Here is a 55,131-nt window from a genome sequence, read left to right on the forward strand (position 1 = left end):
CTGACCGAGCACGCCGATGCCGCCAGCTTGCAATGGGTCGATCTGAGCGGTCCGGAAGCGCCCGCACGCCTCGTGCGGCGGCCCGCTACGCTTGGTCTGGCGCGCTTTTTCAGCGGCACGGTGGCCTCCGGTCCGCTGCAGGACATGCTGGAGCAAGTGGCCAGCGGCAAGATTCCGGCTCCCCTGATCAGTGCCGGTCAGGTCGATGCATCGGGTGGCAAGGTTGCCAGCGCGCTTTCGCACATGATCCGCTGCTGGTCGAGCGAGCCGCCGGTGCGTCGCCATCGCCGCCACCCCTTGCCCGGCACCATGCTGGTGGTGCCCGGCTTGCAGCAGTTTGCGTTGCGCCTCGCTGGCGATCCGCGCGCCCGCGCGCCGCATGCCTGGCAGCTGCAGGACGCCAGCTTGCAAGGCATTGGCGCTGATGCGCGGCTCGACGAGGCCAGCGATCTGGCCGTTGGCACCTTGCTCGGCATGCACATGCCCGACAGCGCCACCTGGCGCGTCGGTGCAGTGCGCCGCGTCTGGCGCAGTACACCGGGCATGGGGCGTGTCGGGGTTGAGCTGCTCGGCGGCACGCCTGTTGCCGCCATGGCGGACGATGGCGCCGGAGAGCTCAGCGTGGTGGTGCTCGATGCGCCGCGGCGTGGCCAGCCGACCCGTGTGCTGGTGCCGGGTGCCGGCTTGCGCGCCAATACACCGATCTACCTGCTCGGCGCGGCGCCGCTCAAGCTCAGCCCGCTGAGCACCCTGGAGTACGGCACCGATCACGAGATCCGCATGTACCTGTGCGCTGGCTGATCTGCTGACAAGGGCCGTGAACGGCTCTGAACGACCTTTATCATGCGTGGTTGGGGTCTGTTTCATCAATCGGTTACAATCGCGCCTTTGATTCGCGCCGAAAAGGCTTCCCCTTGTCTGTGAAAACTACTTTCCTCGATTTTGAGCAGCCGATTGCCGATCTTGAAAGCAAGATCGAAGAACTGCGTTTCGTGCAGGACGAGTCTGCTGTCGACATCTCCGAAGAGATCTCGCGTCTGGAGGTCAAACGTCAGGCGCTGACCAAGGATATCTACGCCAAGCTCACGCCCTGGCAGATTGCCCAGGTGGCGCGCCATCCGCAGCGTCCCTACACATTTGATTATGTGCAGCACATGTTCACGGACTTCCAGGAGCTGCATGGCGACCGCTCCTTTGCCGATGACAAAGCCATTGTCGGCGGCCTGGCCCGATTCAATGGCCAGAGCTGCATGGTGATCGGCCACCAGAAGGGGCGCGACACCAAGGAAAAGATCCTGCGCAACTTCGGCATGCCGCGTCCCGAGGGCTACCGCAAGGCACTGCGCCTGATGAAGCTGGCTGAGAAGTTCGCCATTCCGGTGTTCACCTTTGTCGACACGCCGGGCGCCTATCCCGGCATCGATGCCGAAGAGCGCGGCCAGTCCGAGGCCATCGGCCACAATCTCTATGTCATGGCCGAGCTGCGCGTGCCGATCATCTCCACCATCATCGGTGAAGGCGGCTCCGGCGGCGCACTGGCGATTGCCGTCGCCGACCAGCAGTTCATGCTGCAATTCTCGACCTACTCGGTGATCTCACCCGAAGGTTGCGCCTCCATCCTCTGGAAGAGCGCCGACAAGGCCAATGAAGCGGCCGAAACCATGGGCATCACTGCTGCACGCCTGAAGTCCCTGGGTCTTATCGACAAGATCATCAACGAGCCCGTCGGCGGCGCCCACCGCGACCCGCGCGCCGTCGCCCAGACCCTCAAGCGCGCCCTGCAAGACACCCTCAAGCAGCTCAGCGAGCACTCGGTGGATGTGCTGCTGGAGAAGCGCTTTGAGCGTCTCATGGCCTATGGCAAGTACAAGGAAGTGAATACGGCATAAAGCTACTGCGCGGGCCGATCTTGCGCTTCCGGTGCTCAACGTACTGAAGTACGTATCCGCTCCTCAGCGCAACCTCGACCCGCTCGCTACGCTTTCTGCCGCATTCATGCGCGGCCGCTTGTTTGAGTGGGTAGGGTGCAATAAGCGAAGCGCATTGCACCGGCTGCCGCTGCATGCGCGTGATGACTCTTGTGGCGCCAAGGCGCGTGCTCTGCGGGAGGGCTTGTTTCGGTCTGTTGCCATGCACATCTCACCACTTCCCGACCAACTCAGCCAAACCCTGCAGCCCTATGCAGGCCAGCGTTTGTGCGTGGGTTTCAGCGGCGGGCTGGATTCTTCGGTTCTCTTGCATTTGCTGGCCCAGCTGGCGCCGGTCGTGGGTTTTCAGCTGTCTGCGTTGCATGTGCATCATGGTTTAAGTGCGCAGGCGGATGACTGGGCGGCGCATTGCGAGCGCGTTGCGGCGTCCTTGGGCGTGCCGCTTGTCGTGCGTCGCGTGAGCGTGGCGCGTGCGGGCAAGGGGCTGGAGGCGGCGGCGCGGGCGGCGCGGCATGCTGCGCTGGCGGAGCAGGACTGCGACTGGATCGTGCTCGCCCACCATCGCGGCGATCAGGCCGAAACACTGTTGCATCGATTGATGCGCGGCACGGGTGTGCAGGGTGCGGCGGGCATGCGGGCGGTGGACGTGGCGCGGCGCTTGTTGCGACCCTTGCTTGATGTGCCGCGCGCGGAGCTCCTGGCCTGGGCGCAGCAGGCGGGCATCGTCTGGATCGAGGACGACAGCAATACCGATCAGCGCTTCACGCGCAATTTCCTGCGGCACGACATCCTGCCGCGTCTCGATCAGCGTCAGCACGGCGTCGAAGCCAATCTGGCGCGCGCGGCCGGCTTGTTTGCCGAGTCAGCCGACTTGCTCGATGCGCTGGCGGCGGAAGATCTGCAGCGTTTGCAGTTCGGCCAGCCAGGTTCGCGCAGCGCTTTGCGCGCCTTGGGGGCGCCGCGCGCGCGCAATCTGCTGCGTCACCTGCTCGCCCAGGCGGGCGAGGGGGCGCCGACGGCCGAGCGTCTGGGTGAAACGCTGGAGCAGTTGTCGTCTGCCGCTGCGGTGCGCCTGCCTTTTGCGCGGATTGCGCTGTGCGCCTGGCGGGATGCGCTCTGGCAGGAGCCGGTCGCCTTGCCTTCGCCGCCACACAGCCTGCTCTGGTGCGGTGAAGCGGTTTTGCCCTGGGCCGGCGGCGAGCTGCGCTTTGTGCCGGCCAGCGGACCCGAGGCTCTGCGCATCGTGCCGAACGGCGCTTGCCGCATCCAGCCGCGCCAAGGCGGCGAGCAGCTGCGTGTGGAGCCGGCTGCGCCGCAGCGTGACTTCAAAACCCTGGCACAAGCGGCCGGCCTTGCGCCCTGGCAGCGCGATGTCCTGCCGTGTTTGTGGCAGGGCGAGCACTTGCTGTGGATTGGCGCGCTCGGTGCGGATGCGGCAGCCCGCTGCGCGCCTGGCGAAGCGGGCTGGCAGCTGAGCTGGCAGCCCGCTGTCTGCTCTACATCGGCCACACGGCCAGCAGCAGCGGCAGGCACAGCGAAGTGAAAATGCCGTTGAGGCTCATGCCCAGGCTGGCGAAGGCGCCCGCTTTGTGCGAGATGTGGAAAGCGCGCGAAGTGCCGATGCCGTGGGCGGCAAGGCCCATCGAAAAGCCCTGTACCGCTTCATCCCGCACGCGCAGCGCGCGCAACAGGTATTCCGCAGTCATGGCGCCGAGGATGCCGGTGATCACCACCGCTGCCGCCGCAATGGAGGCATCGCCGCCGAGTTTCTCGGCCAGTGCCATGGCGATCGGGGTCGTCACGGACTTGGGCGAGAAACTCACCAGAACATGGGTCGGCAGACCAAACAGCTTGCCCAACAGCAGGGCCGAGATGATGCCGGTGAGACCGCCAATCACCAGGGCGATGAGCAGCGGCCGCAGCATGCTGCGCACATGTGCCAGATTGGTATAGAGCGGCACCGCCAGCGCCACGGTGGCTGGCGCCAACAACAAGTGGATGCCACGCACACTGTTCATATAGTCGGCGTAGGGTGTGTGCGTCAGCAGCAGCAGCGGGATCAGCAAGGCCATGCAGACCAGCAAGGGGTGCGACAAGGCGTTGTGCTGGCAAAAGGCATGAAAACGCGTGGCCAGCATGTAAGCCAGCAAGGTCATGGTCAGCCAGAACGCAGGGTGGACGAGGAGCGCTTTCATGCCTTGTTCTCCCGGCGTTTGAGCAGGTAGTGCAGGCTCAGCGCGGTCACTGCCAGGGTGATGGCCATGGAGAGCACCAGGGTGATGAGCATGGGGATGCCCAGACTGCCCAGTAGCTGGGCGTGTTCCATGATGCCCACCCCGGCCGGCACGAAGAGCAGGGAGAGGTGGGAGAGCAGGCCGTGGCTGGCGGTCGATACCGTCGGCGGCAGGTGTTTGCGCAGCAGGCTGAAGCCCAGCAGCAGGAGCATGCCGGCGACCGGGCCGGGCAGGCTGAGATTTAGCAGGTGGACCAGTGCTTCACCGGCCAGCCACCAGGCCATCAGCATGATGAAGCCGGGCAGGAAGGCTGGGGCCGCAGGCGCTGCGGGAGGTGTGGCGGGCGCGGTGGCGGAGGACTTGGCCGCGGTGCGGCTCGGCTTGCGTGGCGATGAGTTCGAGGCGGGCACGATGGGAAGTGTTGCGTGTGGGGAGATCAGTTTAGCGCGCTCATCCCGGCAGCTTCGCTGCGCCGGCTCAAAAGCCGCTTGGCAGCGCGACCAAAATTTGGTTCGGAATGAGACAAAGTCCTGATAAAATTAAAAGTTACCCGATTTCCGGGGGTGCTGGCTTGCTGCGCGCTTCTTCACGCTGTGCGCAGGGCTCTAAAAATTGTTGTGGGTGGAGTTGGATGTGCGGTGTGCGATGGCGATCTTCTGGATGGCGATCAGGCTTACAACGCACAGGCTCTTGAACGCGACGACCCGGAATTCATAAATTCTTTCAACCCCTGCATTAATTGGAGTTTTACATGGCTATTGAACGTACCCTGTCCATCATCAAGCCCGACGCCGTCGCCAAGAACGTGATCGGCAAGATCTATGACCGCTTCGAGAGCGCGGGCCTGAAGGTCATCGCTGCGAAGATGGTGCATCTGTCGGAGCAGGAAGCAGGTCAGTTCTACGCTGTGCACAAGGAGCGTCCCTTCTTCAAGGATCTGGTCTCCTTCATGACCTCGGGTCCGGTGATGATCCAGGCTCTCGAAGGCGAAGGCGCGATCCTCAAGAACCGCGACCTGATGGGCGCGACCGATCCGAAGAAGGCTGCTCCGGGCACCATCCGCGCAGACTTCGCGGAGTCCATCGATGCCAATGCGGTGCATGGTTCGGACGCTGCTGAAACGGCTGCCGTGGAAATTGCTTTCTTCTTCCCGGGTCTGAACATTTACTCGCGCTGATACGGCGGGGCGAGGAATTAGGGGCGAGGGTGAGATTTCCGGTCAGCACAGCTGGCCGCATAAGCTTCCCTCGATCCTCGATCCACGTTCCTCAGAAAACATGCAAAACCTTCTCGATCTGGATGTCCAAGCGCTGACCGACTGGTTCGCCGAACGCGGCGAAAAGCCTTTCCGCGCTCGTCAGGTGCTGCGCTGGATGCACCGTTTCGGGGAGGCCGATTTTGATGCCATGACCGATGTGGCCAAAACCTTGCGCGCCAAGCTCAAGGCCGAGGCCTGCGTGTTGCCGCCCGCCGTGGTGCGCGATTCGCTGTCGGTCGATGGCACGCGCAAGTGGCTGTTCGATGTCGGCAATGCCAATGCCGTCGAAACGGTGTTCATTCCCGAAACCAGTCGTGGCACCTTGTGCATCTCCTCGCAAGCGGGCTGCGCCCTCGACTGCGCCTTCTGCTCGACCGGCAAGCAAGGCTTCAACCGCAATCTTAGCGCGGCCGAAATCATCGGTCAGCTGTGGATGGCGAACCGTTTGCTGGGTGCCGATCAGAGCGGGGAACGGGTCATCAGCAATGTGGTGATGATGGGCATGGGCGAACCGCTGGCCAATTTCGACAATGTCGTAGCCGCGCTGAACCTGATGCTCGACGACAACGCCTATGGTTTGTCACGCCGCCGCGTGACGGTGTCCACCTCGGGCATCGTGCCGGCCATGGATCGTCTGCGTGAAGCCTGCCCGGTGGCGCTGGCGGTGTCCCTGCATGCGCCCAACGATGCGCTGCGCGACAAGCTGGTGCCGATCAACCAGAAATACCCGCTCAAGGAATTGCTTGCCGCGTGCGAGCGTTACCTTGAAAAAGCACCGCGTGATTTCATCACCTTCGAGTACGTGATGCTCGAAGGCGTCAACGACAGCGACGAGCATGCCCGCCAGCTGGTGGACATTGCCGCGCAGGTGTCGTGCAAGTACAACCTGATTCCGTTCAATCCTTTCCCGAACTCCGGCTTCCAGCGCTCCAGTGCGCCGCGCATCAAGCGCTTCTCGCAGATCCTGCTCGATGCCGGCATCGTCACCACCACGCGCAAGACGCGCGGCGACGATGTCGATGCCGCCTGCGGTCAGCTGGCCGGCCAGGTGCAGGATAGGACGCGCCGTACGCAACAACGAATTATTCCGATCAACGAGGTAGGTCATGAATGATGTCGTGAAAAGTCTGCTCGGCCTGGCCCTGCTGGGCTTGGCGGCCTGCGCAACGGTGCCCGATGGCATGCCGGGTTCGACCGAGAAATTCCCGGTCGAGCGTCCGTCCTCGGAGAAGCCCTCGCTGACCAAGGAACGCACGACCGCCAAGATCCACGTCGATCTGGGCACCAGCTATCTGGAAGCCAATAATCTGGGTACCGCACTCGACGAGGCGCGCGTGGCCATCGCTTGGGACCGCAACTACGCGCCGGGCCATGCCTTGCTGGGCAAGGTCTTCGCTTCGCTGGAGCAGTATCCGCAAGCGCAGGCCGCGTTTGCCGACGCCATTTCGCTGGCCCCTGGCGATCCGGAGGTGAATCAGGATTACGGCTGGTTCCTCTGCAATCAGGGGCGCAACAAGGAAGGCGTGGTGCGCCTGGAGCAGGCGGCGCGTAATCCGTACAACACCTCGCCGGCGCGTGCCTGGACGACGCTGGGGCTGTGCAATGTGCAGATGAAGAATGACGCCGCGGCCGAGACCGCATTCATGCGTGCCTACCAGATCAATTCTGACAATCTGCGTGTCATTTATCATCTGGCCGAGATTTCGCTGCGCAAGGGCAACCTGGTGCGTGCGCGTGAATTCTCGAGCGAACTCGGGCTCAAGCTGGGCGGTAGCAATACCTCCGCCAGTCTGTGGCTGAGCCTGCGCATCGAGCGCAAGCTCGGCAATCGTGCGCAAGAGCAGAAGCTGGCCACGCAACTGGCGCGGGAATTCCCGGCTTCTGACGAATATCAGGCCTATCTGCAAGGAAGATTCGAGTGAGTCAAGAGCCAGAGCTGGAAGCAGTCGCCGCCACGCCCGCCGTGGAGCAAAACCCGTGGCATCTGCTGGCTGAAGCGCGTACCGCACTGGGCATGTCGATTGCCGATGTGGCCCTGCATTTGAAACTGACGCCGCGCCAGGTTGAAGCCATGGAAGCCGGCGAGTTGCAGCATCTGCCGGGGCCGGCCTTTGCGCGCGGCTTTGTGCGTAATTACGCGCGTTTCCTCAATCTCGATCCGGCGCTGTTCAGTGTTCTGCTTGACGCACCGCGCGAGAGCGCTGCGCCGATTGGCGTCATGTCGTTGGGGCAGATGCCCGGGCCGCGTGGCTGGAAGTTCTCGGCCCTGCCTGCACTCGGTCTCGCCGTGGTCTTGCTGGCGCTGGCGGTGGCGGGCTGGCATTTTGGCTGGTTCGAGCCGCGGGACGAACAATACCTTGCCGATGTGATGGCACAGTCGATCGCGCTGGCCGATGATCAGGCTTCGCTGCCGCTACAGTCGGCGAGCGCATCCAGTGCGAGTGTGCCGCCCGCTGTCGGGAGCGCGCCGGTACTGGAGATCCAGGCGCCTTCTGCCGTGGTAGTGGCGGCTGCCGGTGCGCTGGCTTCGGCGCCTGTTGCGCCGCCGGTCGCTGCGCCTGTCGTGTTGCCCTCGGCGCCTGTTGCCGCGGCAGCCAGTGTGGCAGCCGCCTCACACAGCGCCGCACGCAGCAGTAGCAGCGCCAGCAGCAGCGCACCCAAGGGCGCGCGTCGCCTGCGCATGAACTTCGAGGCCGATGCCTGGGTCGAAGTGCGCGATGCGACCGGCAATGTGCTGCATTCGCGCCTGAACAGCGCGGGTACCGTACTGGAAATTGCCGGTTTGCCTCCTTTCGAACTGGTGGTCGGCAATGCGGCCCATGTCAAGCTGGCGCTCGATGGCAAAGCGATTGATCTGACGCCGAGCATCCGCAACACCGTGGCACGCCTGAGCCTGCCCTGAGAGACGTCTTGATGAGCAATTCCCCTGCCTCTGCTGCTTCACGTCACGCCACGCGCCTGGTGCGCATCGGCAAGATTGCGGTCGGCTCGGCCGCCCCCATCGTCGTGCAGTCGATGACCAATACGGACACCGCTGACCACATCGCAACGGCCTTGCAGATTGCCCAGCTGGCGCGTGCCGGTTCGGAACTGGTGCGCATCACGGTCAATAACGACGAGTCGGCCAAGGCCGTACCGAAGATCCGTGAGCAGCTGTTGAAGATGAATGTGGATGTGCCGATCATCGGCGACTTCCACTACAACGGTCACACCTTGTTGAAGGACAACCCGGCCTGCGCCGAGGTGCTCGACAAGTACCGCATCAACCCCGGCAATGTCGGCAAGGGCGCCAAGCGCGATACGCAGTTTGCGGCGATCGTCGAAATGGCCTGCAAGTACGACAAGCCGGTGCGCATCGGCGTCAACTGGGGCAGTCTCGACCAGTCGGTGCTGGCGCGCATGATGGACGACAACGCCGCGCGCAGCGAACCCTGGGACGCTGGCCGCGTGATGCGCGAAGCGCTGGTGGTATCGGCGCTGGAATCGGCGCAGGCGGCCGAGGCGGTGGGGCTGGGTGCGGATCGCATCATTCTGTCGTGCAAGGTGTCCAGCGTGCAGGACCTGATCGCCACCTATCGCGAGCTGGCGCGCCGCTGCGACTATCCGCTGCACCTCGGGCTGACCGAAGCGGGCATGGGCAGCAAGGGCATCGTAGCCTCGACGGCGGCCTTGTCGGTGCTGCTGCAGGAAGGCATTGGCGACACCATCCGCATCTCGCTGACGCCTGAGCCCAATGGCAAGCGCACCGAAGAAGTCATCGTCGCGCAGGAGATCCTGCAGACCATGGGCTTGCGCGCCTTCACGCCGATGGTCACGGCCTGTCCGGGCTGCGGACGTACCACCAGCGTGTTCTTCCAGGAACTCGCGCAGTCGGTGCAGGAATACGTGCGCGAGCAGATGCCGGTGTGGCGCGAGCACTATGACGGCGTCGAAAACCTCACGCTGGCCGTGATGGGCTGTGTCGTCAATGGTCCGGGTGAGAGCAAGCACGCCAATATCGGCATCTCCCTGCCGGGCACCGGCGAAACGCCGGCCGCACCGGTGTACATCGACGGCGAGAAGGCCATGACCTTGCGCGGTGACAACATCGCCAACGAGTTCCGCAGCATTCTCGACAACTACGTCGCCACCAAATACACGAAGAAGGGCGTCGCTGCCTGAGCGGCCCGCAGACATCACATATGGCAAGCAACAAGATTCAAGGCGTTCGCGGTATGAACGATCTGCTCCCCGATGAGGCGGAGCGCTGGGAGGCGTTTGAGGAAATCGTTCGCGACTGGCTCAAGAGCTACGGCTACCGGCCGATCCGCACGCCGGTGCTGGAACCGACCGCGCTGTTCGTGCGCGGCGTCGGCGAGCATACCGACATCGTCGAGAAGGAGATGTACTCCTTCGAAGATCGCCTCAATGGCGAAAAGCTGACCCTGCGCCCCGAGGGCACGGCCTCCTGCGTGCGTGCCGTGACCGAGCACAACATGCTGTTTTCGCAGCCGCAGCGTCTCTACTACACCGGGCCGATGTTCCGCCACGAGCGTCCGCAGAAAGGGCGCTACCGTCAGTTCCACCAGGTGGGTGTCGAGGCGCTGGGCTTTGCCGGGCCGGATGTCGATGCCGAGCACATTGTCATGTGCGCGCGCCTGTGGGACGACCTCGGTCTCGACGACGTAAGCCTGGAAATCAATTCCCTGGGCGATGCCGAGGAACGGGCGCGCCACCGCGCCGAGCTGATCGCCTATCTGCAACGCCACGAGGCTGCGCTGGACGAAGACGGCAAGCGTCGCCTGCACACCAACCCGCTGCGCGTGCTCGACACCAAGAACCCGGCGCTGCAAGAGATCGTCGAAGCCGCTCCCAAGCTGTTCGACTTCCTCGGCGAAGCCTCGCTCAAGCATTTTGAAGGCGTCACCGCCCTGCTACGCGAAGCGGTGGTGCCCTACACGCTCAACACGCGCCTGGTGCGCGGCCTCGATTACTACAACCGCACGGTGTTCGAATGGACCACCACGCGGCTCGGTGCGCAAGCCACCATCTGCGCGGGCGGTCGTTACGATTCGCTGGTCGAAAGCCTGGGCGGCAAGAGCGCGCCGGCATGCGGCTTTGGAATGGGCATCGAACGTGTCATGCTGTTGTGGTCCGAAGGCATGGAAGAGGGGCCCTTGTCGCGCCCCGATGTGTATCTGGTGCACCAGGGCGAGGCTGCCGAGCGGCAAGCTTTCCGTGTGGCCGAGATGCTGCGTTCGGCCGGCATGTCGGCGATCTTCCATTGCGGCGGCGGCAGCTTCAAGTCGCAGATGAAGAAGGCTGACGGCAGCGGCGCCAGCTATGCGCTGATCATCGGTGAAGACGAAGTGGCAGCGCAGTCGGTCACGCTCAAGGCGCTGCGTGAAGAGCTGCCGCAGCGCCAGATTGCCGTCGATGAAATTGCGCCGGTGCTGGCCAGTCAGCTGTACGGCTCCGGGCAGGATTCGGACGACACACAAGACCAACAATCAAACTGAAAGACACACACTCAATGCCCGCATACGATCTGGAAGAACAGGAACAGCTCTCTGCCATCAAGGCCTGGTGGGAGCGCTATGGCAAATTCATCAGCAATGTCGCGCTGGTACTGGCGATTGCTGCGCTGGCCTGGTTTGGCTGGCAGCGTTATCAGCGTTCGCAGGCCGAGGCCGCGACCGGTCTGTACACCGAAGCGTTCCGCGCCGCACAAGCGGGTGACGCAGCCAAGCTGCAGCAAACCGCCAGCCAGCTCACCAAGGATTACCCGAAGACGCTGCAGGCTTCGCTGGCAACGTTGCTGGCCGCCAAGTCGGATATCGACAAGAACGATGCCAAGAACGCCCGCATCAAGCTGGAATGGGTTACCGAGCACAGCACGGACGCCCTGGTGAAGGATATGGCGCGCCTGCGTCTGGCTTCCCTCATGCTCGATGGCAAGGAATACGATGCTGCACTCAAGCAGGTCGACAGCGCCGCAAGCCCTGAATTCGCTGCCCGCTTTGCCGAATTGCGCGGCGATGTGCTGCTCGAACAAGGTAAGCCCGAGGACGCACGCAGCGCGTACAAACAAGCTGCCGAGAAGTACGGCGTGAGCTCGGAAGGAGCAACATTGAAGAACATCGTGGAGACCAAGCTGGAAGCCTTGGGAGGTAACTGACATGCAGCGCGGACGTTTTACATACTTGAAACCGATTCTGCCCTGCGCCCTAGCTGTGCTGCTGAGCGGCTGTTTTCTGTGGTCGAGCAGTGATACCGGCCCCAAGCCTTCGCCGTTGCCGGTGCTGAGCGGCGGCAATAAAGTGATTGTTGATAGCTGGCGTCAGCGGACGGGCGCGTTGTCGCCTGCCGTGCTGCGTCCGGCTGCGGTGGCCAGTTCCGTCTTCGCGGCGGCTGCCGATGGCACGCTGGCACGCTATGAGGCTGGTCGCGAGCTGTGGAAGGTGCGCGCTGCGCAGTCCTTGTCCAGCGGCGTGGCGGCGGATGGCAAGTTGGTCGTGGTGGCCAGTACGGCTGGTGAGCTGCTGGCTTTCGACAGCAATACCGGCAAGTCGCTGTGGCGCGTGCAGCTCGGTGGCGAGGTCTCGGGCCTGCCCCTGATCGCCGATGATGTGGTGGTCGTGCGTGTCGGTGATAACCAGGTGCTCGCCTACAACACGGCGGATGGCAAACGGCGTTGGGTCTACCAACGTGCGCAGTCCTCGCTGACCTTGCGTGCGCAATCGGGTTTCACGCAGGTGGGTGACACGGTGCTGGCCGGCTTCTCGGGCGGCAAATTGGTGTCCCTGTCGCTGGCGGGGGGCTTCCCGCGCTGGGAGGCAACCGTGGCCTTGCCGCGTGGCACCAGCGAGCTGGAACGCCTGACCGATCTGGTTGGCGAACCGGTGGTGCGGGGTGACAGCGTGTGCGTCGTGGCTTACCAGTCACGCGTGGCCTGCCTCGACGCCGTGCGCGGCACGGTGCGCTGGACCCGCGATGTGGCCTCGACGGTTGGCGGCGATGCCGATGCCACCCAGCTCTACGTGACCGACAACACCGGCGCTGTGCAAGCGCTGGACATCGCGACCGGCGCAACCACCTGGAAGCAGGACAAGCTGCTGTGGCGCGGTGTGGGACGTCCGCTGGTGCTGGCCAATGGCGATCTGGCCGTGAGTGACCAGCAAGGCTGGGTGCACCTGCTCAGTGCCAAGGAAGGCCGCTTTGTGGGGCGTCTGGAGGTCGATAGCAGCGGCATCAACGCGCCCTTGGTGCGTGCCGCAGGCAGCAGCTTTGTGGCACAGGCGCGCGATGGCACCGTGCACGCCTTGAATATTCCGGAAGTGGCCGCCAAGTGAAACCGACCCTGGTCCTCGTCGGACGCCCGAATGTGGGCAAGTCCACCCTGTTCAACCGCCTGACGCGCACGCGTGACGCCCTGGTGGCCGATATGCCCGGCCTGACGCGTGACCGTCACTACGGTATCGGGCGAGGCGGCAGCAAGGCCTATCTGGTCGTCGATACCGGCGGTTTCGAGCCGCTGGCCAAGGAAGGCATCGTTGCCGAGATGGCACGCCAGGCCGAATCGGCGATTGCCGAAGCCGATGCCCTGCTGTTCATCGTCGATGGCCGTGTCGGCCTCACGCCGCATGACAAGCAGATCGCCGAGCGGCTGCGTCGTTCTGGTCGTCCGGTGTTCCTTGCTGTCAATAAAGGCGAGGGCATGAATCGTGCGCTGATCAGCGCCGAGTTCCATGAACTCGCCTGCGGCGAACCGTATGTCATCTCGGCCGCTCACGGCGAAGGGGTGAAGAACCTGCTGGAGCTGGTGCTCGACAGCTTCCCCGATGCCGTTGAAGAGGACGACGATGCGCACGGCCCCAAGGTCGCCATCGTCGGTCGTCCCAATGTCGGCAAGTCCACGCTGATCAACGCCCTGCTGGGTGAAGACCGCGTCATCGCCTTCGACATGCCGGGCACTACGCGTGATGCGATTGCCGTGCCTTTCGAACGCAACGGCCGGCAATACACGCTGATCGATACCGCCGGCCTGCGCCGTCGCGGCAAGGTCTTTGAAGCGATCGAGAAATTCTCGGTGATCAAGACCTTGCAAGCTGTCGAGCAGGCCAATGTGGTGGTGCTGGTGCTCGACGCCAGCCAGGACATCTCCGATCAGGATGCCCACATCGGCGGTTTCGCGCTGGAAGCCGGGCGCGCGCTGGTCATTGCGGTCAACAAGTGGGATGACGTTGACGAATACCGCCGCGAGCGCGTCAAGGTCGATATCGCACGCAAGCTGCAGTTCCTCAGCTTTGCGCGCTTCCACTACATCTCCGCCTTGCAGGGTGCGGGCATTGGCAGTCTGCTCAAGTCGGTTGATGCGGCTTATGCTGCTGCCATGGTCAAGCTGCCCACGCCCAAGCTCACGCGGGTGCTGGAGTCGGCGCTGGCACGCCAGCAGCCGCCACGCCATGGCGTGTTCCGCCCCAAGCTGCGCTACGCCCACCAGGGCGGTCAGAACCCCCCGATTGTCGTCATCCACGGCAATGCCCTCGATCACGTGCCGGATGCGTATAAACGCTATCTTGAACACTCCTTCATGGAAGCGTTCAAATTGCAAGGCACGCCGATGCGCATCGAGTTCCGCTCGACGAGCAACCCCTTTGCCAAAGATGATTGATCTGTGTGTAAGGCAGTTGAAGGCAAACTGCAGTATGCTGGCGTAGGTTGTTGCACTGCGATAACATACTTCCTCAAAAAACAAGACGAGGCTCAACCATGAGCAACAAAGGCCAACTGCTTCAGGATCCGTTCCTGAATATTTTGCGCAAAGAACACGTGCCGGTTTCCATCTACCTGGTCAACGGCATCAAGCTGCAAGGACACATCGAATCCTTCGATCAATACGTCGTCCTGCTCAAGAACACTGTCACCCAGATGGTTTACAAGCACGCCATTTCCACGGTCGTACCGGCACGTCCGGTGTCGATCCCGCACGAAGCGCCCGAGACCAAGGAATAGTGCGTAGCGCACGGGACGGACGCGATGCTTGAGCGTCCGGCCAGCGGCAATCGCGCCGTTCTGGTTCAACTTGATTTTGGCGACACCCTCATCGCTGACCGCCTCGCCGAGCTCGAACTGCTTGCCAGTTCGGCTGGTGCGCAGGCGGTCGCGCTGGTTCAGGGCAGGCGTCAGGCGCCCGATGCAGCATTGTTTGTCGGCAAGGGCAAGGCGGAGGAAATCGCCGCTGCAGCCCGCGCCAATGCGGCCGACATTGTCATCTTCAATCATGAGCTAGCACCGGGCCAGCAGCGCAATCTGGAGCGCCTGCTGGAGCGTCGTGTCGTCGATCGCAATGCGCTGATCCTCGATATCTTCGCGCTGCGCGCCAAGAGTCACGAGGGCAAGCTGCAGGTCGAACTGGCTCAGCTGGAGCATCTGGCGACACGCCTGGTGCGCGGCTGGACTCACCTGGAGCGGCAGAAGGGCGGTATCGGCCTGCGCGGTCCCGGCGAGAAACAGCTGGAAACCGACCGGCGCTTGCTCGGCAATCGCGTCAAGATGCTCAAGGAACGCCTGCGCCAGCTTGAAAAGCAGCGCAAGGTGCGGCGCCGCGCGCGCGAACGGCAGGAAATTCCGGTGGTATCGCTGGTGGGCTACACCAATGCCGGCAAGTCCACGCTGTTCAATGCGCTGACCAAGGCCGGCGCCTATGCGGCAGACCAGCTCTTTGCCACGCTGGATACGACTTCGCGCCGTGTCTATCTGCGTGAGGCTGAGCGCAGCCTGATCCTCTCGGATACCGTGGGATTCATTCGCGATTTGCCGCATGCGGTGGTCGCGGCTTTCCACGCCACGCTGGAGGAGACGGCCAATGCCGATCTGCTGTTGCATGTCGTTGATGCATCGTCGCCGGAACGCGAAGCGCAAATTGCTGTCGTAGACCGCGTACTCGATGAAATCGGCGCCGGTCAGGTGCCGCGCATCGTGGTATGGAACAAGATCGATGCCACGGCGGGTGAGCCGGCAGTCGAACGGGATGCCTGTGGTAATATCCACCGCGTACTGTTGAGTGCCCGCACTGGTGCCGGTCTGGATGCCCTGCGGGACGCGCTTGCCGGGCAGATGTTTCCGGTACTTTCCGCTAATCCAGTCACTCCACCACAATCTGATTCGAGCGAATCCACGTGATCACCGCAATCCTTATGTCCCTGAAAGACCCTCGCTGGGGTAACGACAAGCAGGGCGACGACAAGCGTGGCGGCGAGCAAGGGCCGCCCGACCTTGAAGAAATCTGGCTTGATCTCAATCGCAAGATCGCCGCAGCCTTTGGCCGTAAATCCGGCTCCGGCGGCAGTGGCGGTGACGGCGGTGGCGGACCAAGCGCGCGCGCCATTGGTGGCGGCGTGTCGCTGATCCTCGGCATCATCTTCGTGCTGTGGGCGGCAAGCGGGGCCTATGTCGTCGACGCCTCGCAAAAAGGCGTGGTGCTGCGCTTCGGCAAATTCAAGGAAGTGACCACCGAAGGCCTGCAATGGCATTTGCCCTTCCCCTTCGAATCGCACGAGATCGTCAACGTCACCCAGGTGCGCACGGTTGAGGTGGGTTACCGTGGCAACGAACGCAGCAAAGATCTGCGTGAGGCGCTGATGCTTACCCGTGACGAGAACATCGTCAATATCCAGTTTGCCGTGCAGTACACGCTCAATGACGCGGCGGCATATGTATTCAATAACCGCGATCCTGAAGATTCGGTCAAGCAGGCGGCCGAGACCGCGATGCGCGAGATCGTTGGCAAGAACGAGATGGACGTGGTGCTCTACCAGGGTCGCGAAGCGATCATGCAAGAAGCGCAGCGCCTGATCCAGCTGATTCTCGACCGTTACAAAACGGGTATCCAGATCACCCAGGTGACGCTGCAGAATGCGCAGCCGCCCGAACAGGTGCAGGACGCCTTCAATGACGCGGTCAAGGCCGGTCAGAATCGCGAACAGCTCAAGAACGAAGGCCAGGCCTATGCCAACGACGTGATTCCCAAGGCGCGCGGTGCCGCTTCCCGCTTGCTTGAGGAAGCCAGCGGTTATGCCGGCCGTGTGGTCGCGCAGGCCGAGGGTGATGCCAGCCGCTTCAAGCAGGTCTATGCCGAATATGCCAAGGCGCCGGAAGTGACGCGCAACCGTATGTATCTGGAAACCATGCAACAGGTCTTCTCGAACACCTCCAAGGTCCTGGTTGACTCCAAGGGCAATGGCAACATGCTCTATCTGCCGCTCGACAAGCTGATGCAGCAGGGCGGTGCAGCGGCTGCGCCGGCTGCGGCCGGCGACGCGGGCAAGGCTGCCGCGCCCGTCATCGAGTCGCAACAGCGCCCCCTGGAGCCGGCCGATGCCCGGCGTGGTCGTGAACGTGGAGCGGAGCGATGAACATGCGTGAGCGTTTGCCACTGGCCGCCGGCCTGATCCTGTTTGTATTTGTCGTTTTGTCGATGTCCATCTTCACGGTGGACCAGCGTCAGTACGCGCTGATCTTCCAGTTTGGTGAGATCAAGCGCGTCATCGACGAGCCGGGCATCAAGTTCAAATGGCCGATGATCCAGCGTGTGCAGTACTTCGACCGCCGCATCCTGACCATGGATACGCCGGAGCCGGAGCTGTTCCAGACGTCGGAAAAGAAGAATGTGCTGGTCGATCTGTTCGTCAAATGGCAGATTGCCGATCCGCGCCTCTACTACAAGTCCTTCAATGCCGAAGAAGCCAAGGCCATCAATCGCCTGGACCAGACCGTCAATTCCGGTCTGCGCGAGGAGTTTGGTCGTCGCACGGTGAAGGACGTTGTCTCCGGCGAACGCACCCAGATCATGGAAGACGTGCGTCGCAAGTCGGATGAAGATGCGCAGAAATACGGCATGCGCATCATCGACGTGCGCCTCAAGCGCGTTGATCTGCCGACCGAGGTGAGCGAATCGGTGTATCGCCGCATGGAGGCCGAGCGCAAGCGCGTGGCCAACGAGCTGCGTTCGACCGGCGGCGCCGAGGCGGAAAAGATCAAGGCTGATGCGGACCGCCAGGCCGAAGTGATCAAGGCCGAAGCTTTCCGCGACGCACAGAAGATCAAGGGTGAAGCCGACGCCAAGGCATCCTCGATCTATGCCGAAGCCTTTGGCAAGAATCCCGAGTTCTACCGCTTCTACCGCAGTCTTGAAGCGTACCGCCAGAGCTTCCGCAACAAGAACGATGTGCTGGTGGTCGATCCCAGCTCGGAATTCTTCAAGTACCTCAAGGGCAGCGGGCGCGAAGCCAAGTAATCATGCTGCGTACCGTCTTGACTGCCCTGGCCTTGATGCTGGTGCTCGAAGGTCTGCTGCCGCTTGCCTTGCCGCAAGTCTGGCGTGAGGCCTTCCTGCGCCTGACCCGTCTGGCCGACGGACAGCTGCGCTTCATGGGGCTGGCCTCCATGTTGCTGGGGCTCGTCCTGCTGCTCATTGCCTACTGAAATCACGAGTCATCATGGCGCTGCCACCTTGGGCCCTGCCCGAATACTTTGAAGATGTCCTGCCCGCTGCTGCGCAACGCCTGGAGGCTTTGCGCCGGCAGCTGCTCGACCAGTTCCGCAGTTACGGCTACCAGCTGGTGATCCCGCCCAGCGTCGAATACCTCGATGCGCTGGTGTCTGGCGCCGGCCAGGACATGGACGAGAGCACCTGGAAGCTGGTTGATCGCATCTCCGGCCGCACCCTGGGTCTGCGCGCCGACATGACGCCTCAGGTCACGCGCATCGATGCGCACGTACTCAATCGCCAGGGCGTGACGCGTCTGTGCTACTGCGGCGCCGTGGCGCATGCGATGCCGCGCAGCACGACGGCCAGCCGCGAGCCGATCCAGATCGGCGCCGAGCTGTATGGTCACCAGGGCATCGAGGCGGATGTCGAAATCCTGCGCCTGCTGGCAGACAGCCTGAAGCTTGCTGGCGCGACGACAACGCGTATCGACATCGGCCACATGGGCCTGTTCCGTGCGCTGGCGCGCCATGCCGAGCTGAGCGAGGCTGACGAACAGCTGCTCTACGCCATCCTGCAGACCAAGGATGTGCCGGCGCTGCGTGAGTTCGTCGCGACGCGTCCGGCTGCTGCCGTGCTGCTGCCGCTGCCGGGCCTCTATGGCGGCCCCGAAGTGCTGGTGCGCGCGATGAGCGAATTGCCGGATCTGCCTGCGGTGCACGAAGCCATCGGCGAACTGCTGCATCTGGCCAAGCATCTGGCCGATCTGCCCTTGTCATTCGATCTGGCCGATCTGCGTGGTTATCACTACCACACCGGCCTGGTGTTCGCCGCCTATTGCGGGCATTCCCCTGCAGCGGTGGCGCTCGGCGGCCGCTATAACGAAGTGGGCAAGGCCTTCGGCCGTGCACGTCCGGCGACCGGTTTCAGCATGGATCTGCGCGATCTGCTGGCGCTGGGCGAAGTCGCTGCGCCGGCCGGTGCGGTGCTCGCCCCGCAGCGCGAGGATGCCGAACTGGCCGCCCTGATCGCCCAGCTGCGTGCCCAGGGCGAAATCGTGATGTATGAGTTGCCGGGCCACACAGGCGCCTGGCGTGAGGCTGGCTGTGACCGGCGACTGGAATTGAAGGACGGCGCGTGGCGCGTCGTGACGCTTGGAGAGTGAGAGCAATGGTGGCTAAGTCAAAGAATGTCGTCGTCGTCGGGACGCAATGGGGCGATGAGGGCAAGGGCAAGATCGTCGACTGGCTGACGGATCACGCTCAGGGCGTGGTGCGTTTCCAGGGCGGCCACAATGCCGGCCACACCCTGGTCATCGGTGACAAGGAATACAAGCTCAATCTGGTGCCCTCGGGCATCGTGCGTGAGGGTGTGCAGTGCTACATCGGCAATGGTGTGGTGCTCGACATCCATCACCTGCTCTCCGAGATCGCCGTGCTGGAGAAAGACGGCATCGATGTGCGCTCGCGCCTCAAGGTGAGTCCGGGCTGTCCGCTGATCCTGCCGTATCACTCGGCGCTGGATCGCGCCCGTGAAGCCAAGAAGAGCGCGGGTGACAAGATCGGCACCACCGGCAAGGGCATCGGCCCGGCGTACGCCGACAAGGTGGCGCGTCGTGCGCTGCGCGTCTATGACCTGTTCCATCCCGAGCGTTTCGCCGACAAACTGCGTGAAGTGCTCGACTACCACAACTTCGTGCTGACCCAGTATTTGGGCGCCGAGGCGGTGGATTTCGACAGCGTGTATCGTCAGGCGATGGCGGATGCTGAAGCGATCCGCCCGCTGGTGGCCGATATTTCCGCGCAGATCTATGAAGATCACAAGGCCGGCAAGAACCTCTTGTTCGAAGGCGCGCAAGGTACCTTGCTCGACATCGACCACGGCACCTATCCCTTCGTGACCTCGTCCAACTGCGTGTCGGGCCAGGCTGCGGCCGGTTCGGGCGTGGGGCCGGGCATGCTGCATTACGTGCTGGGCATCACCAAGGCCTACTGCACCCGTGTCGGTGGCGGTCCGTTCCCGAGCGAGCTGGATATCGAAACGCCGGCTTGTCCGGGTTATCAGATGTCCACTGTCGGTCGTGAATTCGGCACGGTGACCGGGCGCAAGCGCCGCTGTGGCTGGTTCGATGCCGCTGCGCTGCGCCGTTCGGCACGTATCAACGGGCTTACCGGCCTGTGCATCACCAAGCTCGATGTGCTCGACGGGCTCGAAGAGCTAAAGATCTGCACCGGCTACAAGCTCGACGGCAAGGTGCTCGATCTGCTGCCGATCGGTGCCGATGAAGTTGCCGCCTGCGAGCCGATCTATGAGAGCATGCCGGGCTGGAGCGAGACGACCTTTGGCGTCAAGCGCTGGGAAGATCTGCCCGCTAATGCGCGCGCGTATCTGGATCGTCTGGAAGTGCTGTGCGAAGTGCCGATCGCGATCATCTCGACCGGTCCTGAGCGGGATGAAACCATCCTCAAGCAGCACCCGTTTGCGGGTTGATCAAGCGGGCCGGCACAGCAGCCGGCCTTTTTGTTTGGCCGCCCGCATTGGGGGCGGCTGCCGCGAAGCCCGCTGCACGGACGGACGGGCAGGGTGGCAAAGCGGTGGCCAGAAAAACAAAAGGCCGGTTCCTGAGAACCGGCCAATGTATGAAACGCATGACTTGCAACAAAGAATTTGGTGCCCAGAAGAGGACTCGAACCTCCACACCTTGCGGCACTAGTACCTGAAACTAGCGCGTCTACCAATTTCGCCATCTGGGCAGAGGCGCGCATTATAGATGGATTGAAGGAAGCTGTGTTCTATTTGGTGTCTTCAATCAACAAAAATACAATCCGGACCGCCGCTTTCGGCAATCTGGATGCCGGAAAAACAAAAGGCCGGTTCGCGAGAACCGGCCTATGTCTGAAACTATCGAAATCTGGTGCCCAGGAGAGGACTCGAACCTCCACACCTTGCGGCACTAGTACCTGAAACTAGCGCGTCTACCAATTTCGCCACCTGGGCAAGAGGCGCGGATTATAAAGCATTAATTGAATGAGTCAACAAGAAAAGAAAACAGAGAACAAAAAATCGCCCCGCAAGCCGCGTGTGTCACGCATCCGTCGGGCCGACCCCTTCTATGAACGCGAAGCGGAAAAGTACGAATCTCCGCTGCCGTCACGTGAATACATCCTGCAGATCCTCACCGAGGCCGCGCGGCCGATGTCGGGCGAGGATCTGATCGCAGCGCTGGACATCCTGGAGCAGGAAGTCGATTCCTTTGCCCGCCGCATCCATGCGATGGAGCGCGAGGGCCAGCTGATGCGCAACCGCGCTGGCGATTACATCGTGCCGGACAAGGCCGATCTGATCCGCGGCAAGGTCGAAGGGCATCCGGATGGCTTCGGCTTCCTGATCCCCGACGATGGCTCGGATGACATGTTCCTCGGCCCGCGTGCGATGCGCGAGGTGATGCATGGCGACAAGGTGCTGGTGCGCGCGATGGGCCTCGATCAGCGTGGCCGGCGTGAGGCGAAGATCGTCGAAGTGCTCGAACGCGCCAATGCCCGCATCGTCGGCCGTGTCGTGGTCGAGCAGGGGGTGGCCTTTGTGCAGCCGGAGAACCGGCGCATCGCGCAGCAGATCCTGCTCTCGCCGGATGCATCCACCAAGCCGCGTGACGGTCAGGTGGTGACGGTCGAGATCACCCAGCCGCCGGGCGCGCATACCCAGGCCATCGGCCGCATCGTCGAGACCCTCGGCAACTACGCCGATTCGGGCATGGAGATCGAGATTGCGCTGCGCAAGCACGATCTGCCCTTCGAGTTTTCCGAAGCCACGCAGGCCGAAGCCAAAAAGCTGCCCGACACCGTGCGCAAGAAGGACTGGACCTGGAATGAGGCCAAGGCGCAGCGTGAGGACATCCGCCATCTGCCCCTGGTCACCATTGACGGCGAGACCGCGCGCGACTTTGACGATGCCGTCTATTGCGAGAAGCAGGGCAAGGGCTATCGCCTGATCGTCGCCATCGCTGACGTGAGCCACTACGTCACGCCGGGTTCGGCGCTGGACGCTGACGCGCTGGCGCGTGGCACCTCGGTGTATTTTCCGCGCCGGGTGATCCCGATGCTGCCGGAGAAAATCTCCAACGGTCTCTGCTCGCTCAATCCGCAGGTCGAACGCCTGTGCATGGTCTGCGACATGTCGATCAATGCGCAGGGCGTCATCAAGCAATATCGCTTCTACCCGGCCGTCATGTTTTCGCATGCGCGCCTGACCTATAACATGGTCGCCGCCGCGCTCTACGAGAAGCAGCCGGCGCTGCGCCGCGAGTTGGCCGCCCTGCTGCCGCAGCTGGAGGATCTGGACGAGCTGTTCCGCGTTATGCTCAAGGCGCGCGGCAAGCGCGGCGCCATCGACTTCGAGACGGTCGAGACGAAGATGGTCTTCGATGACAACGGCAAGATCGAGCGCATCGTGCCGGAGGCGCGCAACGATGCGCACCGCCTGATCGAGGAATGCATGCTGGCGGCCAATGTCTGCGCCTCGGAATTCCTGCTGGCCAGCCAGCAGAAAGCGCTGTACCGCATCCACGAAGGGCCGACCTCTGAAAAGCTGACACGCCTGCGCGAGTTCCTCGCCGAGTTCGGCTTCTCGCTGGGCGGTGGCGAAAAGCCGCGTGCAGCAGACTTCGCCAGCGTGGTCGACAAGATCCGCGAGCGCCCCGATTTCCAGCTGATCCAGACGGTGATGCTGCGCTCGCTGCAGCAAGCGGTGTACAGCCCCGACAATGTCGGCCACTTCGGCCTGGCTTACGAGGCCTACACGCACTTCACCTCGCCGATCCGTCGCTATCCCGATCTGCTGGTGCATCGCGCGATCAAGGCGGTGCTGTCGAAGAAGCAGTACGAGCCTTCCAAGGGCCCGGTCGAATTGCTGATGGATACGCGGCGCAAACGCAGCAAGCCGAATGATCGCAACAAGCGCGGCGCCAAGGCTGCCGAGCCGGTCGCCAAGGCGCCCGAAAAGGCCAAGAGCGCCGGCATCTGGGAAGACATCGGCGTGCATTGCTCGGCCACCGAGCGGCGTGCCGACGAAGCCAGCCGCGATGTGGAAACTTGGCTGAAGTGTTTCTACATGCAGGATCGCGTCGGCGAGATCTACAGCGGCAATATCACTGCGGTGACCTCGTTCGGCATCTTCGTCACGCTTGATGATCTGTTCGTCGAAGGCCTGGTGCACATCTCCGATCTGGGCAAGGATTACTTCCACCACGACGAGGCGCGCCACGAACTGCTGGGCGAGCGCACCGGCGAGCGCTATCGCTTGTCCGATCGCGTCACCGTGCAACTGATGCGCGTCGATCTGGAATCCCGCAAGATCGACTTCAAGCTGGTCGAAGGCGTTGAGCGCGCCACCACGCGCACGGGCAAGACCGCCAAGGATGCCGCCCGCAAGCAGGCCGTCGAGATTCCAGCGCCCGTCGTCCCGGCGCCGCTGCCAGAACCGGTGATCGCCACGCCGGCGAGCAGCGCGCGCCGTGCGCGCAAGCCGGTGCCGACGCCGCAAGTCGAGCTCGCCCCCGCTGCGCCGGCCAAGGCCGACAAGCCGAAGAGCGAGAAACAGAAGGACGCCAAGCAAAAAGAAGCCAAGCAGAAGGTCGACAAACAGCCCGCCGACGTGGCCAGCGAGCGTCGCAAGGACAAGGCGCCCAGCCTCGCTGCCGCAGCGCAGCCCAAGGCCGCCCAGGGGCAGCGCGATTCGCGCCCGGTGGCCAAGCGCACGGCCAGCCTGCAAGAAGCGCCCAAGCCGGCCGCCAAGGCTGAGCGCAAGTCCGCCAGCAAGGTGCCGACCGTGGTTGCCGCCGCGCCGCGCGTCAAGAAGGTCGCGGCCCTGCTCAAGCCCAAGGTGGTCGCGCCGCCGGTGGCGGAAGTCTTGCCGCCGCAGGACAGCCAGTCCTCGGCCGAGGCGCCGCGTCGTCGCAAGCCGGTGCCGATTCCGATTGCGCTCGACGATGAAGTCGTCAGCTGGCGCGAGCTGGCCGGCTTGCCGGACCGCAAGGGACCGCCGACACTGGACGAACTGCCCGGTCGTGGCCGCGCCACCGCCGCTGGCACGCTGAAATCACATGCAGCCAAGCCTGCAAGCAAACAAACAAGTCGTAAGGGAGGGGCCCGCCGTGGCTGAGCAGGACAAATCTACGCGTTATCTACACGGTTTTCATGCCATTGCGGCCAAGCTGCGCCACGATCCGGAAGGCGTGCTCGAAGTCTTCATCGCCGCCGGTCGTCAGGATCAGCGCATGCGCGATCTTGTCGAGCGTGCCGAAGCCGCCGGCGTGCGCCTGATTCCCACCGATGCAACGCGTCTTGAAGGCATGGCCGGCACCCATCGCCATCAAGGTGTGGTGGCGCGGGTCGATGGCAAGCGACGCGAAATCAAGCTTGAAGACGTGCTCGACACGCTGACCGAAAACGCGCTGCTGCTGGTGCTCGACGGCGTGCAGGACCCGCACAATCTGGGCGCCTGTCTGCGCGTGGCCGATGCCGTCGGCGCGCATGCGGTGATTGCGCCGAAAGACCGCGCCGTGGGGCTCAATGCCACGGCGGTGAAGGTTGCCAGCGGCGCGGCTGACACCGTGCCCTACGTCACCGTGACCAATCTGGCGCGTGCGCTGCGCGAGATGCAGGAAGTCGGCATCTGGTGCGTCGGCGCGGCGGGTGAAGCGACGAAGTCGCTTTACGAGATCGACCAGACCGGCCCCATCGCCTGGGTGCTCGGTGCCGAGGGTGACGGCTTGCGCCGCCTGACCCGCGAGACTTGCGACGAGCTGGCGCAGATTCCGATGCTCGGCTCGGTTGAGAGCCTGAATGTGTCGGTCGCCTCCGGCGTGTGTCTGTTCGAGGCGCGGCGTCAGCGCGGCGCGCTGAGCAAGTCCTGAGGGTCTTGTCTTTGACACGAAGGACGCAAAGAAAAACGAAGGTTCGCAAAGCTTCAAATCGCAGGATTTCTTTGCGAGCTTTTCGTTGCAGCGCTTGATCGCATCCACGCACAACACAAGGATCATGGACCGCCGCTGAAGCATTGCGGCAAAGTCTGCGCTACAATGCCGCGTGGCGGGTCTCCCCGCATTGCAGCGTGGGAACCTGGTCAGGTCCGGAAGGAAGCAGCCATAACCGCTCCCTGCAAGTGCCGGGGGTCGGGCTCGCCACCCCGAATACGCCAACGGCGCACAGTCTTGTGGACTGTGCGCCGTTTTCTTTTGGCCGGGCGGCAGCCGGGTAGGCTGCCGCTGGCGCGCGTACCTGCTGAATTACTGCAGGTCGAAGCGATCGAGGTTCATCACCTTGGTCCAGGCCGCGACGAAGTCCTGCACGAAGCGCGACTGCATGTCAGCTTGTGCATAGACCTCGGTCAGGGCGCGCAGCTGCGAGTTCGAGCCGAACACCAGATCGACGCGTGTCGCCGTCCATTTCACGGCGCCCGTCGTGCGGTCGCGGCCTTCGAACAGTTGTGCCTCAGGTGAGACAGGCGCCCACACCGTAGCGATATCCAGCACATTGCTGAAGAAGTCGGTGTTGAGCGTACCGGGGCGGTGGGTGAATACGCCGTGCTGGCCATCGACCGTGGCGCCGATGCTGCGCAGGCCACCGACCAGAACCGTCAGTTCCGGCGCGCTGAGGCTGAGCAGCTGGGCCTTGTCGATCAGCAGCTTCTCGGCCGGCACGCGGTACTGCGCCTTCTGGTAGTTGCGGAAGCCGTCGGCCAGCGGTTCGAGCACCTTGAAGGACTCGACATCGGTCTGTTCGGCCGTGGCATCGCTGCGGCCCGGCGTGAAAGGCACCTCGACACTCTGGCCGGCAGCCTTGGCCGCGTGTTCGATGGCGGCACTGCCGGCGAGCACGATCAGGTCGGCGAGCGACACTTGCTTGCCGCCGCTGGCGGTGGCGTTGAAGGCTTGCTGGATGCCTTCGAGCACGCCCAGCACCTTGGCGAGCTGGGCCGGCTGATTGGCTTCCCAGTCCTTCTGCGGTGCCAGGCGGATGCGTGCGCCATTGGCGCCGCCGCGCTTGTCCGAAGCACGGAAGGTCGAGGCCGAAGCCCAGGCCGTCGACACCAGTTCGGCGACCGACAGGCCCGAGGCCAGCACCTTGACCTTGAGCGCGGCGATGTCGGCCGCGTCGATCAGGGCGTGCTCGACCGGCGGAATGACGTCTTGCCAGATCAGGTCTTCAGCCGGCACTTCGGGGCCGAGGTAGCGCGATTTCGGGCCCAGATCGCGGTGCGTGAGCTTGAACCAGGCACGCGCAAAGGCATCGGCGAAGGCCGCCGGATCCTGATGGAAGCGGCGCGAGATTTTCTCGTAGGCCGGGTCGAAGCGTAGCGACAGGTCGGCCGTGGTCATCATCGGCGCATGTTTCTTCGACGGATCGTGTGCGTCCGGGATCAGGTGTTCCGGCTTGACGTCCTTGGCGCGCCACTGATGTGCGCCAGCCGGGCTCTTGACCAGCTCCCATTCGTAGCCGAAGAGCGTGTCGAAGTAGCCGTTGTCCCATTGCGTGGGATTGGGTTTCCAGGCGCCCTCGATGCCGCTGGTGGTCGTATCGACCCCCTTGCCCGAGCCGAGCTTGTTGATCCAGCCCAGGCCCATTTCTTCAAGCGGCGCGGCTTCCGGTTCGGGGCCGACCAGCTTGGGATCGCCCGCGCCGTGCGCCTTGCCGAAGGTGTGACCGCCAGCGACCAGCGCCACCGTCTCTTCGTCGTTCATTGCCATGCGGGCGAAGGTTTCGCGCACGTCACGGCCCGAAGCGAGCGGGTCGGGATTGCCGTCCGGGCCTTCCGGATTGACGTAGATGAGGCCCATCTGCACGGCGGCGAGCGGGTTTTCCAGCTCGCGATCACCGCTGTAACGGCTGTTCGGCTTGTCCGAGGTGGCCAGCCATTCTTGTTCGGCACCCCAGTAGATGTCTTCCTCCGGCGCCCAGATGTCTTCGCGGCCGCCAGCGAAGCCGAAGGTCTTGAAGCCCATCGATTCGAGCGCGACATTGCCGGCGAGGATCATCAGATCGGCCCAGGAGAGCGCATTGCCGTACTTCTGCTTGATCGGCCAGAGCAGGCGACGCGCCTTGTCGAGGTTGCCATTGTCGGGCCAGCTGTTGAGCGGCGCGAAGCGCTGGTTGCCGGTGCTGGCGCCGCCGCGGCCGTCGGCCGTGCGATAGGTGCCGGCGCTGTGCCAGGCCATGCGGATCATCAGGCCGCCGTAGTGGCCCCAGTCAGCCGGCCACCAGTCCTGCGAGGTGGTCAGCAGGGCTGCAAGGTCTTGCTTCACGGCGGCGAGGTCGAGCTTCTTGAAGGCTTCGGCGTAGTTGAAATCTGCCGGCAGCGGGCTCGATGCCGGGCTGTGCTGGTGCAGGATCTTCAGGTTCAGCTGGTTGGGCCACCAGTCACGGTTGGATTGGGCGCTGGCGACTGCGTTGGCGCCGTGAGGGAAGGGGCATTTGCCGGTGCTGCTCATGATGTGGCTCCTTGTGTGATCAGTGTCTGAATGTGAGGGTGTGGCTTTGCAGGGTGATGACCATGCCGGCGGGTCGTCAGTAGCGACCGGCCTGGCAGGCCAGCAGATCGATCCAGAAATCGAGCCGGGTCAGTGCGTTGAGTCGAGATTTCATATACGCCTCCTTTCGATGTGGTAAATCTATCGATCAGATGGCGATCAATCTAATTGTTTAATCAAATACTCAAGATAGTCTGCGTTTTGCAGCACGGGTGGAGCAGTATGCGCGGCGCGGGCGCTGCACTGGACAGATTGTCACGGAGCGCCCCGCTGCCGGCCATCCGGGGACACGCCTATGCGCGCCCAGCGTGCCTGTCCGCGCAGCGTCCGGCTGCTGGGGAGTCTTCCGGGCTACAATCTCGCCCATGAGCTACCAGGTCCTGGCCCGCAAGTGGCGCCCCAAGAGTTTTGACACGTTAGTCGGACAAGAGCACGTCGTCCGCGCGCTCAGCCACGCCCTGGGCACCGGGCGTCTGCACCATGCTTATCTGTTCACCGGGACGCGTGGTGTCGGCAAGACCACCATCTCGCGCATCCTCGCCAAGAGCCTCAATTGCGAGACCGGCATCACGGCCACGCCTTGCGGTGTCTGCACCGCCTGTACCGAGATCGATGCCGGGCGCTTCGTCGATTACGTCGAGATGGACGCCGCGTCCAATCGCGGTGTCGACGACATGGCGGCGCTGCTCGAAAAAGCCGCCTACGCGCCAGCGCGTGGCCGCTACAAGGTGTACATGATCGACGAAGTGCACATGCTCACCGGGCACGCCTTCAACGCCATGCTCAAAACGCTCGAAGAGCCGCCCGAGCACATGAAATTCATCCTCGCGACGACCGACCCGCAGAAGATTCCGGTCACCGTCTTGTCGCGCTGCCTGCAGTTCAACCTCAAGCAGATGCCGCAGACGCACATCATCGAGCATCTGACGCGCATCCTCGGCGAGGAGGGCGTGAGCTTCGAGCCCGGCGCGCTGCGTCACCTGGCCAAGGGCGCCAATGGTTCGATGCGCGATGCGCTGTCCCTGCTCGACCAGGCGATTGCCCACGGCGCCGGCAAGGTCGAGGAAGAACAGGTCATCGACATGCTCGGCACGGTCGGCGACGACCATCTCTATGCCTTGCTCGACGCGCTGGCGGCGCAGGACATCGATGCCATGCTGGCGGCGGCCGAGACCATGGAGGCGCGCGCGTTGTCCTTTGACGACGCGCTGCAGACCCTGGCCAGCCTGCTGCACCGTATCGCCCTGGTGCAGTTTGCGCCGAATGCGGTCAGCGACAGCTTCGAGCGCGAGCGCCTGCAGGTCTACGCGGGCCAGTTCCATGCCGAATTCCTCCAGCTGGCGTACCAGATCGTCGTCCATGGTCGTGAAGAGCTGGCCCTGGCGCCGGACGAGCTGACCGGCTTTTCGATGTGCCTGCTGCGCCTGCATGCTTTCCGCCCCGATAGCGGTGGTGCTGCGCCCAGCGCAACGCCACCTGCAGCGCCTGGCGCCGGCGGCGGGCAGGCGCGCAAGCTGCCGGATTTCGCGGCCTTGAAACCGGCCGCAGCGCCGGCGCCCGCCCCAGCACCTGCGGCGCCACCGCCCGCCCGTGCTGCGGCACCTGCACCGGCTCCGGCGCCTGCCGCCGCAGCGCCGGTCGCCAGCGCAGCGTCAGCGGGCGCAGAAGCCGCGCCAGCCGGTTTGCCGCACGAGGCGCCGCCCTGGCACGAGCTGATCCTTGCCATGCAGCTCGGCGGGCTGGTGCGCGAACTGGCGCAGAACTGCGAATTGCTGTCGATGCAGGGCAATGCCGTGCAGCTGCGCCTGACGCCGACGCACAAGCATCTGCTGGCGATGCCGGGCACCCAGGCCAAGCTGCAGGAAGCGCTCGCGCGCCACTATCAGGGCGCGGTCAGGCTGAATATCGAAATCGGCGATCCGGCGGCGCAAACGCCTGCCCAGCGCAGTGCCGAAGCCCAGCGGCAGCGCCATGGCGAAGCTGTGGCCGCGCTGGAGTCGGACCCTTTTGTACAGGAGTTGATCGAGCGCTTTGATGCGACCTTGGTCGAATCCTCTGTCAAACCCCTTTGATTGAATTGAAACAAGGAGCAGGAAAATGATGAAAGGCGGAATCGCTGGCCTCATGAAACAAGCCCAGCAGATGCAGGCCAATATGCAGAAGGCGCAGGAAGCCCTGGGCCTGATCGACGTCGAAGGCCAGGCCGGCTCCGGCGCGGTGAAGGTGGTGATCAGCTGCAAGCATGAAGTGCGTCGCGTCAGCATCGATGCAGCCGCGCTGGATGACCGTGAAATGCTCGAAGACCTGGTGGCGATTGCGTTCAACGACGCACTGCGCAAGGTCGATGCGACGACGCAGGAAAAGATGTCCGGCTTCACCTCCGGCATGGGCCTGCCGCCCGGCATGAAGCTGCCGTTCTGATCGTTCGGCACGCCGGTTTGAACATCCTCGACCAGCTTATCGACGCGCTGCGCGTGCTGCCCGGTGTCGGGCCGAAGTCCGCCCAGCGCATGGCTTACCACCTGTTGCAGCACAACCGCAGCGGCGCGCAGCGCCTCGGGCTGTCGCTGGAGCAGGCGCTGTCACAGCTGCAGCATTGCGCACGCTGCAACAGCTTCACCGAGGCCGAGATCTGCGAGCGCTGCAGCAATACCCAGCGCGATCCCAGCCTGCTCTGCGTGGTCGAGATGCCGGCCGATCTGGCGGTGATGGAGCAGACCCACAGTTATGGCGGGCTGTATTACGTGCTGATGGGGCGCATCTCGCCGCTCGATGGCATCGGCCCGCGTGAGTTGCAGCTCGACAAGCTGATTGAGCGCGCCAGCGACGGCGTGGTGCGCGAGGTGATCCTCGCCACCAATTTCACCAATGAAGGCGAAGCCACGGCGCACTACGTCGGCGAAGTGCTGCGCAGCCGTGGCATCAAGGTCAGCCGCATTGCGCGCGGTGTGCCGGTGGGCGGTGAGCTGGAGCACACCGACATCGGCACCCTGGCGCAAGCCATGGTCGAGCGACGCAAGCTATAGCGCTTGCGGGTCGATCTCGCCGACGTTGTTGAAGACGTAGTCGGGCTTGTAGGGGAAGTGCGCCATGATCTCCGGCGTGGTCACGCCCGAGAGCACCAGCGCCGTCTTCATGCCCGCTTCCATACCACCGACGATGTCGGTATCCATGCGATCACCGATCATCACCGCATTGTCCGGATGGGTGCCGAGCTTGCGCGTCGCCAGGGTCATCATCAGCGCATTGGGCTTGCCGACGATATAAGGCTTCTTGCCGGTTGCCGCTGCAATGGCGGCGAGGATGGTGCCGGCCGCCGGCTCGTTGCCACCCTCGACCGGATCGATCATGTCCGGATTGGTGCCGATGAACTTGGCGCCGGCATCGATCATGCGCACGGCCTTCTTGAGCTGGTCGAAATTGAACGAGGTGCTCTTGGCGACCACCACGTAATCCGGATTCGATTCGGACAGCGAGAAGCCAACCTTGTACAGTTCGCTCATCAAGCCGCCGCCGCCGATCACGTAGGCGGTGGCCGATTCCTTTTGTGCCTTGAGGAACATGGCCGTGGCCATCGCGGCGGTGATGAAGTTCTCTTCGGTAAGGCCGTGGATGCCCAGGCTTTCGAGCTTCAGGCGCAGGTCCAGCGGGGTCTGTTCGGCATTGTTGGTGAGGAACAGGAAGGGGGTGTTCGTGCTGAGCAGGCGTTGCACGAAGTCGGTGGCACCGGGGATCAATTGCTTGCCGCGGTAGATGACACCGTCCATGTCACAGATGACACTTTTGATCATGAAGCTGGTATTCCTTGGTGGAGTCGAGCGCCGAGTGTAGCGCGTGCAGGTGAATGCAGATGGGGTGAAAACGCCGGAAAAACCTCTGCAACCTGCAAACCTAGCGCCGGCGTGGGCTTTCTGGCATTGATATAGATCAAGCCTTCTTTTTGTTACCTGCCTATCGTTATACTCGCGAAGTTTTCGCAATTCCATACTGCTATCGGGGTTTTCAATGAGCGATGAAAAGAATGCTGAGGCTGGCTGCACGGATTGCAGCCGCCGCAGCCTGATTGCGGCGACAGCCGTGGTCGGTGGTGCAGCTGGCGTTGGTGCGGCCGTGCCTTTCGCAATGAGCTTTACACCGTCGGAACGCGCCAAGGCGGCCGGCGCACCGGTTGAGGTGGATATCTCCGACATCAAACCGGGCGAGAAAAAAGTGGTGGAGTGGCGCGGCAAGCCGGTGTGGATCCTGCGTCGCACGCCGGAAATGATCGCCTCCCTCAAGGCCACCGACCCGCTGCTCGCCGATCCGGAGTCCAAGCGCTCCGAACAGCCGGCCTACATCAAGGGCGAGGCCCGTTCGATCAAGCCCGAATTCCTGGTCTGTATCGGTGTGTGCACGCACCTGGGCTGCTCGCCGAGCGACAAGCTGGTGGCGGGCGCTGATAGCGGCATGGGGCCGGAGTGGCATGGTGGTTTCCTGTGCCCCTGTCATGGCTCACAATTCGATCTTTCGGCCCGCGTGTTGAAGAGCATGCCGGCGCCTGACAACCTGCCGGTGCCGCCGCACCGCTACCTGTCCGACACCCGCATCCTCATCGGCGAAGACAGCCAGGGAGCCTGATCCATGAGCAAGCTTGCACAACAACTGCTGGGCTGGGTCGATGACCGCTTCCCGGCCACCAAGCTGTACAAGGAGCATCTCTCCGAGTACTACGCGCCGAAGAACTTCAACTTCTGGTACTTCTTCGGCTCGCTGGCGCTGCTGGTGCTGGTGATCCAGATCGTCACCGGCATCTTCCTGGTCATGCACTACAAGCCGGATGCCTCGCTCAATGTCTCGGGCATCCCGGTGGCCTTTGCCAGCGTCGAATACATCATGCGCGATGTGCCCGGTGGCTGGATCATCCGCTACATGCACTCGACGGGCGCCTCGGCCTTCTTCATTGTCGTCTATCTGCACATGTTCCGCGGCCTGCTCTACGGCTCATACCGCAAGCCGCGCGAGCTGATCTGGCTGTTCGGCGTGGCCATTTTCCTGTGCCTGATGGCCGAGGCCTTCTTCGGCTACCTGCTGCCCTGGGGCCAGATGTCGGGCTGGGGCGCGCAGGTGATCGTCAATCTGTTCGAAGCGATTCCGCTGATCGGCAAGGATCTGTCGATCTTCATCCGCGGCGACTTCGTGGTCGGTGACGCCACCCTCAACCGCTTCTTCAGCTTCCACGTCATCGCCATCCCGCTGGTGCTGATCGGCCTCGTCGCCGCCCACATCATCGCGCTGCACGAAGTCGGCTCGAACAACCCCGACGGCGTCGAAATCAAGAAGCACAAGGACGCCAACGGCATCCCGCTCGACGGCATCCCCTTCCACCCGTACTACACGGTGAAGGACATTTTCGGCGCGGTGGTGTTCCTGATGGTGTTCTCGGCGATCGTTTTCTTCGCGCCCGAGGGCAATGGCTATTTCCTCGAAGCCAACAACTTCCTGCCCTATGACCCGCTGAAGACGCCGCCGCATATTGCGCCGGTGTGGTACTTCACTCCGTTCTACTCGATCCTGCGTGCAACGACTTCGGACTTCCTGCCTTATCTGGCCGCGCTGGTCGCCGCGACCGGCGCGCTGACTTTCTTCACCGCGCGCGTCAGCGTGGTGCGTGCGCTTGCAGTGGCCGTCACCGTGGTCGTGGTGGCGGCTCTGTTCCTGCTGGACGCCAAGGTCTGGGGCGTGGTGCTGATGGGCGGCTCGGTGATGCTGTTCGCGCTGCTGCCCTGGCTGGACCAGAGTCCGGTCAAGTCGATCCGCTACAAAGGCCCGCTGTTCAAGAGCATTCTCGCCGTGTGGGTGGTGTGCTTCCTGATTCTCGGCTACCTCGGCGTGTTGCCGCCCACGCCGACCGGCAAGATCGTCTCTCAAGTGTGCTCGATCCTCTATCTGGCATTCTTCGCCTTCATGCCCTGGTATACGCGTCTGGACAAGACCCTGCCTGAACCGGAACGGGTGAGCTGATATGAACAAGACTCTCAAATTCCTGCTGATCGCAGCCTGCAGCCTGATCCTGCCCGTGGCGGCGCAGGCCAGCGAAGCGCTGCAACTGGACAAGGCGCCGCTGCGTTTCGACAATGCCTCGCTGCAGAACGGCGCCAAGCTCTTCGTCAATTACTGTCTCAACTGCCACGGTGCCAGCTCGGTGCGTTACAACCGTCTGCGCGACATTGGCCTGACCGAGGAGCAGATCAGGGACAATCTGATGTTCACCGGCGAAAAGGTGGGCGATCTGATGCGCACCGCCTTGCGTCGCGAGGACGCCAAACAGTGGTTCGGCGTGGTGCCGCCGGACCTCTCGGTGATCGCCCGTGCGCGCAGCAGCGAGTCCGGCAGCGGCGCTGACTGGATCTACACTTACCTGCGCCAGTTCTACCGCGATGACTCCCGACCGACCGGTTGGAACAACGCACTTTTCCCCAATGTAGGCATGCCAAACGTACTGTGGGCGCTGCAAGGCGAGCAACAAGCCCACTTCGCGGAAGTCAAAGACGAGCAGGGGGGGGTTGCCAAGCACCTTGAAAAGCTGGATATTGCAGTCCCCGGCAAGCTGACGAAGGACCAGTTCGACAAGGAAGTTGCCGATCTAGTCTCCTTCATTACCTGGATGGGCGAGCCTGCGCAGGTGCTGCGGCAGCAGATTGGCTGGTGGGTTTTGGCCGTTCTGTCCGTCCTGGCGGTGCTGAGCTATGCGCTCAAGCGCGCCTTCTGGAAAGATGTCCACTAAACATGGCAGCGGGTGGGTCAGGGTATTGCAAGGGCAGAAGCGCGTAGTCCGGGCCTCTGCCTGCAGTGCCGTATCTGATGCCTGTTGTTATGTCCTTTGATAGGTTGCAGCCGAAATGATGCTGTTATCCAGTCGCGAACACGATGCGGTTGCATCCCGCCGTATCGTGCGTGACGTTGAATACTCCTGGAGCAATTCCGCGATGATGAACCTTTATTCCGGGACGACGGACCCGTTTTCCCACCGTTGCCGGATCGTGCTCTTTGAAAAGGGCATGGATTTTCAGGTCGTTGATGTCGACCTGTTCAACAAACCTGAAGACATCGCCGTCATCAACCCCTACAACCGCGTGCCCGTGCTGGTGGATCGCGACCTCGTCCTGTACGAAGCGAACATCATCAACGAGTACATCGATGAGCGTTTTCCGCACCCGCAGCTGATGCCGCCTGATCCGCTGATGCGTGCGCGTGCCCGCCAGCTGCTGCACACGCTGGAGCTGGAGCTGTTCTCGCATATCGAAGCGCTGGAAAAGAATCAGAAGGGCGTCGAGAAATCGCGCGCCCACGTGCGTGACCAACTGACCCAACTGGCCCCGATGTTCACCAAGCAGAAGTTCATGCTCGGTGACGAGTTCTCGATGCTGGATGTGGCCATTGCGCCGCTGCTGTGGCGTCTGGAGCACTACGCGATCGAGCTGCCCAAGGCGGCTGCCCCGATCTTCAAGTACGCTGAACGGATCTTCTCGCGTCAGGGTTTCATCGACGCCTTGACGCCTTCCGAACGCGCCATGCGTCGCTAAGCTTCATCGGCCCCGCGCGGGCCGGCGCCGAGTCAGTGAAAAACCGCCGTATGCCGTACGGCGGTTTTTCCTTCCGGCGTCCGGGTTGTGCGGTGGCCATGGCGCGTTTCTCGCTTGTATAGCGTTTTACCGGGCTGTTTGTAGCAAACCATGAGTGACATACCTTCCACCAAGCCTTACCTGATTCGCGCCATCTTCGACTGGTGCGTCGACAAGGGTTTCACGCCGCACATCATGGTCGCGGTGGACGAGCACACGCGCGTGCCGATGGCCTTCGTGCGCGAAGGGCGCATCGTGCTCAACATCGCGCCGTATGCGACGCATCAGCTCGCCATTGGCGATGATGAAATCACCTGTCAGGCGCGCTTTGGCGGGGTTGCACAATCCCTGCTGGTGCCGATTGCCAATGTGATGGCGGTGTATGCCCGCGAAAACGGTCAGGGTATGGCTTTTGAAGTCGGCGCCGATGCGCGTGATGGCGGCGTGCAGATCCAGGCCGAGTCGCCCGAGCAGGCGGCGGACGACGACGCCATGGGCGAGCCCGACAACAGCCTGCCGGCGGCCAGCGCACCGGCTGCGACCGACGAGCCCAAGCCGCCGACACGCTCCCACCTGCGCGTCATCAAGTGAGCCTGTGATGAGCGTGTCTGGGCCTGCGCAGGATGTTTCGCACGCGGCAGCCTGGCATCTGCCGCATCGCTTTGACGAGGGTAATCCGGCCGCCGAGCGCAGTACGCGCCTGGTGCTTGGCATCACCCTGCTGATGATGGTGGCCGAGATCATCGGCGGCCTCTACTCCAATTCGATGGCGCTGCTGGCCGATGGCTGGCACATGAGTTCGCACGCCGTCGCCATTGGCATGGCTGCGCTGGCCTATGCGCTGGCGCGGCGCCATGCGCACGATACACGCTATGCCTGGGGCACCTGGAAGATCGAAGTGCTGGGCGGCTTCGTCAGCGCCTTGTTGCTGCTGCTGGTCGCGGCAGCGATGCTGTGGGGTTCGGTCGAGCGTCTCTTTGCGCCCCTGGCGATCCATTACACCGAGGCAATCTGGATTGCCGTGATCGGTCTGGTGGTGAATCTGGTCTGTGCAGCCTTGCTGCATGGCGCGCACGATCACGATCATGGCCATGGTCACAGTCATGACCACGCGCTGGCACATGATGATCACGATCATGACGACCACGACCACGACCACGACCACGATGATCATGATGATCACGCCCACGCCCATCACGGCGAGGATGTGAATCTACGTTCGGCCTATGTGCATGTGCTGGCCGACGCGGCGACCTCCTTGCTGGCCATTGCGGCCTTGCTCGGTGGCAGCTGGCTGGGCTGGTGGTGGCTCGATTCGGTGATCGGCATGGTCGGCGCCGTGGTAGTGGCAGTCTGGGCGCTGGGCTTGTTGCGCGAGACCGGCGCAGTGCTGCTCGATCACGAGCGCCATCTGCCGGTCGGTGAGCGGGTGCGTGCCCGCGTGCTCGATACCGCCAACGGCGGTGACATCGAGATTTCTGATCTGCACGTCTGGCGCGTCGGGCGTTCGCGCTATGCGTGCGTGCTGGGTCTGGTGACGCACCGCGCCGAACTGCAGCCCGATGATGTGCGCGGCTGGCTACGCAGCCTGCCCGAGCTCTACCACGTCAATGTCGAGATCAATCGCTGCAGCGCCTGCCGCTGAGCGATAGCGACATCAGGCCGCTTCCGGTTTGGCCGGGCGGCTGGGTTCGGCGGCTTCCTTGGTCTCGCCGAGCGGCGTGACTGTCACCCCGACCGCCACATCATGCTCACCGCCGCCGTGGATCACCCCGCGCAGCGGCGAGACATCGGCAAAGTCGCGTCCCCAGCCCAGAGTGATGTGCGCCTCGCCGGGCATCACATCATTGGTCGGGTCGAACTCGAACCAGCCGTGCTCCGGCACGTAGAGCGCTACCCAGGCATGTGAAGCATCGGCGCCGATCATGCGCGGCTTGCCCGGTGGCGGCTGGGTCAGCAGATAGCCGGACATGTAGCGCGCCGGCAAGCCCAGTGCGCGCAGGCAGGCAATCATCAGATGGGCGAAGTCCTGACAGACGCCGCGCCGCATCTTGAGCACGGTTTCCACCGGCGTGGCGATGTGGGTGGCGCTCGGGTCGAAATCGAAGTCGGCGTGGATGCGCCCCATCAGGTCGCGGGTCGCGTCGATCACCGAGCGATCCTCGCCGAAACTCTCGGCCGCGTATTCGCGCATCGCTTGCGAGTGCGGCACGTAGAGCGAGGGGAAGAGGAATTCCCCGGCGCGGCTGTCTTCGTCGAGGCCCCAGCGGGTACTCGCAAAATGCGCGCTGACCGCTTCCCAGCTCGGCACCTCGCTCGGTCGTTCGCCCTTGCGCTGCACCTCGACCTCGCTGCTGGCGACGATCTGCAGACTCTGGTGCGGCTTGATCAGCTCGAAACGGGTGACCGGATTGCCGAAGTAGTCGCGATCCTCGAAGAGGTAATCAGGCTCCGGGCTGACGCTCAGCGCGTGCGACAGGCAGCGCTGTTCGGCGCTGTCGCGCGGGCGCAGGTGGCCCACCTGCAGGCTCAGACCGACCGGTTGGCTGTAGGCGTAACGGGTGACGTGTTCGATTCTGTAGCGCATGGCTAGGGCGTGTTCACAGTAGGCGAGTGGTTGCGCTCGCACGCAATGGGTGCAGGGCAAGGCGCGGCGACGCTGGCAGGGTAGTCTCCTGGCGAGTCGCCGCAACGCAGCCATGCGCCCATTTCGTCCGAGCCCTTCGGGTTGAGGACTATGGCCTGCGCTACTGCGTTGCGCGCCTTGTGCGGGGGAACCACCCCGCACCGCGTCGCGCGCCTTGTCCCGCAAGCCATAGTCCTCAACGCAATCCCCTCGCCTACTGTGAACACGCCCTAGCTCATCGTCGAGCGCGTGGTCAGGTGGTTGAAATAGCGGTTCTGCAGCTGGCTGGCAATTGTATTGCCGGCATGCCAGGTCTCGCGCAGCAGGGCGCGCAGCTCGGCGGCGTGGCGTGGCGTGCTGATCCAGTCTTCAGCCGGGCGGGCGAGCAGGCGCGTGGCCAGCTGTTGCAGCGGCAGCTGGATGTCCGGCGGCAAGGGGCCGGGCAGCAGGACGACGTGGTCGGCCAGCGATTCGATCTGGTAGAGGAAGGCGCGCGGATTGTCGTGATCGATCAGCAGCAGTTCGGCCACCGGCGCATGCTCCGGCGCGCGCTGGTAGCGGCGGCGATAGGTCAGCACCGAATCGGTCAGGTCGATCAGGGTATTGAGCGCCGGCGTGCCGCTCTCCGGCACCAGCAGAGCGTCGAATGCGGCGGCGAGGAACTGCATGCGCTCGACGCGGCGGCTGATCGACTGGAAGCGCCAGCCGGCGTCGCGCGTCATCTGCTCCATGCTGTAGCCGGACAGGGTGATCATCAGCATCAGCGCCTGATCGAGGAACTCCAGCGCGTCAGACAGGGTATGCGTGCCGCGGCCCCAGCTGGCGATCAGGCGGTCCAGGCGGTTGTAGATGCGCCAGCTGTCCGGCGCCAGGCGGTCGCGCAGCGCACGCGCCAGGCGAATCACATTGTGCAGATTGCTCAGCGGCCCGCCGGGGTGATCGCGATCTTTCAGTGCGCCGAGCAGGGTCGCCTGCGGGCTCAAGCGCTTGTCGTGAAAGGCGATGACATTGCAGCGCAGCCCGGCGGCGAGCAGCACCGGCCATTCGCTGTCATCGGCGGAGAGCTGCTGGCGCAGGCCGCTGCGCAGCAGACGCAGGCCACAGTCGGCCCGTTCGGCATAGCGCGCCAGCCAGAACATGCTCTCGCCGGTGCGGCTGGCGAGGGTGCTGCGATCATATTCGGCGACCGCGGCCGGTACCTTGCGCGCGCCGGGGCTCAGGGGCAGCTCTTCCTGGGCCGCACCGAGCACCCAGGTGTCCTTGCTGCCGCCGCCGCGCTGGATGGTCACCACGCGGGCGTCCTGCAGGCCGGCGACGCGGGTCAGGCCGCCGGGCATCACGATGTAGCCATTCGGTGTGGCGGCCGCAAAGACGCGCAAACCGGTCAGGCGCGGTTCCAGCCCACTGTTCTGGGCGCTCCACACCGGCGCACGCGCCATGCGCACCATTTCCTGGCCGACAAAGTTGCGCGGCTGTTCGTGGATGCGCGCACGCAGCGCGGCCAGCGCCTTGGCGTCAAGATCGCCACCAAATACCGGGCCTTCGGCGCCAAAGCCATAGGCGTGCTTGATGACCAGCGAATCAATGCGCTCGTCGACCTCGTCACAGGCGGCCGTCTCACCGCACCACCAGGTCGCCACCGAGGGCATGGCCAGCTTTTCGCCGTACAGGTGTTCGCAGACCGTGGGCAGGAAGCCGAGCAGGGCGCCGGATTCGATCAGCCCGCTGCCCAGCGCATTGGCGATCAGCACGCGGCCCTGGCGTGCGGCGTCGACCAGGCCGGGCACGCCCAGCGCCGAGTCCGGGCGCAGTTCCAGCGGATCACACCAGGTGTCATCGACGCGGCGCAGGATCGCATGTACGCGGCGCAGCCCACCGAGCGTCTTGAGGAATACGCTGCCGTGGCGCACCGTGAGGTCTTGCCCCTCGACGAGCGGAATCCCCATGTGGCGCGCCAGATAGGTGTGCTCGAAATAGGTTTCGTTGAGCGCGCCGGGCGTCAGCAGCACGATCAGCGGCGTCTCGTCGTCGCGCGGCGCCCAGTGCGCCAGCGCGTCGTGCAATGACTGGAAGAAGTCGTTATGCGGCTGCACGCGCAGCTCACGCAGCAGGTCGGGGAACTGGGCGCCGACCAGGGCGCGGTTCTCCAGCGTGTAGCCGGCGCCTGACGGCGCCTGGGTACGGTCCGACACCACCCACCAGCGTCCGTCCGGCGAGCGGGCGATGTCGGCGGCGTAGAAGTGCAGGTGGATGTCGCCGGGCACCTCGATGCCATGACAGTTGCGCAGAAAGCCCGGATGCCCCTGGATGATGCTGGCCGGGATATGCCCCTCGGCGATCAGCTCCTGCTTGCCGTAGAGGTCGCGCAGCACCGCGTTGAGCAAGGTGGCGCGCTGGCGGATCGCGGCAGAGATCTCCTCCCACTCCTCGGCGGGCAGGATCTGCGGCAGCAGGTCCAGATCCCAGGGACGGTCGGCTCCGCGCGGGTCGGCATAGACGTTGTAGGTCACGCCATTGCTGGCGATCTGGCGCTGCATGGTCTCGCGGGCTTCTTGCAGGGCGCGCGGACCCAGACTTTCGAGATGCTCGATCAGGCGCGCCCAGTGCGGGCGAGGCTCGCCATTGGCGGCAAGCAGTTCGTCGTAGCGGTCAGCAGGGGTGGTGTAGCGATCCAGCAGCGGCATGACGGGGCGAACAGGGAAACTGACAGACGCGCTTTCGAACAAGCTCGTTTCGAATGCGCGACAAAGGCAAGCAGCCTAGCGCAAACCAGAGCATACATACAGCGTCTTTGGTGGTGAATACGCACTATTGCGCATCGCTAAAGTGCGTTGGGCCGTGTGCGGAAGCGCTGCCGGCGCGCTTCTTGAGACTTTGATGATTGGCGCTAATTTGTTGTTTTCAATTGTGAAAATTATTGCGTTCTGGTTTCAAAAACTATGACTAGAGACATAGAAGCGTATTATTCTTCGCGCACTTGGTGTGTTGCGCGCGGCGCCACTGAGTGAGGAGACTGACAAAACAGATCCTGGCACACGCATGTCAGGCCCAGCCGGAGCTCCGGCTGAATGAGGAATGAAGAACAATGAGTTCGCGATACAGAGAGAGCGTTGAGCAAAGCGCGGAGTTTTTGCGCCTGGCCTTGCCCCTGATGGCCAAACAAGCGGCCGCCTTGCATCCGGTCAGCTATGCCGTCTGGTATGAATACGTTGCCGGCACCAATCTGGCGCTCAAGAAAGCTGTCGACGAGAACCTGCAGCGCAGCGTGGTGCTCGATGACGCACAGGTCGAGACGCTCTACCGCAAGCACATTGCCGAAGTCGACGAAGATACCGCGCGCCGCGTCAGCGTCGGGTTCCAGCGTGTGCTGGCCGATATCTCGCAGTCGGCGCAGCATGCGGGCGAGCATGCCCACCGCTTTGGCCACACGCTGGAAACCTTGTCTGGCGAACTCAGCAGCACGACGGACGACGTCGGCAGCAATATTGCCTGCATCGCAGCGGTACTCGATGGCACGCGCGACATGCAGAATGCCATCGTCAAACTCAAGCAGCGCCTTGACGACAGCCGTAGCGAGATCGAACAGCTGCGCCAGGAAGTCGAACGCGCGCGCGGCGACGCGCTGGCCGATGCGCTGACCGGCCTGAGCAACCGGCGCGGCTTTGACGCCGCCCTGGGCAAGAGCCTCGAAGCTTTGGACCACAGCGGCCCCGGCCTGAGCCTGTTGATGACCGACATCGACCACTTCAAGCACATCAACGATCAGTACGGCCACCTGTTCGGCGACAAGGTCATCCGCGCCGTCGCACAGATCCTCAAGCAGAACATCAAGGGGCGCGACACCGCGGCGCGCTACGGCGGTGAGGAGTTCGTCATCCTGCTGCCTGACACCTCGCTGGACGGCGCCCGTGCCGTGGCTGAGAAGATCCGTGCCTCGATCGAGCGCAGCCGCATCCGTCGTGCTGACAACGCGCTGGAACTGGCCAATATCACCATCTCGGTCGGCGTTACCCGCTATCAGCCGGGCGAATCGCCGCAAGCCTTCATCGGACGCGCCGACAACGCGCTGTATGCCTCAAAGCACAGCGGACGCAATCGCGTCACCGCCCTGGCGGCCTGATCAGACCACTTGCAGCGGGCGAAAGCCGCTGCCGTGCAAGCTGGCCAGCGGCGCAAACAGCGGCTGCGGCAGCGCGTCCCAGCGGCACCACTGCCAGCCCAGGCATTTGGCCGGTTCCAGCCGCTGCGCTTCGCCCTGCGCGTCATGCGCCTGCACAAACAAGGTGACGTAGTGCTTGCCGTCGGCATGGAACACATCGTTCGTGTACGGGGCGGGCGTGATCTGCTGGATGATCAGCCCGGTCTCCTCCAGCACCTCGCGCCGGGCGCAGTCCTCAATACGCTCGCCAAACTCCAGATGCCCGCCCGGCAGCGCCCAGCTACCGGCGCCATGCGCACCGATGCGCTGACCGAGCAGCACCCGCCCGTCGCGAATCAGGATCACGCCTACGCCGACTTTCGGTGAGAGATCCGCCATGCCCTGTGCTCCTGTGTGATGCGAAAGGCGGTTATTGTCGCAGGGCGGAGTGCCGCTTGCGTCGCTGTGCGGAGGCGGCTTACTTGCCGCTGATCTTGTCGCCGACTCGCTCACCCGTCTCCATATCTTCAATCCACACGCTGGAGCCTTCTTTCTTCAGCTCACCCTTGACCACATATTGCCCATTGGGCTTGGGCGAGAAGTCGATCACTCCCTCGACCGAGAAGAAGGTCCCCGCCGCCTGACTGATCAGCGCATGAATCGGCGCCCCCGTGATATGCGAACCCTCCAGCTTGACCTTCATCGGGCGTGCGGGAATCTTGCGCTCGACATAGCGGGTACGCAGAGCGAGGCCCTGACCATAGCTTGCCTGCGCACTGGCCTTGAAACTGTTGTCGATACGCTGGCCGTCAATCTCGGCAATCACAAAGAGCTGGGCTTTGCTCGCACCTTCAACCCGGCCGGAGTCCGAGATGCTCGCGATCGGGCCTGTGTAGTCAGCGGGTACTGGCGTGTAGGAAGCGCAGCCGGCAGCCAGTAAAAACACCATCAGCATGAATAGCTTTTTCAATTGTTCGGCCTCTGGATAAAAATTCAACATTGCAATACCGCTTCACGCATCACGTGTGCTTGCCCGGTCGTGTGTCGTTTGGAGCACGTCTGGACCGATTGGCATAAACCAAGAATCTTCAGGACGGATTTTCAGGTTCTGAGGACGAGGCGCACACCCATCCGCGCGGGTTCCAGGCGCCTCTGCGCGAGCGCGGGCCCGGCGCAGAAGCGCTCAGAAAGCTGAGGCTGAGTCTAGTTCTTGGAGAAAAGCCGGTTTGAGCTGGCGTCAAAAACGTTTGAGACGTGTTGTTTGGGAGCTATCTCGGCGCTTATTCGTAAGCGTAGGTATAGGTTCGCGTTTCTTCTTGCACCACGGGCCATAGGCCTTGCCCCGGCACCTGGATGCGCATTGAAATGCTGCGTTTCATTTCCTCGGAGTAGATGAGCATCGTCTTCGGGTCGATCAGGCGACTGAGCGAGCCGGTAATTCGAGACCCTCGATCATCCTGTACGGGCGTTGCTTTGGCCTCGGATAGGCGGCCAACTACGCCTTCGACCAGCTTCCCCAACTCGGCCGCGTCGGACTCGTAGATTTGCTTGAGACGAATGCAGCGGCCTGCCGGGCAGGGCTCCCAGCCGGGGAAACTCGTTCGGATCGTGTAGAGGATGGTCTCGCCATTCGGTAGCTTTTGCGGGGCTTGCACATCAATGACATCGCCGATTCTGAAGCTGCCATCCGCAAAGTCAGCGTAACGTGCATTCCATTCTATTTTTTGCTGCTCGACCAAGCTTGCCTCGTTCAGAATTGGCGCCAGCGCCGCCGCAATTCGGGCGGGCTGGCTAGACTTCAACAGCTGCTCGACATCAGCAAAGCCTCGCACATCAATCGCCTCCCCGCCCTTTGAGATGACGTAGGTCATCTGGATCCGTGACAGGAGTCCAAGGACGGGGTCCGTGATGGCTGCGCCATTCCTGCGCGCCGCAGACGCGGTTGTTTTTGGCGAATACTCAAAGCCATCGCCGACGCGCCTGAACTGCCCTTCGGTTTGTGATTCGCTCTCGTCCTGGATGGAGGCTTGGCCTTCTATTTTTCGTGTTCTTTCCAGCTTGTACGTTTGACGGACCGTGATCCCCTCCGGAGGCTGGAAGCGAAAGACGAAGGTGTCGCTGGGCGGCGCCACCGTGCCTTGTGCCATCACTGTCAGCGGAGCCACGAGGAGGGCGGAGGTAATGATCAGTATCTTGCGCATGGGAACTCGATAGGAACGTGAATTCAGAAGTCGGCCGTCACGCCACCCTGAGTGGCTGCCGGAATGTGGAGTGTGGCGTGCGGCACGCGCAGCTTGCGGGCGCCCTCGCTCAAGCGCCGTTTTAGACGGCATTTCGGTGCTGCCCCATGAGTTTGATGGCCAAGGCACCGAGCACGACGCCCATGAGATAGCGCTGCACAATCAACCAGAGGCGATTCCTGGCGAACCAGGCTGCAATGCTTGCGGCAGAGAGCGTGACCAGCAAGTTGACTGTGGCACCAATGCACACCTGAGTCGTGCCGAGCAGCAGGCTCTGAGCGAGGACCGAGCCGGCCTCCGGCGAAATGAATTGCGGGAGGACCGACAGGTAAAAGATCGCCACCTTCGGGTTGAGGACGCTGGTCAGCAGGCCCATGGTGAACAACTTGCGTGGCGATTCAGCGGGGAGGTCGCGCGCCTCGAATGGCGAGCGCGAGCCAGGGCGGACGGCCTGCCAAGCCAGCCACAGGAGGTAGAGGGCGCCGGCAAACTTGAGCAGTTCATAACCGAGCGGAACCGCCATGAACAGTGCGGTGAGACCGACCGCCGCACACACCATGTGAACCGTGAAGCCAAGCACCACACCCAACCAAGACATCACCCCTGCCGCGCGCCCCTGACACAAGGAGCGTGAAATCAGATAGACCATGTTCGGTCCCGGCGTGAGGGCCATGAGCAGGGCCGCGCCTGCGAAGAGGAGGAAGCTTGTGATGGAGGGCATGTTCGTGAGTTGTGTGGGTTAATAGGCCACGCGGAGGAATTTTTGCTCTTGGACGACGGTGCCCCACTGAGAGCCAAGGCTTTCATGGACCAGACGGAATCCGTGAGATTCGTATAGGTGGCGCGCAGCCAGAAGACCGTTGAATGTCCACAGATAGGTTCGTTGATACTGGCAGGCGTCCGCGAACCGCAGAGCCGTTTCCAGCAGCTGGCGACCGATGCCCTGGCCGCGAAGTGAATCTGAGGTGATGAACCACCTGAGGTGGGCACCTTCATCCTGCGCGTTCGATCCGTCAATGGCGATCGAACCCTGGATCTCGGCGTCGGCGGCGAGCCAAAGGCCATCGCGTCCAGCCTTGTACGAGCCGCAGAAGTCGCCGAGCTCTCTCGCTACTTTCGCTTCAAACTCAACGCCAAACCCGCTGGCGGCGGCGTAGTAACGGGCATGTAGTTGCGCAATTCTTCCGATGCAACCCGGGCGATAGCCTTCTTCGATAGTAGCGGACATAGATAGCGTGGTTGCAAGGCCTGACGAATGAAAGAGATTCCCCGTCCCGAGGCTGCGGCGAAAGCCGCGGGCAGTTTTGGCTGCCCATGATGGCGTTGCCATACCTCATCAACACCGTGCCGAACGGGGACATCCATGAGCATTATTACCGTTGGCATCGATCTCACCAAGAACGTCTTTGCAATGCATGGCGTCCATGAGTCGGGCAGGGCGGAGCTGCGCAAACCGCGGGGCGCGCGTGATCCGCTTCTGAAACGCATCGCCACACTGCCGCCGCGCCCCTGGGGGCGCAGCGTTGGGCTTCAGCTCGTACCCAGCACGCGGGCGAGCATGTAAGCACCCAACACGACAAGTCCGATAAAGAACCACCTGCGAAACGCCTCCGGATGGAGCTTGCTGCGTATGCGCTGCCCGATGAACATGCCAGCCAAGGCGGGAACAACCGCCAGCAGTGAATTCGAGGCTGCTGAGAGCTGAAATTGGCCGCTCAAACCCAGGGCGCACGCAAGTGCAACCGTGGAGACGGTAAATGAGAGGCCCAGTGCTTGAATGAGATCTTCCTTCGCTAGCCCGAGAGCACTCAGGTAGGGAACCGCCGGTATCACGAAGACCCCGGTTGCGCCGGTGACAAGGCCTGTGATGAGGCCGATCAGGGGTGAGAGCCAAGGCTCGACTTTGGCAGGTACCGTGAAACGTGGTGCGGCGAGACCAACTACCCCATAGAGTGCCAAAGCCGCTCCGAGCGCTGCGCTCGCCAATGATGCTGAATGCCCCGTGAGCACACCGATACCCAGGATAGTCCCTGCGAAGACCGCGACCATCATGGTTGCCAGACGCCGAAGCAGGGCGCCAAACGCTGGCCCGGCCAGCAACTGCCAGATATTCGTCACGAGAGATGGAACAACCAACATCGCGGCGGCAGCAGATGGTGCCAAGAAGAGACTGAGCACACCCATCGCGACCGTGGGGAGGCCCATACCAACAACGCCTTTGATCCAACCCGCGGCGAGGAACGTCAGGCTGACCCAGATGATTGTGGCTAACTCGCTCATGTGTTTAGGACGCTCAACGTGGAAGTAAGCGGACGCCGAAGCGCGAAGCGCAGAGGGAACCAACACGCGCAGCTTGTTGGCTGTCCCGCTCGACTGCTTGGTCTCAAGAATCAAGTGCAACAGGGTTATAAAAGCTCTGCATTTCAGTGGCGACAGCTGCTTGACGATATATTTGAACTTTTTATTGATTTGTCGAGATACGACAAGGCTGCCTCAGTGGCTGCCTTGTCTTTATATGCAATGGGCGTGGTGTAAGAAAAAATGGCGATTCGCCCACAGTGGCTATTCACAAGGTGAGAAACTTCCCAAAAACGGGTGCTTATAGGAACTCCATTCTCGACTGATTGTTCGTCGTAAACCTTAACTAGATTTCCGTTCGTTAGATGCGAAATTTTTTCATTATTGTGATTCTTGGTTAGAAGGTCTTTAACTTGAAGTGTGTTGTCAGGTTTCGAAGTAATTGATATGACGCTCAGTCTAAGTGCGTTGGAATCAATGGCCTGGTTAAAGTAAATTCCATTTCCCTCTTCTTCAATGTGTGCTTCCCAGCTGTCTGGGAGCTGAAAAACCACAAGGTCGTCTCCATAGGAAATCCGCCTTTCTTTTTGGTTTCCTATGTGAGCGCAGGCGGAAACAAAAAACAGAATCATTGCGATGGCGACTAATTTCATGGCTAATAAATAATAAATCTAGCGAATGACGTGAGGGGCCGCCGCAGCGGCGAAGCCGCGGAGGGCAGCAACAAGCACAGCGTGTAGGCTGTCCTGTTCGACTGCAGGGTTAGGCGGATTTTTCATCATCTTCATTGCACTTCAACCTTGCGACTACGCAATGTGCTCATGGTTTTGTACGCCATTCAATTCCTGGAAATTTAGATTCTGCCATTTGATACGCAGACTCCAGCGTTTCGATATTCGGGATGACATTGTTGAAATTTCCAGGCGAGCCTGCGGACTCGTAAACAATGAAGAAGCAAGGTATTGCCTGATTTTCTGCCACGGATTCTTCGTCCTCAAAGTCACCCGTACCCCATGTTTCTGGGCTTGCGACAACACGAATGCACACAGGAACACTTTGGTCATAAAGCCAAACACCTTCGCGAGCAATAGGGAACCGATCCAAGAGCGCCATGGCTGCCTAACGAATGAAAGGGACTTCCCCGTCCCGAGGCTGCGGCGGAAGCCGCTGGCAGTTTGAAGTGCCATAATGGAGTTTCCAGATCTCATCAACGCACAGAGAAAGGGGAAGTCCATGAGCATTATTACCGTAGGTATCGATCTGGCCAAAGATATTTTTGCCGTGCATGGCGTGGGTGCGTCGGGCAAGGCTGAACTGGTCCACGAAAACCCCGGGCCAAATACTGGTACCGTAAAAGCGGGCGTGAGCCGAAAAGAAGGAAGAATAAAACGTCTAAGCTGAAAGCAAGCGGAGGCTGGAGCGGGCAGTGTGGAGGGCACCAACCAGCGCAGCTTTGTGGCCGCACTGCGCTACGGAAGCGTTAGCGATTGGCTGCCGCATTTTTGAAGTGTCTCAGCCTATGAAAATGACCAGACATGAAAGCAGCGGTCGACACAGACCAAGCGATGGCTTCAAGCAAGGTCTCGAGTGGCCCCGTGTGGCGTCGAAGTGGCCGCCCATGAAAAGTGAGCAGACGAAGAAAATAGAACACACCACCACGCCAAAGAAACTTTGATACCGCCTCGCAGGCCCAGCGGTGGCCTTCGGACCCCAGTTTGAGCGTGGTGTTAGGCATTCGCGCGCTGGCATAGTGAGGCGATTGCGCTGTAAACCGCATGTCTTGCCTGTGGCTCGCGCTCGTAGTGCTCGTTCAGTTTGTGCCCGGCACCTCTGATGACATGGTGAACGGTTGATGCTCGGTGCTCTCGGCCCGATGCATAGCGGTGCGCAATTTCTGCAGGAATCACGGTGTCCTCTTCGGCGGAGATAACAAGCAAATGCCCTGCGTAGTCGCGTGCGAGGCCAAATGCGTCGGAGCTCTCCCAGCTTCGCGGAGTTCGTAGTACTTGGCTGAAGTCCGGCCCGAACGGCGCTGCGTATGCTCCTGCGGCGTAGGCTGCGGGAATGGCGAGGCAAAGACGGGGAATCTCGGCTTCAACTGCGACCTTCATGGCCACATAGGCACCCATGCTGAAGCCGACAAGAGTGAGTGTCGATCGCTCAAGGCGCTGCGATTTGACTACTTCGTGCACCTGCTGGACCCGCTCCAGCAGCGTGGTGCCGTGCTGTGAGCCGCCCGTGCGACCGTGACCAACGAAATCGAATGCGAGAGTTTCTATCCCTTGCACACAGAGGAACGCGCGAAGTTCGCGGAATCCGTCGGCGGCCGAGTTTCCTCCGCCGTGAAGAAGGAGGGCGCAACGCGTTGCATGGCGCGGGGTTAGTCGGCTGCCGAAAAGCACGGTGCGCTGAAACGGCACTTCGTATTCAATCGCATCGACGGATTGCATGTGGGCCTTGTGATCCCTAACGTGGAAGCGAGGGGCTGTCCCTTTCGGCAGCAGGGTTAGACGGCTGGTGGGGCCTGAAGGCTTTTACGCCTTTGTTGCTCACGAAATGCCTGATGCTAATCATGACTGATGATGCGCATTTGACCCCACCTGAAGAGCATCTTCAATTTCAATTGGTCTCATTTTCTCAGCAGGCTCAGGGAAGGCACGAGTGTCATACATCTGCCAGTTGTACTGTGCGCGGAGAAAAGACCATACGCATACACACCCGAGGATCGGGAAAAGCCAAATAATTGCAATTTGAACTGACTTCTGCAACGGAGAGTAGAACTGGCACTTGCCTACCGAAATCGACACCCAGAGATTGGCCGCACAAAGAAGGCCAACGACGGCAACAATCGCGGATGATGTGTTAATCATTTGATCCGTCTAACATAGAAGTGAGGGGCCGCTGGAGCGCGTAGCGCGGAGGGCTCCTGCAAGCGCAGCTTGTAGGAGATTACTCTCGACTGAAGGGTTAGGCATCTGCATCCTCGCGGGCAACAGAGTGCAGGTAATAGAAATCATGATCGACACCCAGCTTGTACTTTGCCAACCCTTGAACTGTTTCGGATGTGAAGTAGAGGCCGGGATAGTAAGAGTGAAAATAACCGACCAGCTGCATGCAAGCATTGTAGGCTTCGGATACCTGCTTGAAAGCTTGAGGGTTTTGATCAAGCTGGGCCAGAACATCCGCGATATGTGCTTCGAGCTCTTCCGAGCGCGCTAGGCGCGAGTAGAGTGACCAACGCCCGAATTTTCTTTCTTGGCTGTTGCGTGGATTCAACTCGCCTTTCTTCCACGAGTCGGTGGGCGTGACGCCCACAATCTCGGTGATGTGCGCAGGATCCAGGTCGTCACCTGTGACTGTGAAGTACGCGTAGCTTTCGTTCGGCTCGGACATTGAGATATCTAACTCCAAATAAGGGGCCGTCGGAGGGCTCCTGCAAGCGCAGCACGTGGGCAGTCCAATTCGACGGAATTGTTAGCCCGCATATCGCTTGACCCAAGGCAGTTGAACTGCAACCGAGAGTTGAGCAGGCTCGAACTCGAACCCAAACGACACTGCGTGCCAGTACTCGCGGCCATCATCTTGCACTCGATATCCAGTAGTGCCGACGACACCTAGGTCGCCGCGAGAATTGACGGAGCGCACCTTGAGCTCCAACTCTCCGGGAGATATGGCTTCGAGAGGAGCCTCCCCCTGGAGATATTTCTCCAGCTTTATTAGCGCTGAACAAAACGACTGCATTGCTTCCGCCTGAACCCAAAGATCGTTGTGCCCAGAAAACCCCTTGGATTGAACTTTGACGTTGACATAGGCATCCCCGTGACGGGAGAGTATTTGATCTTCCTCGATAGCAATCCCCATCTCGAAGAAGTCATCGCCGCTGCGAAGTGTGAGCAAAGACATAAAGAGCTAACTCGGAAGTAAGTGGACGCCGCAGCGCGGAGCGCAGAGGGCACCTGCAAGCGCAGCTTGTGGGCGGTGCCTCTCGACGGAATTGTCAGGCAATGCTCCGCTCATAGATCTCACGATCCAGTACTTTGTCTGCAGATAAGCCGGCGACGGCTCTGTTCTCGGCCGGCAGTGACTGAACAAACTTCACCACGTCTGAGGGTGGTGTCATGTAATTCAAACTGATTGAACCATCTTCGTTCTGCGTTCCGTGCTTAAGCAGAATTGGAAGTGCCTTATCCCATTCGACGAATGTTGTATCTTCTTTCTTGCGGAAGAACCGGGTCGGTGCGAGCTCTTTCCGGGGGATGCAAAGATAATCAACGCGCGTGACGACCACGGGAATGCCATCGGGCCATACAGCTGCTGTTACAGTTGATCCGCCCAGGTTCATAAACATGATGCGCGGAACGAATTTTGATTCCCCAGCACGTGTCTGCACTTCCGAGCGCGACCAGTTCCACTTCCATGCGCTCTGAAGCTGTGCAGCGGGAAGGTGAGAAACACCACTTCGGTTGTTTTCATCTTTCAGGATGGAGGTGTATCCGAATTCGTTTCCGTAATTCCATCCGGACAAGAGCTTTTCCGCGTTGTACTCACCGTCTCCCATGCCTTCCACTTGCGGGTCAGAAACTAGAAGATCGAAATTTTTGACGAACGCAGTCACCTCGGGCTCTACTTCAAAAATGAAGTAACTTGGCCGCAAGTAATTGATATTTAGCGCAACAGGAAAAGGCTCGATGGGCTCATCGTCATTCTCTTCAGGTGCTTGCTCCGTCTGAAGTTCAAATACGAAGTAAACCCCGGTATCTTCATTGCCGTACCACGCCTGAGCTCCCTCATATTTGTAGTTTGGCCTATTGCCGAAGTAGGCGTGAAAGTGCTCCTCGCTGAAGAAACCGTTGCGCGGCTTGAAGTACAGGTCGTAACTCATATCGGTAATGTCTAACGTGGAAGTGAGGGGCTGCCGGAGTGCTAGGCACGGAGGAAAACCACAAGCACTGCTTGTCGGCGGGCTCGCTCGACGGCAGGGTTAGAGGTTTGGTGGCTCAACACACAAAGAACCTCTTTTGACACAAAGACTACCGATCTTCGGTTGAAGAGCAATGAGCGCCCATTCGGGTTGCCCTTCGGCAGTCATGAAAGATGTTAATCGAAGGCCGTTGGAAAGCGAGACGCATATTTCAGGTAGTTGGCCATAGAGCTGAACTTCCGAAACTGTGGCGCCTTTTAACTTTTCAAACATTCCGGGCCACCGAGCTTCCGGACTCCAGCTACCGCCCAAGATTGACTTGGGGCGCTCTATGCGCCAACTCCACTGAATCATCAGGCTTAGCTCGCCGAATGCTTGGCCCTGTGTTTTGTCTTTTCTTGTATGCGCCGTGAGTGTTCCAAACTCGACGAAAATAGCTGAGCCATGCCCGCGCCAGACATGAGAAACAGCCTTGCCAATCAGAGCTTCAAAAAATGGCGATGCGATAGACAAGAAAAGCCTCTAACGTGGAAGTAAGCGGACGCCGGTGCGCGAAGCGCGGAGGGAACCACAAGTGCAGCTTGTGGCGGTCCGCTCGACTGTAGGCTTAGATGGGTGGCTCATGATGGCGTGACGACTTTCTCGACGCTGCGAGCGCAGAACGTAAGAGCGCCCCCCGAACTCTCAAAGTCAGCCACTTCAACTCTGATGTCTTCCAATCCGTCAGCGGCACGGTCGTAGAACACCATGCCTCTTGTTGGTTGTGGGAATCCTTCTTCGATCTTCAGATTGATGGGCTGCCAGAAACGCAACGTAACTGAATCAGCGTTTTTCCACAGCGTCATTTCAATGAAGGATTCGCTCGGCTCGTATCTATCGACGTGATACCGAAAGTCGCCAACATCGTATTCGTGTGGCCTATCCAGAATGGGATGTAGTTTCTGTTCGTCCATCGTTACGTGAATGCGTGATGAGGGTTTTGAAAGGTGTCGTCTAAGCTTTGACGTGAGGGGCTAGCACTGCGGTGAAGCTGCGAAGGGCGCCACAAGCGCAGCTTGTGGCGGTCCGCTCGACTGTAATGTCATACCGTCGCTGACTCATAGCCCTTTCCGCTCTCATAGTTTCGGACCAACTCCTCAAAATATTTCGCATACTCAAATATTTTGTTTCCAGACACTAGATAGTAATGAGGCGTCACGTTGCTGGGTCTTAATCGGCGAAAGACCAGCAATTTTTCCCCTTCCGATTTGTCGGCGAGCACCACGTAAATTTCTGGATTGGCCGCCTCGGGCAGGACGGACTGTCCGAACATCTTTCGTGCCGAAGGCAGAAACCGAAGCGTCTCTGCGGACCAAAAGCACCAACCATTTCGATCTCGTTGAGCTGTTCCGTTTGCGACACGTGAGAGGAAGCGAAGATAGCCTTCACTAAAAGTGGCTTGAAGGCGTTGAGTGGCCAGGAATGGAGCGTCTGCGCCCGCTGGAGGACGGAGGATCCCCCCATGTTTAGCAATTGCACGGCCAAGGGCGTCTTCAGCATCTTCTGGGTACATAGTTCTAACTTGGAGGTGAGGGGCCGGAGCGCGAAGCGCGGGGGAGCCCACAAGCTCAGCTTGTTGGAGATCTCTCTCGTCGGAATTGTCAGAGCGTGAGTAAAGCAAGACGGCTTGCATACTTGGAAATGTAGATATTTGCCAATCGATCACCTTCGACTCGGTCTGTAATAGTCATTTTCAAAGAAATCGCCTCCATAGCGGCTTTTGAGTCTTTTTCGATGGTCTCTTCTATTGGTTCATTTGCCTTGTTTGCCCCGGCGGTGGCTACGGCACATTTATACCAAGCATAAGCTTGGGCGTAGTTGATTTTTACGCCCCGACCTTCTTCAAAAGCCACACCAAGATGCCTTTGCGCTTCCGAGACGCCAAGAGCGGCGCCTTTTCGAAAGAGATTAACGGCTTGCTTGGCGTCTTCTGCGCCGCCGAGGCCGTAATAAAGAAGATGCCCAAGGTTGTTGTACGCCTCATCGTTAGCGCCTTCGACAATAGCGGCGCTCCAAAGCTGGCGGGCAAGCACATAGTTTTTACTGCGCCAAGCTTCGACGGCTCGGTTGTATGCAGATTTTTCTGGGGTTGAGACCTCATTTGAGGTAGCGCACCCAATTAAAGCACTAACCAGCAGTAATGAGATTACGGTGATTTTTTTCATCGACAAGTTCTAACCTGGAGGCGCGGAGGGGTCTGCAAGCCCAGATTGCAGGCGGCTCCTCTCGACGGAATTGTTAGTCACGCAGATCATTGCTTTACACCGGAAATGAACCTTGTGTATGTGTTCCACTGAGGGTCTGGGCTAGCATGCACTTCGATAGGGAACGGCTTTTTATGGCCAAGCGCCGCGTTGAGACGCAGTAAAAATTCATTCTCTGAATTTGCGTAGTACATCCATTCTTTCAAGTTGTCTCCGGTGGATACCAGAGCCAAAGTGGAGAACCCGTCCTTTTCCACGGCAGCCTCAAGAGAGCTCTCCAACTCCTCCATGCGCTCCCGCTCTTCTATTGACGGCATACCTTTTTCACCGTTGTAGCGCCACACCAAAATCACACGATTTGGCTGCGTCGAGCGGTCAAAGTCCTCAGCAAATTCTTGAACGTAGCGGTAAACAATTGCAGTTCCCTCACGTTCGTTTTTTGAGACGGCCGTTGCCCAGACTTGGGCACTTGCAATATTTGTCATGAGGGTCAGCAGAAGTACGAAAAAGGCGCGGGACATGATGGCTAAGGTAGAGGTAAGGGGCTGCCGGCGTGCGTAGCGCGGAGGGCAGCAACAAGCACAGCGGGTAGGCTGTCCTGTTCGACTGCAGGGTTAGACTGGTTTTTCCGATACAAGGGCGCAGGGACGTAGATCGACAATTAAGCCTCCAGAAGCGAAGGATCAAACCACACGTCTTCGTAGTTTTTGCGGTCAATCAAGAAACGGTACCCAGGGGGCAATTCAAGATAATCAAGCACCTCCGGCAATTTATCGGACAAGTGCTCTACGTGCAGCGGTGAGAAAAAATCGGGGTCTTCCGAAAACTCGTGGCCACACCAAAGATACCAACCGTTGGTTGTATCTGTTGGCTTGTGGCGCAGCCCATTGATGGGTTGCTTGCCGAGAGTCGACAGCGCAATACCGACCTTCGAGAGAGGGCGGGGCGACTGTGGCTTTTCGCCCTTCCGCTCGCAGACACTTTGATTGGTTTGGATGCGCATGACAATGGTGTTGTCTAACGTAAAAGTGAGGGGCCGCCGGAGCGAAGTGTAGTGAACGGCAAGCGCTGCATGCAGCGGCCCCTCTCGACGGCAGAGTTAGATTTCAGTGACTTCGACATCGCGACTCCAGCCTTTCAGATCACACCATTGCTCCGCAAAGGCGATGACCTCGGAAAGAGTTTCATCAGGGTGGGATGTGGTGTTGCAGAAGGCCCCTGGTTTCTCTCCGGAGGTATCTAGCTCGATACACAACCAGTCCATTGCTGCTTCCCATTCTCTGCAATCAACGCCAACCGCCGCAAAGAGATCTGGATCAAGCCGAATAATTTCACGCAGCACCGGCCTGTGCGCCTCGGAATATGCGGTAGTTGAGTGGAGCACAACGCACTTTGGCATGGAGAAATCTAACGTGGAAGTGAGGGGCCGCCGGAGCGACGCGTAGGGAACCACAAGCGTAGCTTGTGGCTGTCCCTCTCGACGGCAGTGTTAGGTTGATTCTTCATTGCTCGCGTTGCACTTCAGCGTTGAGGCTATGCATTGCAGCACTCATCAAGGAGTCCTTAAAAGCCTCAAGAACTCGTCGCTCCCGCTGGGTGCGGGCCAGCCGCTTTACCGCGTAACCAACTACAAGACCAAGGACTGCAGT

Annotated in this window: 59 protein-coding genes, 2 tRNA genes, 1 other RNA gene and 1 pseudogene (2 of these 63 running past the window's edge); 34 read left to right on the forward strand and 29 right to left on the reverse strand. The window is 61.5% G+C overall.

Annotated features, from left to right (window positions below; all coding sequences use genetic code 11):
- From ABDB84_RS08580 to tilS, 3 genes are all read left to right on the forward strand, one after another.
- A protein-coding gene (locus ABDB84_RS08580) for a hypothetical protein (protein WP_345919299.1) crosses the window boundary here: on the forward strand, positions 1-801 show its 3' portion. The gene continues 624 nt to the left of window position 1, outside the view; only the last 801 of its 1,425 coding nucleotides appear in the window; the start codon falls outside the window, past its left edge; it ends in the stop codon at positions 799-801.
- 119 nt (positions 802-920) lie between these two features.
- On the forward strand, positions 921-1,889 hold the full coding sequence (locus ABDB84_RS08585; protein WP_345919300.1) for an acetyl-CoA carboxylase carboxyltransferase subunit alpha: 969 nt from the start codon (positions 921-923) through the stop codon (positions 1,887-1,889).
- A gap of 241 nt (positions 1,890-2,130) precedes the next feature.
- Positions 2,131-3,471 carry a tRNA lysidine(34) synthetase TilS gene (tilS, locus tag ABDB84_RS08590; protein WP_345919301.1) on the forward strand — a complete coding sequence of 447 codons (1,341 nt, stop codon included), beginning with the start codon at positions 2,131-2,133 and terminating at the stop codon, positions 3,469-3,471.
- On the opposite strand, the gene ABDB84_RS08595 is transcribed toward tilS, so the two are convergent.
- Together ABDB84_RS08595 and ABDB84_RS08600 are read right to left on the reverse strand one after the other, a co-directional pair.
- Complete coding sequence (locus ABDB84_RS08595; RefSeq protein WP_345919302.1) at positions 3,425-4,123, reverse strand: LrgB family protein; 699 nt, start codon at positions 4,121-4,123, stop codon at positions 3,425-3,427. The genes tilS and ABDB84_RS08595 overlap by 47 nt on opposite strands.
- Positions 4,120-4,572 (reverse strand): CidA/LrgA family protein, encoded by a 453-nt coding sequence (locus tag ABDB84_RS08600; RefSeq protein ID WP_345919303.1) that lies wholly within the window; start codon positions 4,570-4,572, stop codon positions 4,120-4,122. Before ABDB84_RS08600 ends, ABDB84_RS08595 begins: the two co-directional genes overlap by 4 nt.
- Positions 4,573-4,913: 341 nt before the next feature.
- On the opposite strand from ABDB84_RS08600, the gene ndk reads away from it, so the two are divergent.
- The 16 genes from ndk (at position 4,914) to ABDB84_RS08680 (ending at position 20,379) form a co-directional block, all read left to right on the forward strand.
- A complete protein-coding gene (ndk, locus tag ABDB84_RS08605) occupies positions 4,914-5,339 on the forward strand; it encodes a nucleoside-diphosphate kinase (protein ID WP_345919304.1) in 426 nt (141 codons plus the stop codon).
- 100 nt (positions 5,340-5,439) lie between these two features.
- The gene (gene rlmN, locus ABDB84_RS08610; protein WP_345919305.1) at positions 5,440-6,534 is read left to right on the forward strand and encodes a dual-specificity RNA methyltransferase RlmN; all 1,095 of its coding nucleotides are present in this window, start codon (positions 5,440-5,442) and stop codon (positions 6,532-6,534) included.
- The gene (gene pilW / locus ABDB84_RS08615) at positions 6,527-7,342 is read left to right on the forward strand and encodes a type IV pilus biogenesis/stability protein PilW (RefSeq protein WP_345919306.1); all 816 of its coding nucleotides are present in this window, start codon (positions 6,527-6,529) and stop codon (positions 7,340-7,342) included. The genes rlmN and pilW overlap by 8 nt, the downstream gene beginning before the upstream one ends.
- Entirely contained in the window at positions 7,339-8,322 is a 984-nt protein-coding gene (locus ABDB84_RS08620; RefSeq protein WP_345919307.1) for a helix-turn-helix domain-containing protein, read from the forward strand. The genes pilW and ABDB84_RS08620 overlap by 4 nt, the downstream gene beginning before the upstream one ends.
- A gap of 11 nt (positions 8,323-8,333) precedes the next feature.
- Positions 8,334-9,581 carry a flavodoxin-dependent (E)-4-hydroxy-3-methylbut-2-enyl-diphosphate synthase gene (gene ispG / locus ABDB84_RS08625; RefSeq protein WP_345919308.1) on the forward strand — a complete coding sequence of 416 codons (1,248 nt, stop codon included), beginning with the start codon at positions 8,334-8,336 and terminating at the stop codon, positions 9,579-9,581.
- Positions 9,582-9,634: 53 nt separating this feature from the next.
- Complete coding sequence (gene hisS / locus ABDB84_RS08630) at positions 9,635-10,918, forward strand: histidine--tRNA ligase (protein WP_345919309.1); 1,284 nt, start codon at positions 9,635-9,637, stop codon at positions 10,916-10,918.
- Positions 10,919-10,932: 14 nt separating this feature from the next.
- The gene (locus ABDB84_RS08635) at positions 10,933-11,577 is read left to right on the forward strand and encodes a YfgM family protein (RefSeq protein WP_345919310.1); all 645 of its coding nucleotides are present in this window, start codon (positions 10,933-10,935) and stop codon (positions 11,575-11,577) included.
- Positions 11,578-11,602: 25 nt separating this feature from the next.
- Positions 11,603-12,751: an outer membrane protein assembly factor BamB gene (gene bamB, locus ABDB84_RS08640; protein WP_345919311.1), complete on the forward strand. Its 1,149-nt coding sequence runs from the start codon at positions 11,603-11,605 to the stop codon at positions 12,749-12,751.
- On the forward strand, positions 12,748-14,073 hold the full coding sequence (gene der, locus ABDB84_RS08645) for a ribosome biogenesis GTPase Der (protein WP_345919312.1): 1,326 nt from the start codon (positions 12,748-12,750) through the stop codon (positions 14,071-14,073). The genes bamB and der overlap by 4 nt, the downstream gene beginning before the upstream one ends.
- A 98-nt stretch (positions 14,074-14,171) precedes the next feature.
- Positions 14,172-14,414, forward strand: coding sequence for an RNA chaperone Hfq (gene hfq / locus ABDB84_RS08650; RefSeq protein WP_345919313.1), 243 nt, complete (start codon positions 14,172-14,174; stop codon positions 14,412-14,414).
- A gap of 24 nt (positions 14,415-14,438) precedes the next feature.
- Positions 14,439-15,584, forward strand: coding sequence for a GTPase HflX (hflX, locus tag ABDB84_RS08655; RefSeq protein WP_345919314.1), 1,146 nt, complete (start codon positions 14,439-14,441; stop codon positions 15,582-15,584).
- A 14-nt stretch (positions 15,585-15,598) separates the two neighbouring features.
- A complete protein-coding gene (gene hflK / locus ABDB84_RS08660; RefSeq protein WP_345919315.1) occupies positions 15,599-16,816 on the forward strand; it encodes an FtsH protease activity modulator HflK in 1,218 nt (405 codons plus the stop codon).
- A 2-nt stretch (positions 16,817-16,818) separates the two neighbouring features.
- The gene (hflC, locus tag ABDB84_RS08665; RefSeq protein WP_345919316.1) at positions 16,819-17,697 is read left to right on the forward strand and encodes a protease modulator HflC; all 879 of its coding nucleotides are present in this window, start codon (positions 16,819-16,821) and stop codon (positions 17,695-17,697) included.
- A 2-nt stretch (positions 17,698-17,699) separates the two neighbouring features.
- Positions 17,700-17,885 (forward strand): DUF2065 domain-containing protein, encoded by a 186-nt coding sequence (locus ABDB84_RS08670; protein WP_345919317.1) that lies wholly within the window; start codon positions 17,700-17,702, stop codon positions 17,883-17,885.
- Between the two features lie 14 nt (positions 17,886-17,899).
- Entirely contained in the window at positions 17,900-19,054 is a 1,155-nt protein-coding gene (locus tag ABDB84_RS08675) for an ATP phosphoribosyltransferase regulatory subunit (protein WP_345919318.1), read from the forward strand.
- Positions 19,055-19,059: 5 nt separating this feature from the next.
- Positions 19,060-20,379, forward strand: coding sequence for an adenylosuccinate synthase (locus ABDB84_RS08680; RefSeq protein WP_345919319.1), 1,320 nt, complete (start codon positions 19,060-19,062; stop codon positions 20,377-20,379).
- Between the two features lie 178 nt (positions 20,380-20,557).
- Here ABDB84_RS08680 and ABDB84_RS08685 read toward each other — a convergent pair.
- Both ABDB84_RS08685 and ABDB84_RS08690 read right to left on the reverse strand, forming a co-directional pair.
- A tRNA-Leu gene (locus ABDB84_RS08685) sits at positions 20,558-20,642 on the reverse strand.
- A gap of 159 nt (positions 20,643-20,801) precedes the next feature.
- Positions 20,802-20,886 (reverse strand) — tRNA-Leu (locus ABDB84_RS08690).
- A 30-nt stretch (positions 20,887-20,916) separates the two neighbouring features.
- On the opposite strand from ABDB84_RS08690, the gene rnr reads away from it, so the two are divergent.
- The 3 genes from rnr to ffs all read left to right on the forward strand — a co-directional run bounded on the left by rnr (position 20,917) and on the right by ffs (position 25,074).
- Positions 20,917-24,048, forward strand: a complete 3,132-nt coding sequence (gene rnr / locus ABDB84_RS08695; protein WP_345919320.1) for a ribonuclease R — start codon at positions 20,917-20,919, stop codon at positions 24,046-24,048.
- A complete protein-coding gene (gene rlmB, locus ABDB84_RS08700) occupies positions 23,990-24,802 on the forward strand; it encodes a 23S rRNA (guanosine(2251)-2'-O)-methyltransferase RlmB (protein ID WP_345919321.1) in 813 nt (270 codons plus the stop codon). The genes rnr and rlmB overlap by 59 nt, the downstream gene beginning before the upstream one ends.
- Before the next feature lie 174 nt (positions 24,803-24,976).
- Positions 24,977-25,074, forward strand: an RNA gene (gene ffs, locus ABDB84_RS08705) — signal recognition particle sRNA small type.
- Positions 25,075-25,174: 100 nt separating this feature from the next.
- Here the strand turns inward: ffs and katG are convergent.
- Positions 25,175-27,376: a catalase/peroxidase HPI gene (katG, locus tag ABDB84_RS08710; RefSeq protein ID WP_345919322.1), complete on the reverse strand. Its 2,202-nt coding sequence runs from the start codon at positions 27,374-27,376 to the stop codon at positions 25,175-25,177.
- A 404-nt stretch (positions 27,377-27,780) separates the two neighbouring features.
- On the opposite strand from katG, the gene dnaX reads away from it, so the two are divergent.
- From dnaX to recR, 3 genes are read left to right on the forward strand one after another with little or no spacing between them, the layout of a single operon-like run.
- The gene (gene dnaX, locus ABDB84_RS08715) at positions 27,781-29,487 is read left to right on the forward strand and encodes a DNA polymerase III subunit gamma/tau (protein ID WP_345919323.1); all 1,707 of its coding nucleotides are present in this window, start codon (positions 27,781-27,783) and stop codon (positions 29,485-29,487) included.
- A 25-nt stretch (positions 29,488-29,512) separates the two neighbouring features.
- Complete coding sequence (locus tag ABDB84_RS08720) at positions 29,513-29,836, forward strand: YbaB/EbfC family nucleoid-associated protein (protein ID WP_345919324.1); 324 nt, start codon at positions 29,513-29,515, stop codon at positions 29,834-29,836.
- Positions 29,837-29,853: 17 nt separating this feature from the next.
- On the forward strand, positions 29,854-30,441 hold the full coding sequence (gene recR, locus ABDB84_RS08725) for a recombination mediator RecR (RefSeq protein ID WP_345919325.1): 588 nt from the start codon (positions 29,854-29,856) through the stop codon (positions 30,439-30,441).
- Here recR and ABDB84_RS08730 read toward each other — a convergent pair.
- Positions 30,436-31,206 carry an HAD-IIA family hydrolase gene (locus tag ABDB84_RS08730; protein WP_345919326.1) on the reverse strand — a complete coding sequence of 257 codons (771 nt, stop codon included), beginning with the start codon at positions 31,204-31,206 and terminating at the stop codon, positions 30,436-30,438. The genes recR and ABDB84_RS08730 overlap by 6 nt on opposite strands.
- A 214-nt stretch (positions 31,207-31,420) precedes the next feature.
- Here ABDB84_RS08730 and petA point away from each other — a divergent pair, with 214 nt between their 5' ends.
- The 6 genes from petA to dmeF all read left to right on the forward strand — a co-directional run bounded on the left by petA (position 31,421) and on the right by dmeF (position 36,661).
- Positions 31,421-32,032 carry a ubiquinol-cytochrome c reductase iron-sulfur subunit gene (petA, locus tag ABDB84_RS08735; protein ID WP_345919327.1) on the forward strand — a complete coding sequence of 204 codons (612 nt, stop codon included), beginning with the start codon at positions 31,421-31,423 and terminating at the stop codon, positions 32,030-32,032.
- A gap of 3 nt (positions 32,033-32,035) precedes the next feature.
- Positions 32,036-33,415: a cytochrome b gene (locus ABDB84_RS08740; protein ID WP_345919328.1), complete on the forward strand. Its 1,380-nt coding sequence runs from the start codon at positions 32,036-32,038 to the stop codon at positions 33,413-33,415.
- A 1-nt stretch (position 33,416) separates the two neighbouring features.
- A complete protein-coding gene (locus ABDB84_RS08745) occupies positions 33,417-34,178 on the forward strand; it encodes a cytochrome c1 (protein ID WP_345919329.1) in 762 nt (253 codons plus the stop codon).
- Positions 34,179-34,380: 202 nt separating this feature from the next.
- On the forward strand, positions 34,381-34,977 hold the full coding sequence (locus tag ABDB84_RS08750) for a glutathione S-transferase N-terminal domain-containing protein (protein ID WP_345919363.1): 597 nt from the start codon (positions 34,381-34,383) through the stop codon (positions 34,975-34,977).
- Positions 34,978-35,127: 150 nt separating this feature from the next.
- A complete protein-coding gene (locus ABDB84_RS08755; protein WP_345919330.1) occupies positions 35,128-35,607 on the forward strand; it encodes a ClpXP protease specificity-enhancing factor in 480 nt (159 codons plus the stop codon).
- Positions 35,608-35,614: 7 nt separating this feature from the next.
- Complete coding sequence (gene dmeF, locus ABDB84_RS08760) at positions 35,615-36,661, forward strand: CDF family Co(II)/Ni(II) efflux transporter DmeF (protein WP_345919331.1); 1,047 nt, start codon at positions 35,615-35,617, stop codon at positions 36,659-36,661.
- 12 nt (positions 36,662-36,673) lie between these two features.
- Here the strand turns inward: dmeF and ABDB84_RS08765 are convergent, their stop codons facing one another.
- Entirely contained in the window at positions 36,674-37,603 is a 930-nt protein-coding gene (locus ABDB84_RS08765; RefSeq protein WP_345919332.1) for a transglutaminase family protein, read from the reverse strand.
- A 269-nt stretch (positions 37,604-37,872) separates the two neighbouring features.
- The gene (locus ABDB84_RS08770) at positions 37,873-40,326 is read right to left on the reverse strand and encodes a circularly permuted type 2 ATP-grasp protein (protein WP_345919333.1); all 2,454 of its coding nucleotides are present in this window, start codon (positions 40,324-40,326) and stop codon (positions 37,873-37,875) included.
- A 401-nt stretch (positions 40,327-40,727) separates the two neighbouring features.
- On the opposite strand from ABDB84_RS08770, the gene ABDB84_RS08775 reads away from it, so the two are divergent.
- On the forward strand, positions 40,728-41,762 hold the full coding sequence (locus ABDB84_RS08775; protein WP_345919334.1) for a GGDEF domain-containing protein: 1,035 nt from the start codon (positions 40,728-40,730) through the stop codon (positions 41,760-41,762).
- On the opposite strand, the gene ABDB84_RS08780 is transcribed toward ABDB84_RS08775, so the two are convergent.
- From ABDB84_RS08780 to ABDB84_RS08800, 5 genes are all read right to left on the reverse strand, one after another.
- Positions 41,763-42,179 (reverse strand): nucleotide triphosphate diphosphatase NUDT15, encoded by a 417-nt coding sequence (locus ABDB84_RS08780; protein ID WP_345919335.1) that lies wholly within the window; start codon positions 42,177-42,179, stop codon positions 41,763-41,765.
- Between the two features lie 79 nt (positions 42,180-42,258).
- Positions 42,259-42,750, reverse strand: a complete 492-nt coding sequence (locus ABDB84_RS08785) for a hypothetical protein (protein WP_345919336.1) — start codon at positions 42,748-42,750, stop codon at positions 42,259-42,261.
- Positions 42,751-43,060: 310 nt separating this feature from the next.
- Entirely contained in the window at positions 43,061-43,981 is a 921-nt protein-coding gene (locus ABDB84_RS08790; protein ID WP_345919337.1) for a hypothetical protein, read from the reverse strand.
- A gap of 121 nt (positions 43,982-44,102) precedes the next feature.
- Positions 44,103-44,741 carry a LysE family translocator gene (locus tag ABDB84_RS08795; protein WP_345919338.1) on the reverse strand — a complete coding sequence of 213 codons (639 nt, stop codon included), beginning with the start codon at positions 44,739-44,741 and terminating at the stop codon, positions 44,103-44,105.
- A gap of 18 nt (positions 44,742-44,759) precedes the next feature.
- Positions 44,760-45,248: a GNAT family N-acetyltransferase gene (locus ABDB84_RS08800; RefSeq protein ID WP_345919339.1), complete on the reverse strand. Its 489-nt coding sequence runs from the start codon at positions 45,246-45,248 to the stop codon at positions 44,760-44,762.
- Between the two features lie 135 nt (positions 45,249-45,383).
- Between ABDB84_RS08800 and ABDB84_RS08805 the strand changes: the two are divergent.
- Positions 45,384-45,521 (forward strand): annotated as a pseudogene (locus ABDB84_RS08805) (IS110 family transposase); the annotation flags it as partial.
- Positions 45,522-45,550: 29 nt separating this feature from the next.
- Here ABDB84_RS08805 and ABDB84_RS08810 read toward each other — a convergent pair.
- The 3 genes from ABDB84_RS08810 to ABDB84_RS08820 all read right to left on the reverse strand — a co-directional run bounded on the left by ABDB84_RS08810 (position 45,551) and on the right by ABDB84_RS08820 (position 47,431).
- On the reverse strand, positions 45,551-46,300 hold the full coding sequence (locus ABDB84_RS08810; protein ID WP_345919364.1) for a sulfite exporter TauE/SafE family protein: 750 nt from the start codon (positions 46,298-46,300) through the stop codon (positions 45,551-45,553).
- Between the two features lie 143 nt (positions 46,301-46,443).
- Entirely contained in the window at positions 46,444-46,971 is a 528-nt protein-coding gene (locus ABDB84_RS08815) for a hypothetical protein (protein ID WP_345919340.1), read from the reverse strand.
- A 166-nt stretch (positions 46,972-47,137) separates the two neighbouring features.
- Positions 47,138-47,431: a hypothetical protein gene (locus ABDB84_RS08820; protein ID WP_345919341.1), complete on the reverse strand. Its 294-nt coding sequence runs from the start codon at positions 47,429-47,431 to the stop codon at positions 47,138-47,140.
- A 120-nt stretch (positions 47,432-47,551) separates the two neighbouring features.
- On the opposite strand from ABDB84_RS08820, the gene ABDB84_RS08825 reads away from it, so the two are divergent.
- Positions 47,552-47,719, forward strand: a complete 168-nt coding sequence (locus tag ABDB84_RS08825) for a hypothetical protein (protein WP_345919365.1) — start codon at positions 47,552-47,554, stop codon at positions 47,717-47,719.
- A gap of 326 nt (positions 47,720-48,045) precedes the next feature.
- Here the strand turns inward: ABDB84_RS08825 and ABDB84_RS08830 are convergent, their stop codons facing one another.
- The 13 genes from ABDB84_RS08830 to ABDB84_RS08890 form a co-directional block, all read right to left on the reverse strand.
- Positions 48,046-48,768: an alpha/beta fold hydrolase gene (locus ABDB84_RS08830; RefSeq protein WP_345919342.1), complete on the reverse strand. Its 723-nt coding sequence runs from the start codon at positions 48,766-48,768 to the stop codon at positions 48,046-48,048.
- A 120-nt stretch (positions 48,769-48,888) separates the two neighbouring features.
- Positions 48,889-49,188, reverse strand: coding sequence for a hypothetical protein (locus ABDB84_RS08835; protein WP_345919343.1), 300 nt, complete (start codon positions 49,186-49,188; stop codon positions 48,889-48,891).
- 97 nt (positions 49,189-49,285) lie between these two features.
- Complete coding sequence (locus ABDB84_RS08840; protein ID WP_345919344.1) at positions 49,286-49,711, reverse strand: DUF4279 domain-containing protein; 426 nt, start codon at positions 49,709-49,711, stop codon at positions 49,286-49,288.
- An 81-nt stretch (positions 49,712-49,792) separates the two neighbouring features.
- Positions 49,793-50,221, reverse strand: coding sequence for a hypothetical protein (locus tag ABDB84_RS08845; protein ID WP_345919345.1), 429 nt, complete (start codon positions 50,219-50,221; stop codon positions 49,793-49,795).
- A 94-nt stretch (positions 50,222-50,315) separates the two neighbouring features.
- Positions 50,316-51,200: a hypothetical protein gene (locus tag ABDB84_RS08850; RefSeq protein WP_345919346.1), complete on the reverse strand. Its 885-nt coding sequence runs from the start codon at positions 51,198-51,200 to the stop codon at positions 50,316-50,318.
- A gap of 99 nt (positions 51,201-51,299) precedes the next feature.
- Positions 51,300-51,752, reverse strand: coding sequence for a hypothetical protein (locus tag ABDB84_RS08855; protein ID WP_345919347.1), 453 nt, complete (start codon positions 51,750-51,752; stop codon positions 51,300-51,302).
- A gap of 107 nt (positions 51,753-51,859) precedes the next feature.
- The gene (locus ABDB84_RS08860) at positions 51,860-52,192 is read right to left on the reverse strand and encodes a hypothetical protein (RefSeq protein WP_345919348.1); all 333 of its coding nucleotides are present in this window, start codon (positions 52,190-52,192) and stop codon (positions 51,860-51,862) included.
- A gap of 128 nt (positions 52,193-52,320) precedes the next feature.
- A complete protein-coding gene (locus ABDB84_RS08865) occupies positions 52,321-52,791 on the reverse strand; it encodes a hypothetical protein (protein WP_345919349.1) in 471 nt (156 codons plus the stop codon).
- Between the two features lie 88 nt (positions 52,792-52,879).
- Positions 52,880-53,443 carry a tetratricopeptide repeat protein gene (locus tag ABDB84_RS08870; protein WP_345919350.1) on the reverse strand — a complete coding sequence of 188 codons (564 nt, stop codon included), beginning with the start codon at positions 53,441-53,443 and terminating at the stop codon, positions 52,880-52,882.
- Positions 53,444-53,529: 86 nt separating this feature from the next.
- Positions 53,530-53,967, reverse strand: a complete 438-nt coding sequence (locus ABDB84_RS08875) for a DUF695 domain-containing protein (RefSeq protein ID WP_345919351.1) — start codon at positions 53,965-53,967, stop codon at positions 53,530-53,532.
- Positions 53,968-54,143: 176 nt separating this feature from the next.
- Positions 54,144-54,485 carry an immunity protein Imm33 domain-containing protein gene (locus ABDB84_RS08880; RefSeq protein ID WP_345919352.1) on the reverse strand — a complete coding sequence of 114 codons (342 nt, stop codon included), beginning with the start codon at positions 54,483-54,485 and terminating at the stop codon, positions 54,144-54,146.
- Between the two features lie 96 nt (positions 54,486-54,581).
- Positions 54,582-54,935: a DUF7684 family protein gene (locus ABDB84_RS08885; RefSeq protein ID WP_486985101.1), complete on the reverse strand. Its 354-nt coding sequence runs from the start codon at positions 54,933-54,935 to the stop codon at positions 54,582-54,584.
- 49 nt (positions 54,936-54,984) lie between these two features.
- Positions 54,985-55,131: the 3' end of a hypothetical protein gene (locus ABDB84_RS08890; protein WP_345919354.1), read on the reverse strand. The gene runs 399 nt beyond the window's last position; only the last 147 of its 546 coding nucleotides appear in the window; its start codon lies off the right edge, out of view — the gene reads right to left on this strand; its stop codon occupies positions 54,985-54,987.

The sequence above is a fragment of the Uliginosibacterium sediminicola genome (assembly GCF_039631295.1).
GTDB lineage: Bacteria > Pseudomonadota > Gammaproteobacteria > Burkholderiales > Rhodocyclaceae > Viridibacterium > Viridibacterium sediminicola.

Bases quoted from the DNA above. Each gene is read 5' to 3' on its own strand.
- tilS (WP_345919301.1), top strand. From the start codon at position 2,131: ATGCACATCTCACCACTTCCCGACCAACTCAGCCAAACCCTGCAGCCC.
- ABDB84_RS08595 (WP_345919302.1), bottom strand. From the start codon at position 4,123: ATGAAAGCGCTCCTCGTCCACCCTGCGTTCTGGCTGACCATGACCTTG.
- ndk (WP_345919304.1), top strand. From the start codon at position 4,914: ATGGCTATTGAACGTACCCTGTCCATCATCAAGCCCGACGCCGTCGCC.
- rlmN (WP_345919305.1), top strand. From the start codon at position 5,440: ATGCAAAACCTTCTCGATCTGGATGTCCAAGCGCTGACCGACTGGTTC.
- pilW (WP_345919306.1), top strand. From the start codon at position 6,527: ATGAATGATGTCGTGAAAAGTCTGCTCGGCCTGGCCCTGCTGGGCTTG.
- ispG (WP_345919308.1), top strand. From the start codon at position 8,334: ATGAGCAATTCCCCTGCCTCTGCTGCTTCACGTCACGCCACGCGCCTG.
- hisS (WP_345919309.1), top strand. From the start codon at position 9,635: ATGAACGATCTGCTCCCCGATGAGGCGGAGCGCTGGGAGGCGTTTGAG.
- ABDB84_RS08635 (WP_345919310.1), top strand. From the start codon at position 10,933: ATGCCCGCATACGATCTGGAAGAACAGGAACAGCTCTCTGCCATCAAG.
- hfq (WP_345919313.1), top strand. From the start codon at position 14,172: ATGAGCAACAAAGGCCAACTGCTTCAGGATCCGTTCCTGAATATTTTG.
- hflX (WP_345919314.1), top strand. From the start codon at position 14,439: ATGCTTGAGCGTCCGGCCAGCGGCAATCGCGCCGTTCTGGTTCAACTT.
- hflK (WP_345919315.1), top strand. From the start codon at position 15,599: ATGTCCCTGAAAGACCCTCGCTGGGGTAACGACAAGCAGGGCGACGAC.
- hflC (WP_345919316.1), top strand. From the start codon at position 16,819: ATGCGTGAGCGTTTGCCACTGGCCGCCGGCCTGATCCTGTTTGTATTT.
- ABDB84_RS08670 (WP_345919317.1), top strand. From the start codon at position 17,700: ATGCTGCGTACCGTCTTGACTGCCCTGGCCTTGATGCTGGTGCTCGAA.
- ABDB84_RS08675 (WP_345919318.1), top strand. From the start codon at position 17,900: ATGGCGCTGCCACCTTGGGCCCTGCCCGAATACTTTGAAGATGTCCTG.
- ABDB84_RS08680 (WP_345919319.1), top strand. From the start codon at position 19,060: ATGGTGGCTAAGTCAAAGAATGTCGTCGTCGTCGGGACGCAATGGGGC.
- rnr (WP_345919320.1), top strand. From the start codon at position 20,917: ATGAGTCAACAAGAAAAGAAAACAGAGAACAAAAAATCGCCCCGCAAG.
- rlmB (WP_345919321.1), top strand. From the start codon at position 23,990: ATGCAGCCAAGCCTGCAAGCAAACAAACAAGTCGTAAGGGAGGGGCCC.
- katG (WP_345919322.1), bottom strand. From the start codon at position 27,376: ATGAGCAGCACCGGCAAATGCCCCTTCCCTCACGGCGCCAACGCAGTC.
- dnaX (WP_345919323.1), top strand. From the start codon at position 27,781: ATGAGCTACCAGGTCCTGGCCCGCAAGTGGCGCCCCAAGAGTTTTGAC.
- ABDB84_RS08720 (WP_345919324.1), top strand. From the start codon at position 29,513: ATGATGAAAGGCGGAATCGCTGGCCTCATGAAACAAGCCCAGCAGATG.
- ABDB84_RS08730 (WP_345919326.1), bottom strand. From the start codon at position 31,206: ATGATCAAAAGTGTCATCTGTGACATGGACGGTGTCATCTACCGCGGC.
- petA (WP_345919327.1), top strand. From the start codon at position 31,421: ATGAGCGATGAAAAGAATGCTGAGGCTGGCTGCACGGATTGCAGCCGC.
- ABDB84_RS08740 (WP_345919328.1), top strand. From the start codon at position 32,036: ATGAGCAAGCTTGCACAACAACTGCTGGGCTGGGTCGATGACCGCTTC.
- ABDB84_RS08745 (WP_345919329.1), top strand. From the start codon at position 33,417: ATGAACAAGACTCTCAAATTCCTGCTGATCGCAGCCTGCAGCCTGATC.
- ABDB84_RS08750 (WP_345919363.1), top strand. From the start codon at position 34,381: ATGATGAACCTTTATTCCGGGACGACGGACCCGTTTTCCCACCGTTGC.
- ABDB84_RS08755 (WP_345919330.1), top strand. From the start codon at position 35,128: ATGAGTGACATACCTTCCACCAAGCCTTACCTGATTCGCGCCATCTTC.
- dmeF (WP_345919331.1), top strand. From the start codon at position 35,615: ATGAGCGTGTCTGGGCCTGCGCAGGATGTTTCGCACGCGGCAGCCTGG.
- ABDB84_RS08765 (WP_345919332.1), bottom strand. From the start codon at position 37,603: ATGCGCTACAGAATCGAACACGTCACCCGTTACGCCTACAGCCAACCG.
- ABDB84_RS08770 (WP_345919333.1), bottom strand. From the start codon at position 40,326: ATGCCGCTGCTGGATCGCTACACCACCCCTGCTGACCGCTACGACGAA.
- ABDB84_RS08775 (WP_345919334.1), top strand. From the start codon at position 40,728: ATGAGTTCGCGATACAGAGAGAGCGTTGAGCAAAGCGCGGAGTTTTTG.
- ABDB84_RS08780 (WP_345919335.1), bottom strand. From the start codon at position 42,179: ATGGCGGATCTCTCACCGAAAGTCGGCGTAGGCGTGATCCTGATTCGC.
- ABDB84_RS08790 (WP_345919337.1), bottom strand. From the start codon at position 43,981: ATGCGCAAGATACTGATCATTACCTCCGCCCTCCTCGTGGCTCCGCTG.
- ABDB84_RS08795 (WP_345919338.1), bottom strand. From the start codon at position 44,741: ATGCCCTCCATCACAAGCTTCCTCCTCTTCGCAGGCGCGGCCCTGCTC.
- ABDB84_RS08800 (WP_345919339.1), bottom strand. From the start codon at position 45,248: ATGTCCGCTACTATCGAAGAAGGCTATCGCCCGGGTTGCATCGGAAGA.
- ABDB84_RS08810 (WP_345919364.1), bottom strand. From the start codon at position 46,300: ATGAGCGAGTTAGCCACAATCATCTGGGTCAGCCTGACGTTCCTCGCC.
- ABDB84_RS08815 (WP_345919340.1), bottom strand. From the start codon at position 46,971: ATGAAATTAGTCGCCATCGCAATGATTCTGTTTTTTGTTTCCGCCTGC.
- ABDB84_RS08820 (WP_345919341.1), bottom strand. From the start codon at position 47,431: ATGGCGCTCTTGGATCGGTTCCCTATTGCTCGCGAAGGTGTTTGGCTT.
- ABDB84_RS08825 (WP_345919365.1), top strand. From the start codon at position 47,552: ATGAGCATTATTACCGTAGGTATCGATCTGGCCAAAGATATTTTTGCC.
- ABDB84_RS08830 (WP_345919342.1), bottom strand. From the start codon at position 48,768: ATGCAATCCGTCGATGCGATTGAATACGAAGTGCCGTTTCAGCGCACC.
- ABDB84_RS08835 (WP_345919343.1), bottom strand. From the start codon at position 49,188: ATGATTAACACATCATCCGCGATTGTTGCCGTCGTTGGCCTTCTTTGT.
- ABDB84_RS08840 (WP_345919344.1), bottom strand. From the start codon at position 49,711: ATGTCCGAGCCGAACGAAAGCTACGCGTACTTCACAGTCACAGGTGAC.
- ABDB84_RS08845 (WP_345919345.1), bottom strand. From the start codon at position 50,221: ATGTCTTTGCTCACACTTCGCAGCGGCGATGACTTCTTCGAGATGGGG.
- ABDB84_RS08850 (WP_345919346.1), bottom strand. From the start codon at position 51,200: ATGAGTTACGACCTGTACTTCAAGCCGCGCAACGGTTTCTTCAGCGAG.
- ABDB84_RS08860 (WP_345919348.1), bottom strand. From the start codon at position 52,192: ATGGACGAACAGAAACTACATCCCATTCTGGATAGGCCACACGAATAC.
- ABDB84_RS08865 (WP_345919349.1), bottom strand. From the start codon at position 52,791: ATGTACCCAGAAGATGCTGAAGACGCCCTTGGCCGTGCAATTGCTAAA.
- ABDB84_RS08870 (WP_345919350.1), bottom strand. From the start codon at position 53,443: ATGAAAAAAATCACCGTAATCTCATTACTGCTGGTTAGTGCTTTAATT.
- ABDB84_RS08875 (WP_345919351.1), bottom strand. From the start codon at position 53,967: ATGACAAATATTGCAAGTGCCCAAGTCTGGGCAACGGCCGTCTCAAAA.
- ABDB84_RS08880 (WP_345919352.1), bottom strand. From the start codon at position 54,485: ATGCGCATCCAAACCAATCAAAGTGTCTGCGAGCGGAAGGGCGAAAAG.